The organism is Pseudomonas rhizosphaerae, assembly GCF_000761155.1.
GTDB lineage: Bacteria > Pseudomonadota > Gammaproteobacteria > Pseudomonadales > Pseudomonadaceae > Aquipseudomonas > Aquipseudomonas rhizosphaerae.
Genome location: NZ_CP009533.1, coordinates 2352868 through 2410538 on the forward strand (window position 1 = coordinate 2352868; position 57671 = coordinate 2410538).

The 57671-nt window shown below is 62.2% G+C and carries 47 protein-coding genes and 1 pseudogene (2 of these 48 only partly in view); 22 read left to right on the top strand and 26 right to left on the bottom strand.

Annotated features, from left to right (window positions below; genetic code table 11):
* Positions 1-2162: the 5' portion of a beta-glucosidase gene (locus LT40_RS10515; protein ID WP_237749254.1), read on the bottom strand. It extends 202 nt beyond the left edge of the window; 2162 of the gene's 2364 nt are visible here — the first part of the coding sequence; the start codon lies at positions 2160-2162; the stop codon falls past the left edge of the window.
* A 35-nt stretch (positions 2163-2197) separates the two neighbouring features.
* Here LT40_RS10515 and LT40_RS10520 point away from each other — a divergent pair, with 35 nt between their 5' ends.
* Both LT40_RS10520 and LT40_RS10525 read left to right on the top strand, forming a co-directional pair.
* Positions 2198-3766 carry an MFS transporter gene (locus tag LT40_RS10520; RefSeq protein WP_043189725.1) on the top strand — a complete coding sequence of 523 codons (1569 nt, stop codon included), beginning with the start codon at positions 2198-2200 and terminating at the stop codon, positions 3764-3766.
* Positions 3763-4863, top strand: a complete 1101-nt coding sequence (locus LT40_RS10525) for an HlyD family secretion protein (RefSeq protein ID WP_052393389.1) — start codon at positions 3763-3765, stop codon at positions 4861-4863. The genes LT40_RS10520 and LT40_RS10525 overlap by 4 nt, the downstream gene beginning before the upstream one ends.
* Positions 4864-4959: 96 nt before the next feature.
* On the opposite strand, the gene LT40_RS10530 is transcribed toward LT40_RS10525, so the two are convergent.
* Positions 4960-5838, bottom strand: coding sequence for an MBL fold metallo-hydrolase (locus LT40_RS10530; protein ID WP_043189726.1), 879 nt, complete (start codon positions 5836-5838; stop codon positions 4960-4962).
* A 522-nt stretch (positions 5839-6360) separates the two neighbouring features.
* Between LT40_RS10530 and LT40_RS10535 the strand changes: the two genes are divergently transcribed.
* From LT40_RS10535 to LT40_RS10555, 5 genes are read left to right on the top strand one after another with little or no spacing between them, the layout of a single operon-like run.
* On the top strand, positions 6361-7287 hold the full coding sequence (locus tag LT40_RS10535) for a homocysteine S-methyltransferase family protein (RefSeq protein ID WP_052393390.1): 927 nt from the start codon (positions 6361-6363) through the stop codon (positions 7285-7287).
* The gene (locus tag LT40_RS10540; protein ID WP_043189729.1) at positions 7280-8824 is read left to right on the top strand and encodes an ABC transporter substrate-binding protein; all 1545 of its coding nucleotides are present in this window, start codon (positions 7280-7282) and stop codon (positions 8822-8824) included. Before LT40_RS10535 ends, LT40_RS10540 begins: the two co-directional genes overlap by 8 nt.
* Before the next feature lie 5 nt (positions 8825-8829).
* On the top strand, positions 8830-9825 hold the full coding sequence (locus LT40_RS10545; protein ID WP_043189732.1) for an ABC transporter permease: 996 nt from the start codon (positions 8830-8832) through the stop codon (positions 9823-9825).
* A 3-nt stretch (positions 9826-9828) separates the two neighbouring features.
* Entirely contained in the window at positions 9829-10650 is an 822-nt protein-coding gene (locus LT40_RS10550) for an ABC transporter permease (RefSeq protein WP_043189735.1), read from the top strand.
* Positions 10643-12256 (top strand): ABC transporter ATP-binding protein, encoded by a 1614-nt coding sequence (locus tag LT40_RS10555; RefSeq protein WP_043189737.1) that lies wholly within the window; start codon positions 10643-10645, stop codon positions 12254-12256. Before LT40_RS10550 ends, LT40_RS10555 begins: the two co-directional genes overlap by 8 nt.
* Before the next feature lie 9 nt (positions 12257-12265).
* Here the strand turns inward: LT40_RS10555 and LT40_RS10560 are convergent, their stop codons facing one another.
* The 3 genes and pseudogenes from LT40_RS10560 to LT40_RS10570 form a co-directional block, all read right to left on the bottom strand.
* Entirely contained in the window at positions 12266-13513 is a 1248-nt protein-coding gene (locus LT40_RS10560; protein ID WP_043189739.1) for a nucleoside permease, read from the bottom strand.
* 52 nt (positions 13514-13565) lie between these two features.
* Positions 13566-14645, bottom strand: coding sequence for a sugar phosphate isomerase/epimerase family protein (locus tag LT40_RS10565; RefSeq protein ID WP_148308548.1), 1080 nt, complete (start codon positions 14643-14645; stop codon positions 13566-13568).
* A pseudogene (locus LT40_RS10570) lies at positions 14642-15798 on the bottom strand (Gfo/Idh/MocA family protein). The gene LT40_RS10565 and the pseudogene LT40_RS10570 overlap by 4 nt, the downstream one beginning before the upstream one ends.
* A gap of 216 nt (positions 15799-16014) precedes the next feature.
* Between LT40_RS10570 and LT40_RS10575 the strand changes: the two are divergent.
* The gene (locus LT40_RS10575; protein ID WP_043193579.1) at positions 16015-17016 is read left to right on the top strand and encodes a LacI family DNA-binding transcriptional regulator; all 1002 of its coding nucleotides are present in this window, start codon (positions 16015-16017) and stop codon (positions 17014-17016) included.
* 24 nt (positions 17017-17040) lie between these two features.
* Here the strand turns inward: LT40_RS10575 and LT40_RS21240 are convergent, their stop codons facing one another.
* Positions 17041-17172: a DUF2256 domain-containing protein gene (locus tag LT40_RS21240; RefSeq protein ID WP_084139884.1), complete on the bottom strand. Its 132-nt coding sequence runs from the start codon at positions 17170-17172 to the stop codon at positions 17041-17043.
* Positions 17173-17286: 114 nt separating this feature from the next.
* Here LT40_RS21240 and LT40_RS10580 point away from each other — a divergent pair, with 114 nt between their 5' ends.
* From LT40_RS10580 to LT40_RS10590, 3 genes are all read left to right on the top strand, one after another.
* On the top strand, positions 17287-18255 hold the full coding sequence (locus LT40_RS10580) for a DNA replication terminus site-binding protein (protein ID WP_043189741.1): 969 nt from the start codon (positions 17287-17289) through the stop codon (positions 18253-18255).
* A 424-nt stretch (positions 18256-18679) separates the two neighbouring features.
* Positions 18680-18994 (top strand): DUF7693 family protein, encoded by a 315-nt coding sequence (locus LT40_RS10585; protein WP_043189744.1) that lies wholly within the window; start codon positions 18680-18682, stop codon positions 18992-18994.
* Positions 18995-19144: 150 nt separating this feature from the next.
* Complete coding sequence (locus LT40_RS10590) at positions 19145-21271, top strand: TonB-dependent siderophore receptor (protein ID WP_043189748.1); 2127 nt, start codon at positions 19145-19147, stop codon at positions 21269-21271.
* 30 nt (positions 21272-21301) lie between these two features.
* Here LT40_RS10590 and LT40_RS10595 read toward each other — a convergent pair whose 3' ends face one another.
* On the bottom strand, positions 21302-22075 hold the full coding sequence (locus tag LT40_RS10595) for an L-iditol 2-dehydrogenase (RefSeq protein ID WP_043189751.1): 774 nt from the start codon (positions 22073-22075) through the stop codon (positions 21302-21304).
* Between the two features lie 36 nt (positions 22076-22111).
* The gene (locus LT40_RS10600) at positions 22112-23422 is read right to left on the bottom strand and encodes an ABC transporter substrate-binding protein (protein WP_043189753.1); all 1311 of its coding nucleotides are present in this window, start codon (positions 23420-23422) and stop codon (positions 22112-22114) included.
* Between the two features lie 287 nt (positions 23423-23709).
* On the opposite strand from LT40_RS10600, the gene LT40_RS10605 reads away from it, so the two are divergent.
* Together LT40_RS10605 and LT40_RS10610 are read left to right on the top strand one after the other, a co-directional pair.
* The gene (locus tag LT40_RS10605) at positions 23710-24606 is read left to right on the top strand and encodes an AraC family transcriptional regulator (protein WP_043189755.1); all 897 of its coding nucleotides are present in this window, start codon (positions 23710-23712) and stop codon (positions 24604-24606) included.
* Positions 24607-24629: 23 nt separating this feature from the next.
* Positions 24630-25541, top strand: coding sequence for a carbohydrate kinase family protein (locus tag LT40_RS10610; RefSeq protein WP_043189756.1), 912 nt, complete (start codon positions 24630-24632; stop codon positions 25539-25541).
* An 89-nt stretch (positions 25542-25630) separates the two neighbouring features.
* Here the strand turns inward: LT40_RS10610 and LT40_RS10615 are convergent, their stop codons facing one another.
* The 4 genes from LT40_RS10615 to LT40_RS10630 form a co-directional block, all read right to left on the bottom strand.
* Positions 25631-26356, bottom strand: a complete 726-nt coding sequence (locus LT40_RS10615; protein WP_043189759.1) for a haloacid dehalogenase type II — start codon at positions 26354-26356, stop codon at positions 25631-25633.
* 122 nt (positions 26357-26478) lie between these two features.
* Positions 26479-27840, bottom strand: coding sequence for a CitMHS family transporter (locus LT40_RS10620; RefSeq protein ID WP_043189761.1), 1362 nt, complete (start codon positions 27838-27840; stop codon positions 26479-26481).
* An 84-nt stretch (positions 27841-27924) separates the two neighbouring features.
* Positions 27925-28629, bottom strand: coding sequence for an S-adenosylmethionine--2-demethylmenaquinone methyltransferase (locus LT40_RS10625; RefSeq protein WP_043189763.1), 705 nt, complete (start codon positions 28627-28629; stop codon positions 27925-27927).
* A gap of 10 nt (positions 28630-28639) precedes the next feature.
* Positions 28640-29521: a DUF1932 domain-containing protein gene (locus tag LT40_RS10630; protein ID WP_043189765.1), complete on the bottom strand. Its 882-nt coding sequence runs from the start codon at positions 29519-29521 to the stop codon at positions 28640-28642.
* A 223-nt stretch (positions 29522-29744) separates the two neighbouring features.
* Between LT40_RS10630 and LT40_RS10635 the strand changes: the two genes are divergently transcribed.
* Entirely contained in the window at positions 29745-31682 is a 1938-nt protein-coding gene (locus LT40_RS10635; protein WP_043189768.1) for a sigma 54-interacting transcriptional regulator, read from the top strand.
* Positions 31683-31711: 29 nt separating this feature from the next.
* Here LT40_RS10635 and LT40_RS10640 read toward each other — a convergent pair whose 3' ends face one another.
* The 6 genes from LT40_RS10640 to pstS all read right to left on the bottom strand — a co-directional run bounded on the left by LT40_RS10640 (position 31712) and on the right by pstS (position 36890).
* Positions 31712-32266, bottom strand: a complete 555-nt coding sequence (locus LT40_RS10640) for a hypothetical protein (protein ID WP_337587994.1) — start codon at positions 32264-32266, stop codon at positions 31712-31714.
* Between the two features lie 62 nt (positions 32267-32328).
* The gene (locus tag LT40_RS10645) at positions 32329-33030 is read right to left on the bottom strand and encodes an adaptor complexes medium subunit family protein (protein ID WP_043189774.1); all 702 of its coding nucleotides are present in this window, start codon (positions 33028-33030) and stop codon (positions 32329-32331) included.
* A gap of 54 nt (positions 33031-33084) precedes the next feature.
* Positions 33085-33846 (bottom strand): phosphate ABC transporter ATP-binding protein PstB, encoded by a 762-nt coding sequence (gene pstB, locus LT40_RS10650; RefSeq protein ID WP_010210300.1) that lies wholly within the window; start codon positions 33844-33846, stop codon positions 33085-33087.
* 76 nt (positions 33847-33922) lie between these two features.
* Positions 33923-34816, bottom strand: a complete 894-nt coding sequence (pstA, locus tag LT40_RS10655; protein WP_043189782.1) for a phosphate ABC transporter permease PstA — start codon at positions 34814-34816, stop codon at positions 33923-33925.
* Positions 34816-35781: a phosphate ABC transporter permease subunit PstC gene (pstC, locus tag LT40_RS10660; protein WP_043189784.1), complete on the bottom strand. Its 966-nt coding sequence runs from the start codon at positions 35779-35781 to the stop codon at positions 34816-34818. Before pstC ends, pstA begins: the two co-directional genes overlap by 1 nt.
* Before the next feature lie 77 nt (positions 35782-35858).
* Complete coding sequence (pstS, locus tag LT40_RS10665) at positions 35859-36890, bottom strand: phosphate ABC transporter substrate-binding protein PstS (protein ID WP_043189787.1); 1032 nt, start codon at positions 36888-36890, stop codon at positions 35859-35861.
* Positions 36891-37127: 237 nt separating this feature from the next.
* On the opposite strand from pstS, the gene LT40_RS10670 reads away from it, so the two are divergent.
* The gene (locus tag LT40_RS10670; protein WP_043189790.1) at positions 37128-39536 is read left to right on the top strand and encodes a DUF3772 domain-containing protein; all 2409 of its coding nucleotides are present in this window, start codon (positions 37128-37130) and stop codon (positions 39534-39536) included.
* Positions 39537-39627: 91 nt separating this feature from the next.
* Here the strand turns inward: LT40_RS10670 and LT40_RS10675 are convergent, their stop codons facing one another.
* The 8 genes from LT40_RS10675 to LT40_RS10710 all read right to left on the bottom strand — a co-directional run bounded on the left by LT40_RS10675 (position 39628) and on the right by LT40_RS10710 (position 48977).
* The gene (locus tag LT40_RS10675) at positions 39628-40497 is read right to left on the bottom strand and encodes an EthD domain-containing protein (RefSeq protein ID WP_043189792.1); all 870 of its coding nucleotides are present in this window, start codon (positions 40495-40497) and stop codon (positions 39628-39630) included.
* 97 nt (positions 40498-40594) lie between these two features.
* Entirely contained in the window at positions 40595-41287 is a 693-nt protein-coding gene (locus LT40_RS10680; RefSeq protein ID WP_043189795.1) for an RES family NAD+ phosphorylase, read from the bottom strand.
* Positions 41281-41685, bottom strand: a complete 405-nt coding sequence (locus LT40_RS10685) for an antitoxin Xre-like helix-turn-helix domain-containing protein (RefSeq protein ID WP_043189798.1) — start codon at positions 41683-41685, stop codon at positions 41281-41283. Before LT40_RS10685 ends, LT40_RS10680 begins: the two co-directional genes overlap by 7 nt.
* Before the next feature lie 40 nt (positions 41686-41725).
* Positions 41726-44095, bottom strand: coding sequence for an ATP-binding protein (locus LT40_RS10690; protein ID WP_052393392.1), 2370 nt, complete (start codon positions 44093-44095; stop codon positions 41726-41728).
* 132 nt (positions 44096-44227) lie between these two features.
* A complete protein-coding gene (locus LT40_RS10695) occupies positions 44228-45241 on the bottom strand; it encodes a hypothetical protein (protein WP_052393393.1) in 1014 nt (337 codons plus the stop codon).
* A gap of 3 nt (positions 45242-45244) precedes the next feature.
* Entirely contained in the window at positions 45245-45496 is a 252-nt protein-coding gene (locus tag LT40_RS10700) for an acyl carrier protein (RefSeq protein ID WP_043189800.1), read from the bottom strand.
* Positions 45489-47411, bottom strand: a complete 1923-nt coding sequence (locus tag LT40_RS10705) for an HAD-IIIC family phosphatase (protein WP_043189801.1) — start codon at positions 47409-47411, stop codon at positions 45489-45491. Before LT40_RS10705 ends, LT40_RS10700 begins: the two co-directional genes overlap by 8 nt.
* A gap of 18 nt (positions 47412-47429) precedes the next feature.
* The gene (locus tag LT40_RS10710; RefSeq protein WP_043189803.1) at positions 47430-48977 is read right to left on the bottom strand and encodes an MBOAT family O-acyltransferase; all 1548 of its coding nucleotides are present in this window, start codon (positions 48975-48977) and stop codon (positions 47430-47432) included.
* Between the two features lie 855 nt (positions 48978-49832).
* On the opposite strand from LT40_RS10710, the gene LT40_RS10715 reads away from it, so the two are divergent.
* The 7 genes from LT40_RS10715 to LT40_RS10745 form a co-directional block, all read left to right on the top strand.
* On the top strand, positions 49833-50915 hold the full coding sequence (locus tag LT40_RS10715; RefSeq protein WP_084139786.1) for a glycosyltransferase: 1083 nt from the start codon (positions 49833-49835) through the stop codon (positions 50913-50915).
* Positions 50916-51091: 176 nt separating this feature from the next.
* Positions 51092-52285, top strand: a complete 1194-nt coding sequence (locus LT40_RS10720; protein ID WP_052393525.1) for an NAD(P)-dependent oxidoreductase — start codon at positions 51092-51094, stop codon at positions 52283-52285.
* 267 nt (positions 52286-52552) lie between these two features.
* Positions 52553-53785 carry a 3-methyl-2-oxobutanoate dehydrogenase (2-methylpropanoyl-transferring) subunit alpha gene (locus LT40_RS10725; RefSeq protein WP_043189805.1) on the top strand — a complete coding sequence of 411 codons (1233 nt, stop codon included), beginning with the start codon at positions 52553-52555 and terminating at the stop codon, positions 53783-53785.
* A gap of 10 nt (positions 53786-53795) precedes the next feature.
* Positions 53796-54845, top strand: a complete 1050-nt coding sequence (locus LT40_RS10730; protein WP_237749324.1) for an alpha-ketoacid dehydrogenase subunit beta — start codon at positions 53796-53798, stop codon at positions 54843-54845.
* Positions 54846-56111, top strand: coding sequence for a dihydrolipoamide acetyltransferase family protein (locus LT40_RS10735; RefSeq protein WP_043189809.1), 1266 nt, complete (start codon positions 54846-54848; stop codon positions 56109-56111).
* A gap of 75 nt (positions 56112-56186) precedes the next feature.
* Positions 56187-57023, top strand: coding sequence for an aldo/keto reductase (locus LT40_RS10740; RefSeq protein ID WP_043189811.1), 837 nt, complete (start codon positions 56187-56189; stop codon positions 57021-57023).
* Positions 57024-57129: 106 nt separating this feature from the next.
* Positions 57130-57671: the 5' end (the start) of a SulP family inorganic anion transporter gene (locus LT40_RS10745; RefSeq protein ID WP_043189814.1), read on the top strand. 910 nt of this gene lie beyond the right edge of the window; only the first 542 of its 1452 coding nucleotides appear in the window; its start codon is at positions 57130-57132; the stop codon falls past the right edge of the window.

Here is a 57671-nt window from a genome sequence, read left to right on the forward strand (position 1 = left end):
TTCACGAAGCCCGCCAACCTGCGGACGAAACCGCTATCGCCCAATTTGGCCACGTAGCACTGCACGACCAACTTGCCCGCCCGTTTGCCGCTGTTCATGACCTGCACCGAGGCCTTGATCTGGTCACCGTACGCGACGTTCAGACTGGAAATCTCATACTGTGTGTAGGACAGGCCAAAGCCGAATGGGAACAATGGCTTGAGCTGCTCGCGCTCGAACCAGCGATAGCCGACGTCTGAGCCCTCGATGTCGTAGTCAATTGGGATAATGCCGCCTTTGCGCGGCATGCCGGGATTGGACGTGGTGGTTTCGGGGTCTATCTGCTCGGGTCTGGGCAATTGCGCTTCGCTGGCCGGGAACGTCAGCGGCAAATGGCCGGATGGATTGACCCTGCCGAACAGCACGCCGGCGATCGCTGCAGCGGCGCCGGAACCTGGGTACCAGACCGCCAGGATCGCACCCACCTCATCCTTCCAGGGCATCAGGACTGGACCGCCTGACTGTATGGCCACAACGGTTACGCTGTTGGCCGCCGCGACCGCGCTTATCAGTGCGTCCTGATTGCCTGGCAGCCCAAGGCCTACGGCATCAAGGCCTTCGGAACGCCACTCCTGAGCAAACACGATCACCACGTCGCTGCGCCCGGCTTCGAACGCCGCTAGATCGATGTCGCTGCCGTCGATGAAGCTCACCTCTTGGGCTGAACTCTCCTCGGCAATGGCTGTGACCAAGGGCGCAGGTTGATAGACCTTGTCCACACCAACGCCCATGATCGTAGTGCCTTCCTTCTTCAGGCTGCCCAGCGGCGTGACGGCCGAAGATCCGCCGCCACACAGTACGCCATGGTCAGCGTGCTCGCCGATGACCAGTATCCGTTTGCGCTTCTGCAGGATCGGCAAGCGTCCGGCATCGTTCTTCAGTAACACGATGCCTTCTTCGGCCTGACGTTGCGCGATCAGCTTGTGAGCGCTGAAATCGATCGGCTGGGGCTTAGACTCAGTCGCGTCCTGGTCAAGAATACCCACTGCCAGCAGGCTGGTGAGGATCCGGGTGACCATGTCGTCGATGCGCGATTGCGGCACCCGGCCGTCCTTGACCGCGTCGCGCAGGGCCTGACCGAAGTATTGCTGGTCGTCCAGGTTGGCGCCCGATTGCACGTCGAGTCCGGCCAGCGCCGCCTTGACCGTGGAATGGGTCGCGCCCCAGTCGGACATGACCCAGCCTGGGTAACGCCACTGCCCCTTCAGTACGTGATTGAGAAGAAAATCATTTTCCGACGCGTAGTCGCCATTGATCAGGTTGTACCCCGGCATCACTGCCCCAGGGCTGCCCAATTCGATGGCGATCTGAAACGCAAGAAGGTCCGATTCGCGCATGGCAGGCTCCGACAGATTGGAGCTCACCATCACCCGTCCCGTCTCCTGGCCGTTGGCGATGAAGTGCTTGACCGTGGACACCACGCCCTGCGCCTGGATGCCGGCAACCGAGTGGCCACCCATCACACCGGAAAGCACTGGATCCTCGGAGACGTATTCGAAGTTTCGGCCACAGCGTGGTTCGCGAACCAGGTTGATGCCGCCGGCCAACTGCACGTTGAAGCCTTTGGCGCGTGCTTCGCGACCGACCAGGGCGCCACTTTCGTAGGCCAGTCGGGTGTTGAAAGAAGCGCCCAAGGCCAGGGAACTGGGCAGGCCTGTGGCGTGATCGCCCGGACGCACGTTGCCGATGTTACTGATACCAAGGCTCGCGTCAGCCTGCTGCATCGCCGGAATACCCAGGCGCGGGATGCCAGGGTAATAAGCGGCGGAGCCAATGGCACCTTCCGGTTTCGGCGTATCCCCAACGGGAATGGCCATCGGGCCGGACAACCAGGAAAACTTCTCGTCCTCGCTCATTTCGGCGACCAGACGCTGAGCCTGCGCGCGTAAGGCTTGGGCATCGGCAGAGCTAGTGGGGTGCAAACTGTTCAGCGGTGTACTTTTCATTAGACGGATTCCGAATTGCCAGTTACCCAAGTGACCCCTGACAGGAAGAACCGTTTCAGCCAATTTGCCATGGGCCATCCGCACCGTAGGCGTACGCGCTTGCCACAAGGCACGCGACGATCCGCCGCGCCATTCGCAGCACTGTCGTTTCGAACTAAATCGTTTCAGCTTAACCAAAGCCCAGATTGTTCCAGTTCCCGAAGCCCACCTGCATGTCCACTGACCACGCTTACCATTTCACCGAGGACCAACGTCCGAACGTTGCCGGTGCGCCCTATCTTCCGCCGCACACCCTTGGCCGTCGGGTGGCCTATGTGATCGTCGCGCTGCTGATGAGCCTGTCGGGTACGTTCGGCAACAGCTTGATCACCGAAAACCTGGCGCAACTGGCCGGGGGCTATTCGGCGTATTCGGCCGAGATGGTCTGGCTCACCGGGGTGTTCGTCGGCGTGGGTGCCTGCAGCAACCTGTTCGTGATCAAGGGGCGGCAGCAGTTCGGGTTGCCGCTCATGCTGTTCGGCGCCTTGGGGCTCTACGCTCTGGCGGCAGCGGCGGATGTGCTGTTCGCCAATCTGACCACCGCGATACTGTCCCGCGCTGCGAACGGGCTGGCCACCTCGACGGCGGTGGCTTCAAGTGTCTATTACCTCATGTCGGCGCTGCCCCAGAGCAAACGGATTCTGGCGGTGGCGACGCCTATCGCCTGTGTCCAGTTGGCTCAGCCACTGGCGCGCCTGGTGCCGGTCGACTTTCTCATTGCCGACGGCAACACCACTCTGCGTCTGTTGGTGCTGCTGATACCTGTCCTGCAGATCGTGATCCTGGCCCTGAATCCACTACCACCTACCTACCGCATCAAGACCTTCGAGTGGGTGGATCTGATCACGGGTGTGTTCGTGGCGTGTGGCGCCGTCATGTTGGGATGTGGGCTGGCTACCGCGTCCACCTATTGGTGGAACGACGCACCATTCGTTGGCGAGCTGATGCTGGGCGCTGTGTTGACCATCGGTGCAGCCCTGCTGGTCGAGGCGTGCCGCAAGCGTCCCGAGATCGACATCGGCTGGTTGAGCAATCGCCATATTTGTACGTTCATGGGTATCGCGCTGCTGGAACGTGTATCGCTGGCCGTGCAGACCAGCAGTGTGCCCGGCCTGTTCGCACTGCGCAGCCTCAACAACGATCAGTACCATGCCCTGTTTGGCTGGGTGTCCGTGGCGATGCTGGCAGGCATCGTGATCATGCTGGCGACGTTGAACCCGCGTTCGTTGCTGTATCAGATGGTCGCCGCGCTGGGCTGCATTGCCATGGGCGCGCTGCTGGCGTGCTTCAGCAACGGTTCGGTTCGCCCGCAGGATCTGATCGTGTCCCAGTGCCTGATCGGCTTCGGTGCCACGCTGTTCGTCGGCCCAGCGCTGCTCTACAGCGTCTCGCAGGTGCTGAAACAGGGTCCGCAGGTACTGGTGCCGACCGTGTTGATTTTCGCCGCCACGCAGAACCTGGGCAGTGTGATTGGCTCGGCCCTGCTGAACAGCGTCCAGTACGCAACGCAACGCTATGCGATCTCCGGTTATGCCAATCGCCTGAGCGCAACCGATCCGCGCATCGATCCGTCGGCGCTTTCAACGCTCAGCAGCCAGGTGAGCCGACAGGCCAGTGTGATCGGCTACCTCAATAGCTTTCGCCTGGTATTGGTGATTGCACTGGCCGCCACACTGGTGGTGCTGGCCGCCGCGGCTTATTCCAGCTACTCCAATCGCCATCCAAAGAGGAAACCCACGTGAGCAAGGACTCTCCTTCCGAGTCGTCACCGTCCGAGTCGTCTGACGATACCTGGAAGCCTGCCAAGCCCAGCCTGATCCAGCTCGGTGCAATTGCCCTGGTTGCGTTGCTGGCGGTGACGTTGGTGCTTTACATATGGCGTTTCTTTCCCTTCAGCGATGACGGTCCCTATACCGATAACGCTTACGTGCGTGGCTATGTCACGACTCTCGCACCGGAGGTCTCAGGGCACCTCACCAACGTGCTGGTCAAGGACTATGAAACCGTCCACGAAGGCCAGCTGCTGGCGCAGATCGACCCCGCCAGTTACGCCGCCAGTGTCGAGCAGGCGGTCGCCGACCTCGACGCCGCCAAGAGCGACCTGGCCAATAACGCTCAGTCTCAAGCGTCCGCCGTGGCGACCTTGAGTGCACGCCAGGCGGCACTCGGCACCGCCAATGCAGAATTGCTTCGCGCCCAAGGGGATTACGCCCGCAGCGAAGCGCTGGTCAAGGAAGGTGGGGTGTCCATCCAGGAAAGGGACACCGCGCTGGCGGCGTTGCGCAGTGCCAAAGGCGCGCTCGCCGAAGCGCAGGCCAATATCAAGGTGGCGCGCGCCGACGTGCGTACCCAAGAGGTGGCGGCACAGGGGTTGAATGCCAAAGTGCAGCAGGCCAAAGCGGCGCTGGACTCGGCCCGGATACAGCTCTCCAGGACACGAATCGTGGCGCCGGCTGACGGTCAGCTCGGCCGTGTCGAATCCCATGTCGGCCGCTACGTCGGCGCCGGTACTGCACTGTTCAGCCTGGTCGAAACGGACCGCTGGGTAATTGCCGATTACAAGGAAGCGCAGACCCATGGCATCACCCTCGGCCAGACCGCGCACTTCGAGGTCGATGCCCTTCCCGGCACGACGTTCACCGGCATCGTTGAGCGGATGGCCCCGGCTACCGGCCTGGAATTCTCGGCAATGACTGCCGACAACGGCACCGGTAACTTCGTCAAGGTGCCCCAGCGCTTGGGCGTACGCATTGCCATCGACCGTGATCAGCCGCTGTTCGAGCGTTTGCGTCCGGGGATGTCGGTGGAGATGCGGGTGGATACGGACGGTGGCGAGTGAGCCAGAGATCAGGCGCCATGTCCGACTCACACTTTGCTCTCTTCGAAACACCCAGGCTGATCAACTTGCTTTGGAGTTACTAGATCGGCTCGCCTACTACCATTTCATCTCACCTTTTGCGACCTTGGCACTGAGTTCCAGTGACGACTCATCGCCCAACGCCGGATAGTGTGCCTTCATCGCCGCGACCAACGCGGTCGAGTCCTTGGCTTTGACTGTCTCGGCATCGAAGGTTTTTATGTAGTCCGCCGTGAAGCGTGCCGCGTCGATTGCGTTGCGTTCACCGGGCAGAAAGTGGCCGGGGATGATGGTCACAGGCTTGAGTTTCTCGATATGGGCCAGCGTGGCCAGCCAGTCGGCGTGGGATTTCGCACTTTGTGTGTCGGCCATCCAGACGTGGATGTTGTTAGAAAGCACGACGCCGCCAAGTACCGTTTTGGTTGACGGTATCCAGACGAAGGTACGCTCGGGTTGCGGGCCGTCCAGGCCGATGATCTGCAGCTGTCGGCCTTCCAGTTCGAGACGGTTGCCTTCCAGCACCTGCGGCACGATGAGTTTGCCTGGACCACCGTCGCCCATTTGGGGCCCCCAATAGGCCAGCTTGCTGTCCTTGGTTTGCTTGATGTGCGCGACGGTCTGCGCGGTCGCTAGCACTTTTGCCTTGGGAAAGGCCTCGGTGATGGTTTGCAGGCCGAAGTAGTAATCGGGATCGCCGTGACTGATGTAGATGGCAGTCAGTGTTTTCCCGCTCTGGTGGATGCGTTTGAGCAGTTCTTCGGCCTGCGGCCGGGCAAATTGTGCGTCGACCAGCACCGCCTCCTTCTCGCCGGTGACGAGTACCGAAGACACCGGAAAAATCGCCTCCGGGCCCGGATTGTAGACCTCTACGCGCAGAGGTTCTGCGGCCAGGGCCGCGCCTGCGCCCCCCAGCAGGATCAGGCTGGCAAACACACGTCGTGCGATGAATCGGATCATGGAAATTCCATCTCGAGGGTTAAGGTGGATGGAGGTTAGATGAGATTTATCGCTCGAAAACAGTAGATTTGCAGCATATTTGTTTCAGGAAATAAGCCTAATCGCGGGATTACGTCACAAGCTTGCCATGCCGTGTATGTATCTCGCAGGCACGTATCGGCGGTATTGCGTGCGATGCTGGACTTCCTGGTCGTACGGTTTTCGGAAGAGCCTGGGCGGGATAGCGCAGTGGGCGGAAGCGAATCGTCAATAGCGAAAGTATGATCCGCTACATCGCAAAGTGTTGAATCACTGTTGCGCAGCAAACAGTACTTCAATATATAGCTAAAACTCAGCTCGCTATTCCACCATGGAAGTTGCAGCAGCATTTATATTTCTATTCAATCTAAGCACGCCATGTATGGCGGGGGCTTCAACAAACTATCGCTGCTCTTTGTGTCAGATCCCTGCGCGCTAATACAGCACTTATCTTTCAGTGCTGCAGGGCCGACCTACCTCTTATCTGGATCTCGGATACCAACCATGGCCAAACAGCTTCAAATTCTCGACGGCGGTATGGGCCGTGAGTTGTCGCGCAATGGCGCACCGTTTCGGCAGCCGGAATGGTCAGCGCTGGCGCTGATCGAGGCACCTGAATATGTGCGGCAGGCCCACGATGCTTTCATCGAGGCCGGTGCGCAGATCATCACGACCAACAGCTACGCCGTGGTGCCCTTTCACGTCGGCGATGTGCGCTTCGAACGCGACGGTGCAGCACTGGCGCGTCTGGCGGGCACGATTGCCCGTGACGCTGCCGATGCCACTGCACACAGCGTTCGGGTTGCAGGGTCGTTGCCTCCTGCGCTCGGTTCGTATCGTCCGGATTTGTTCGAGCCCGTGCAGGCAGCCAGAATTCTTCAGGTGCTGATTGATGCCTTGAGTGACCAGGTCGATCTGTGGCTGGCCGAGACCCAGAGCTCCATTGCCGAGGTGCGGCTGGTCGCCGAGTTGCTCAAGGACGACCCACGTCCGCGCTGGTTTTCCTTCACGCTGGATGATGCACTCAATGCTCAGGGTAAGGCTCAACTGCGCTCCGGGGAAAGCATCACTGCAGCCGTAGCCGCTGCGACGCAGCTGGACGCGGCGGCCATTCTGTTCAACTGCAGCCCGCCCGAAGTCATGAGTGCGGCCCTGCTCGAAGCGGGCGCCCAAAGTAGGCCTGCGTTGGGTATCTATGCCAACGCCTTCGAACCGTCGGATCAGAAACGTGGAGCCAACGTCGGCCTCAGTGCAATGCGGCGGGACACCGAGCCGAACAACTATCTACGCTGGGCTCAGGAGTGGGTCGCCCAAGGGGCCAGTATCGTCGGCGGCTGCTGTGGCATCGGCCCGGAACACATTCACGCGCTATCGACCGCCCTGGTCGACGCTGACCTTGCCCCCGCTGCACAGGATGCCTTGCATGTTTGATCGTCGTTCTTTCATCAAGGGCACCAGCGCGGCGGCCATGACGGCGGCGATGGCCTCTGCCTGGCCGTTGCGTTCCTTCGCACAGGACAGCCTGGAACCGAAAAAAGGCGGGCATCTGGTTGTCGGGTTGGACAACGCCTCCACCACCGACCGCCTCGACCCTGCCTTCTGGTTCGAAAGCTGGATGTACGTCACCGGCAGCCAGTTGTTCAACGCACTGGTGGAAGTCGATGACACCGGAGCCATCGTTCCCTCACTCGCCGAATCCTGGTCCAGCGCCGATGGTGGTCGCAAGTGGGTGCTGAACATTCGCCAAGGCGTGCAATTCCACGATGGCCGGTCGCTGAGCGCAAAAGACGTCGTGTGGTCGCTCAATCACCACCGCGACGAGAAATCGTCGTCGCCCGTCAAGGTGTATCTGGAGCCGGTCACGGACTTGCGGGCCAGCGCCGAGCACGAAGTCACCATCACGCTGGCAGATCCGAACGTCGAGTTCATCGCATTGCTTTCGGCGGTCCATTTCGTGATCACTGCCGAAAACGAACCCTTCGAAAAAGCCATCGGTACCGGGGCCTTCATCCTGGAAAACTTCCAGCCGGGCGTGCGCATGCTGGTCAAGCGCAACCCCAATCACTGGAACCCTTCCCGCGGCCACGTCGATTCGGTCGAAACCCTGGCCATGAATGATTCGACCGCGAGGGTGGCGGCGCTGGTCAGCGGTTCGGTGCAGATCATCAATCGCGTCAACCCACGCATTGTCGGTCGCATCGAAAAGATGCCATCGATCCAGCTGATCCGCGACAAGGACAGTCAGATCTTCACGCTGCCGGGCCTGGCCAATGTCGCACCGTTCGATTCCCTTGATGGGCGGCTGGCGCTCAAGTACGCCGTGGATCGGCAGCAGTTGATCTATACGGTGTTGGGCGGTTATGGCTCGTTGGGCAACGACAACCCGGTTTTCCCCTCGAACCGGTATTTCGCCAAGGACATTCCGCAACGGCTCTACGATCCCGATCGCGCGCGCTTTCACTGGCAAAAGGCGGGCTTCTCCGGCCCGCTCACGCTCCACGCGGCGGATGCCGGTTTTCCGGGCGCCGTAGATGCCGCTCAGTTGTATCAACAGTCGGCGCAGAAAGCCGGTATTCCCCTGGCCATCGAGCGCGTACCCAACGACGCCTTCTGGACCGATACCTGGCTGAAGAAGCCATTCTGCACCTCCAACTGGGGCGCGCGGCCCACTGCCGATGCGCTGCTGTCCATGGTGTTCACCAGCAATGCGCCGTGGAACGAATCGGCCTGGCGGGTCCCGGCGTTCGATCAGCTGGTCAAGGCTGCGCGCGGCGAAACCGATGAAGACAAACGTCGCCAGATCTACCACGACATCCAGCTGATGCTAGTGGACCAAAGCAGTGAAATCATCCCGCTGTACGCCGACGCGCTGGCGGCCACACGCAGCAATGTGAAAGGTTTCAGTTCGGTGCCTGGTGTGCCGCTGAGCGGCAACCGCGCCGCCGAAAAAGTCTGGCTGGAAGGATAGACACCATGTCTGCAACATTGCCCATTACTGCAGGCGCAAAGGGGCAAAGCGTGCTGGCGAGCATGATCGCGCGACGGCTGGTGGCCGGCTTGGTCATGCTGCTGGCCACCTCGCTGTTGATCTTCATCGGCCTGAACCTGCTGCCCGGCGACACCGCCACCGCGATCCTCGGTCAGTCCGCGACACCTGCGGCGATCCAGACGCTAAAGCTGCAACTGGGGCTGGATCAGCCGGCGGGCTGGCGGTATCTGCACTGGCTGGGCGGAATCCTGCAGGGCGACTTCGGCATCAGCCTGACTTCACGGGAAAACATTTCCGTTGCGCTCTCGCAACGGCTGCAGAACACCTTGTTCCTCGCCGGCAGCACGGCGCTGGTGGCGGTGCCCCTGGCGCTGCTCATGGGTCTGGTTTCGGTCCGTTTTCACGGCGGCTGGATCGACGGGCTGCTGAACCTGTTGAGCCGGATGACCGTGGCCTTGCCGGAGTTTTTCTCGGGCTATCTGCTGATTTTCGTCTTCTCCATGACCCTTGCCTGGCTGCCCAGCAACAGCAGCGTGCAGGTGGGCATGCCGCTGTCGGAGCGGTTGCTGGCGATCGTGCTGCCTGGGGCCACGCTGGTGCTGGCCGTGCTCGGCCACATGAGCAACATGACCCGCGCAGCATTGCTCAGCGCCCAGCGCAGCAGCTATGTCGACACCGCCGTGCTCAAGGGCCTCTCGCCTATGCGGGTGTTGTGGCGCCATGTGCTGCCCAACGCCTGGGGACCGATCATCAATGTCATCGTGCTGAATCTGGCGTACCTGATGGTCGGTGTGGTGATCGTGGAAAACGTTTTCGTGTATCCCGGCTTGGGCCAATACCTCGTCGACAGCATCGCCAAGCGCGACGTGCCGGTCGTACAGGGCTGTGCGTTGGTCCTGGCTGCCCTCTACATCCTGCTCAACCTGTTCGCCGATGTGGTCGCGCTGTTGACCAATCCCCGCCTACGCCACGGAAACTAGTCCATGCCCGCTCCAAGAATCATTCACGTGCCCGGCATCGTCGGTCTGATCCTGTTCGTGGCCATTGCCCTCCTCGCACCCTGGCTGGCGCCTCACTCCCCCGATCAGGTGATCGGCTCCGCATGGGACCTGCCGTCGGCTCTTGCACCCCTGGGCACCGACAACCTAGGTCGCGACCTGCTGTCACGGTTGATCTGGGGTACGCGCACTTCATTGTCGGTGACCGCCGCCGCGGCGGTGGTGGCCTTCGTGTGTGGCACGACGCTGGGTTTCATCGCCGGCGCTGCAGGTGGCTGGATCGACCAACTAATCTCGCGGGTCAACGATGTGCTCATGGCCATACCCACGTTGATTCTGGCGTTGGTCATTCTGGCAACGCTGCCCAAGACCCTGGGTGTGATCATTCTGGTGCTCGGGGTGCTGGAGGCCACCCGTATCCTGCGCGTGGCCCGCGCCGTCGCCGTGGACATCGCCGCCATGGAGTTCATCGATGTAGCGCGCATGCGCGGTGAGCGCCTGGGCTGGATTCTGTTGCGGGAGATCCTGCCCAATGCGTTGCCGATCCTGATTGCAGAGTTCGCCCTGCGGTTCGTGCTCATTCTGCTGTTTCTTTCCGCGCTGTCGTTCCTGGGTCTTGGTATCCAACCTCCCACTGCCGATTGGGGCGGCCTGGCCCGGGACAACAAGGACGGTGTCCTGTTCGGGGTCTGGGCAGCGCTGGTGCCGGGTGCGGCGATCGCCGCGTTGGCGCTGTGCATCAATACCCTGGCCGACTGGCTGCTGGGGAGCAACACCAGGCAATGGGGAGCTCGCAAGCATGGTTAATTTCCCACCCGTCGCAACGGCGCCGCTGTTGCGTGTCGAGCAGCTGCGCATCGCTGCCAGGGGCGAGCCTGGTCGGCTGTTGGTCGACGACGTCTGCTTCAGCCTCGAGGCAGGCGAAGTGCTTGGCTTGATTGGCGAATCGGGGGCGGGCAAGTCGACCATTGGGCAGGCCCTGCTGGGTCATTTGCGCGAAGGGATGGCAGTTGCTGGCGGACGTATCCTGTTCGAAGGGCGCGACCTTCTGCACCTGTCGGAACCCGAGTTGCGCCGAATTCGCGGCAAGCGCATTGCCTACGTCGCTCAATCCGCCGGATCGGCGTTCAATCCAGCCCTTACCATCGGAGACCAGGTGATCGAGGCCGCGCAACTGCACGGGCTGATGGACGCTCAAACCGCCAAGGCGCGGGCACTGGAGCTGTTCGCCCAGTTCTCGCTGCCGCAGCCTGAGGCGTTCTTTTCACGCTATCCGCACCAGGTCTCGGGCGGGCAACTGCAACGCGCGATGATCGCCATGGCCCTGTGCAGTTCGCCGCAGTTGATCGTTTTCGACGAACCGACCACCGCACTGGACGTCGTCACCCAACTGGGGATTCTGCAAGCGATCGCTCAAGTGATTCGCCAGGCAGGTGTTGCGGCGATCTATATCAGCCACGATCTGGCGGTGGTCGCACAACTGGCTGACCAGATCATGGTGCTGCGTCATGGGCGATGCGTGGAACATGGCACCACCGAGCAGATCCTCCAGCGTCCGGCGCAGGGCTACACCCGGGATCTGCTCAATGCCGGGCGCGCGGGCCGTATGTTGGGTAGCACAGATGCCGCAGCCTCTGAGCTGCTGGTCATCCGCTCGCTGACCGCAAGCTACCGGCAGCGACCGGTGCTCAACGATCTCTCACTGCGTCTATGCAAAGGACGCACGCTGGCGCTGATCGGTGAATCCGGATCGGGCAAGTCGACCTTGGGCAGAGCTATCTGTGGCCTGCTCGGCGACGTGGGCGGTTCGATGACGCTCAACGGCGCGACGCTGCCCTTTGACCTGCGTCGGCGAAGCCGTGACCATCTGCAGCAGATCCAGATGGTCCATCAGATTCCAGACAACGCACTGAACCCCAGACTCTGCATTGGCGATCAACTGGAGCGCGCCGTGCAGATATTCACCGGGCTCAGCCGACCGCTAAGGCAACGGCGCGTGGCCGAACTGCTTGAACAGGTCGGTCTACATGCCGGCATTGCGAAGCGACTTCCGCACACCCTTTCCGGTGGGCAGAAACAACGCGTTTGCATCGCCCGGGCTCTGGCCGCAGAACCCGCTCTGATCATCTGCGATGAACCGACCTCGGCCCTCGACCCACTGGTTGCCATCGACGTGTTGGCATTGCTGCGACGGCTGCAGACTGAAACGGGCGTGTCCTATCTGTTCATCACCCATGACCTGCACGTCGCCAGGGAAATTGCCCATGAGGTCGCCGTGCTACGCGACGGAGGCATCGTTCGGCATGGCCGTACGGCTGAAGCGCTCAGCGCACCTCTGGACGACTACACCCGGCGCCTGGTCGAAGCCGTGCCGCAGATGCGGCAGGACTGGCTGATGCAGAGGGCCGGGTGACTTGACGGTTCAGCGTGGCTGCTCCCTGCCGTTCATAGCCGCTGGCACAGGCGGCTCGGGCCGGAACATCAAGCAAAACCCTACAAGCACTACCGCCGCGAACCCGGCCGGAAACAGCCAGATACTCTGCCAGTCATGCAGCATTGCCGATGCGTAGTGATCGGTCACCTTCCCCGCCACCCAGAACCCGATCAACATGCCCAGCCCATAGGTGGCCAGCGTGATCAACCCCTGTGCCGAGCTGCGAAAGCGCTCGGGGGTTTTGGCGTCGGTGTAGATCTGCCCGCAGACGAAGAAAAAGTCGTAGCAGACGCCATGCAGCGCGATGCCGATCAGCAGCATAGCGACTTGCTCGCCGCCACTGCCGTAGGCGAACAGCACGTAGCGCAGCACCCAGGCGAGCATGCCGACCAGTAGCGCGATCTTGATCCCGAAACGGGCAATGAACAGCGGCAGCAGAAGCATGAACAGCACTTCGGACACCTGCCCGATCGCCATTTTCGCCGTGGGATTGGCAACACCGATCTCGGCCAGGAACGGGTTGGCGTTCTGGTAATAGAAGGCCAGTGGAATGCAGATCAGGATCGAGGCCAGGAAGAAAATCAGATAGCTGCGATCTTTTAGCAATCCGAGTGCGTCCAGGCCCAACACCTGGCGCAGCCCCTGGCGCTCGCCGCTGGCTTGCACGGGCGCCGTGGCGGGCAGTGTAAAGCTGTAGAGACCTAGCAGCAGCGACGCGATGGCCGACATCAGGAAGGTATTGCGCAGTGCGCCGCCGGCGATGCCTTGGGCGGAATCCCAGGCGAAGACCATGCTGATCACCACGCCGGCGACGATCCAGCCAATGGTGCCCCACACGCGAATGCGGGAAAACTCGCGGGCCGGGTCCTGCATCTGGCGGAACGCGACCGAGTTCACCAGGGCCAGGGTCGGCATGTAAGCCACCATGTAGGCCAGCACGTACGGGTAGAAGGCGGCGAAGTCCGGCGCTCGATACAGCTGGTACAACAGCACTGCGCCCAGCAGGTGAAGCACGGCGAGGATACGTTCGGCGTTGAACCAGCGGTCGGCGATCAAGCCAATGACAAAAGGCGCAATGATCGCTCCCCATGACTGCGTCGAGAACGCCAGGCCGATCTGGCCGCCGCTTGCCCCCAGTCCCGTCGCCAGGAAGGTACCCAGGGTGACGAACCAGCCGCCCCAGATGAAGAACTGCAGGAACATCATCACGCTCAATCGCGCGTTCATGGTTTTCATTGCACTCACCGTTTTATTGTTATGGCAGGTGTCGGTCGAAGGCTCGCAGATTTCAGTCTTCAGGCAGGCCCAGTAATCGCCGGTTGGAATGAACATCGGCAGACACCCCGGCGAAATCGTCGAAGGCCCGTTGGGTGCGTGTGATCATGTGGCGCTCGATGAACACGGCCCCCTCACCCGCGCCTTGCGCCGAATCCTTCAGGCAGCATTCCCACTCCAGCACGGCCCAGCCGTTGAATCCGTATTGGGTCAATTTGCTGAAGATCGATTTGAAATCCACCTGACCGTCGCCCAGGGAGCGGAAGCGTCCAGGCCGGTCGACCCAATCCTGATAACCCCCGTAGACACCCGCCCGGGAGTCGGGACGAAACTCGGCATCCTTGACATGGAACATGCGGATGCGCGCGTGATAGCGGTCGATGAAACCCAGATAGTCCATCTGCTGCAGCAGCAGGTGGCTGGGGTCGTAGAGAATTGCGGCCCGCGGATGGTGGTCCACCGCCTGCAGAAAACGCTCGAACGAAGCGCCATCGTGCAGATCTTCGCCGGGGTGGATCTCGTAGCACAGGTCGACGCCAGCGTCTTCGAAGCAATCGAGGATGGGCAGCCAGCGCCTGGCGAGTTCGCCGAACCCTTGTTCGACCAGACCCTTTGGCCGCTGCGGCCACGGATAGACATAAGGCCACAGCAGCGCACCGGAAAAGGTCGCGTGGGCTTTCAGACCCAGCCGCTGGCTGGCGCGGGCGGCAAGCTTGAGCTGGTCGCTGGCCCATTGCGTTCGGGCCTGGGGCCGACCGCGCACGTGGACCGGCGCAAACTCGTCGAACACCGCATCGAAAGCCGGATGCACCGCCACCAGTTGACCTTGCAGGTGGGTGGACAGCTCGCTGATCTGCACGCCTGCGTTTGCGCAAATGGCATTGAGTTCGTCGCAGTACGTCTGACTGTGCGCCGCTCTTTCCAGATCGATGTATCGGGTGCCCAGCGTGGGCAATTGAATGGCCTTGTACCCCTGGGAGGCGGCCCAGCTGGCGATGTTGGCCAAGCTGTCGAAAGGCGCTTGGTCGGACATGAACTGGGCCAGAAATATGCCCGGTCCACGCAGTCCGTGTTCGGTTGCAACGTTCATCATGAAAGGCTCCGTGAGTGCAGAGGACAGACCAACTCGGTCCACTTGGCATCGCTGCGGTGGCTGGCGATGGCGGTTTCGATGAAGGCCATTCCACGCAGACCCACCTCCATGCCCGGCACGCCCGGCGCCTGGTTGCCGCCGCCACCGGCCTGGATGGCATCGGCGAAATCCACGTAGAGATTGGCCATCGCCTCCAGGTAACCCTCGGGATGACCGGCCGGCAGACGCATCCGTCGTGTGGCAGCCGCGCTGAGCCACGGCTGCCCGAGGCCCGAGCGCAGGACACGCATGGGCTGATCCAGCGAGCGATGGATCAGGTTGGACGGCTCTTCCTGACGCCACTCCAGTCCGCCCCGCTCGCCGTAGATGCGAATTTTCAGCGGGTTTTCCTCGCCGGCGCAGACCTGGCTGGCGATGAGTACGCCGCTCGCACCGTCGTTCATCTTGAACAGCATGCTGGCATCGTCGTCCAGCCGGCGGCCCTCGATATGGGAGCCGAGCATGGCATTCAGGGATTGCACCTGCTGATCGGCGATGAACTCGGCAAGACTGAACGCATGGGTGCCGATGTCGCCGATGCAGCCGCCGATGCCGGACTGTTCCGGGTTGTCACGCCAGTCGGCCTGTTTGTTGCCATCGCGGGCAATATCTTGGCTCAGCCAACCTTGGGGGTATTCGACGATGACTTTGCGCACCTTGCCGATCAGGCCGTTGCGCACCAACTCACGGGCTTCCCAGACCATGGGGTAGCCCAGGTAAACGTGGGCCAGACCGTACAGGCGATCGCTGCCGAGCAGCACGCGATCGAGGCCCTGCAACTCGGCCAGGTTCAAGGCGGCGGGTTTTTCGCTGAACACGTGAAAGCCTGCCTGAATGGCCTGCCGAGCGACCGGGCATGAAGATGATTCGGTGTGACGTTCACCACCAGTTGCATGCGCTGGTCACTGGGCAGGCGTGATTCGGTCTCGATCATCTGCCGCCAGTCGCTGTAGATGCGCGCTTCGGGCAGGTCCAATGAGGCGCCCGTGCGCTGGTTGTTTTGCGGGTCGCGGCTGAAGGCGCCGCACACCAGTTCGAAACGTCCATCCAACGCCGCTGCCTGGCGATGCGCCTTGGCAATGAAAGACCCTTCGCCGCCACCGACGAAGCCCATCCTGACCTTGTGCATGGTACCCAACCTCATGGGCTGAATCGGTAAACACAGACTGAACCGCGTAAGTGAATTATCGATGTAACCGGTTACATTTGTGGATTGAATCTAGACCTTGGGCTGCGAGCTGTCAAACGCTAACGGTGAGTATTCAAGCGTAAGCGCACGCGTCGAACTGAGGTAAGCTCAGCGTTGGAATTACCAGGCACCGAGGTGGGTTTGTCGAATATTCGTGAAGTGGCACGCCTGGCAGGCGTTTCAGTGGCCACGGTGTCGCGGGCGCTGAAGTCGCCCGAGCGCGTGCTGCCCGAGACGCGCGAGCGGGTCCAGGTTGCCGTTGAACAGGCCGGCTACAGGCCCAATCTGCTGGCCGTGCAGTTCCGTTCGCGACGCACATTCAATCTGGTCGTCCTCGTGCCGCACATTGCCAACAGTTTTTTTGCCCGCGTCATCAGCGGTGCGCAGAGAGCGGCCCATGCTGCCGGCTACCGCGTGCTGCTGTGCGACACCTTGGGTTGCGAAGCGACCGAGCGCGAATACGCCGATCTGGTCCATGCCCATCAAGCCGATGGAGTGCTGCAACTGCGTGCCTACGATCCGTTCGAGTCGATCAAGGACACAGGTCATCTTCCGCCCATGGTCAATGCCTGCGAAGTGCTGGAAAGCGGCCGTCACCCCACCGTCAGCCTGGATAACCATCGCGCGGCCAAGGCGCTTACCGAGCATTTGCTGGCCTTGGGTCATCGGCGAATAGGCTTGATCAATGGGCCGGGCGACAGCCCGCTGACCCGCTACCGACGAGCCGGTTATGAAGCTGCCCTGCAGCAAGCCGGTGTCGCGGTGGACGCTGCGTTGATCTGCCCAGGGGATTTCAGCCTGAAAGCGGGCTATGACGGCGCCTTGCAACTGCTCGACAGTGCTGACCGTCCTACCGCGTTATTCTGTGAAAGTGACGAGATGGCCATTGGCGCCTTGAAGCGCATCAAGGAAATGGGCTTGCGGGTGCCCGAAGACGTTTCGCTGGCGGGTTTCGACGACATCGAGCTGGCTGCCTATTGCGATCCGCCCTTGACCACCATCGCCCAGCCCGCCGAATCCTTTGGTGAACAGGCGGTGAGCATGTTGATCGAACTCATTGAAAAGCGACCGCTCGCGGCACGTCACGTGACGCTGCCGTACCAGCTTACGGTTCGACAAAGCACCGCCCGCATTGCAGGCTGATCCGCTGCACCGCTCGGAGAAGACTCATTTTTTCTGACGCCGGCAGCGTTCCGAGCAGTACCGGACTTCATCCCAGCAGCGTGCCCATTTCTTGCGCCAGGTGAACGGAAGGCCGCAGGTAACGCATTGTTTTACCGGTAGCTCACTTTTCTTCAATGACTCTCCCCAGGCAATGCCTGCATCTTTGCTGAACGCTGAAATGACTTGGGACTGTATAAAGATACAGCCCCTCGTTAGAATGGCACACCTGCCCTTCACCTGGACAAAAGAATGGAACTTCATCTTAGCCAAACCAGTGCGGCCATCGCCATGGTCAGACGACTCCAGTCCGAATTGACCGACTTGAGCGAAGTGCTGCGCGCATCGGTAGATCAGGTACGTGTGGATGCCATGTTTGCCCTGGATTTCCGCCCCGAGGACGCAGTTCGCAGCGAGCCGATTGAAGTGCGCGTATTGCACGGGGAAGACGCGGTGCAGGCGGCGTTCGAGGCATTGACCAGCATCTGGGTCAAAATCGGCCAGCACCCGAGGGAAACCTTGCGCGTACCGGGTGCTATCGCCCTGCCCCAAGCCGCAATCGACAAGATCCTGCAGACCAATGCCACCCGCGGCGAATTGATACGGTTAATTAGTGCGATCGAAAAGACCAACGATCGGCGTAACGTCTGGGGCAGATTCAAGGGCAGTGGCAACGGTATCGTTCCCAAGCAAGCGCTGCGGCTGACCAATGTGCTCAGCGACCCGTTGCACATCAACTTCTACTGGGATGACACCGGCTCCTCGGGCGCGCGCAAGATGGCGGGTGATCTTCTCGAAGAGTGGAAGGAGTTGCTCGAGCAATATCACGATAAAGAAGCAACGGTGCACCACTCCTCCGAAGCGTCCGCTGAAAATGCCCTGCTCTATGGCATCGATATGTTGGCCAAGTTGGACCCCAACGAGCAGGTGGCGATTCGTCGCTTGGTGCAGCCTCATATCCGAGCGCGCGTCAGGAATGGTGACGCCAAGGTGAAGCCAATCATTGCGCCCGTGCCCTTCGTGTATGAGCTAGGCCATCCCGTGCCAAAGATCAAACCTCTGCCATCTTATGAACCCAAGGTCCTGGTCAAGAAAAACACTCGCTTGGCGTTGCTCGAAGATGACCCTTATGTCGAGGCGATGAATCTGTATCGCTACAAGGAGACTCATCGTGAATATGGGGCTGTGCAGAAGAAGCCAGTAGCAAGGCAGGATCAATGATCTAAGTGGCTACAGGTGATGTAGATAGAACTACGCATTAATAACATCATGATACGGCAGGGTGTTGTGCGCCACTCATCCTCTCTCACGCGTAAATTCATGAAACGAAGTAGAACCCGCGCGTACAACCGCCCTCCCCTCTGTAATCACTATGCTGTGAACACGGTCGAGAGGTTACTGCAATCACGGCAGATGTCATGATGTTATCATTGCGATCTATGCTATTAATCCTATTCCTCCAGGGGCTCGTGCTATTGAGCTTTTCGCGGCCGTTGCCGTCCTCTTCAGACCTGTGTTGAACGTGCTGACTACATTCCTTGTCATGATGTTATTACCAAGTATCTCCCAGCTGTTGCGTCAGCACTGCCGCACCCGTAAATCTCCTATAAAATGCGAACTCTCTGTTTGCCCAGGTAGCCATCAGGTGTCAGCCGCCCCCCTCTCTTCCCGTGAAACGTGCCAATTGTTTCGCGACATCGCTCTGGGGATTCGTACCCTTCGGAATCTGGATGAAACACCCTGGGCCGACGCGCTGGGCGCGACGATGGTCGTTGGCGCCGATGGCTGGATCATCACCCTTCGCATCCACGAAGACGGTCGCTTTCACTGCGAGCGCTGTGAAAGCTTGGACGGACGCGTCTATGCGTTCGATTCTTCCCAGCGTTACGGCACCGACCCTATCGAGCTATTGAGCACTTGGGAGCTTGCTCGGCTGGCGACGCTGCTTGGCGAGATGTGAGTGCGCTGCAACAACAGGGCACGCAGCATTTTCTCCTTCCAAACCGCAGTGAGGGCACTCATACAAAATCATACAGGCAACTGTTAATGGGAATCGTTTGCGGATAGAATCCGCTGCCCTTTTCCCTTCTCCTGCCTGGATCGATGACCCATGCGTCGCACGCTACTTTCGCTGTGCCTGCTGCAAACTGCCTCGATGCCCGCCTGGGCGTTATCGCCCGTTGAAGTGCCAGGCAACATCCAACTCGAAGCGGTGAACATCGACGCCGACAGCGACTTTGAACGAGCGGACGGCCCAGTCTCCGGCTACAGGGCCACGCGCTCGAAGAGCGCGACTCGCACCGACACTGCGCTGCACGAAACCCCGCAGTCGATCAGCGTGGTGCCTCGTGATGTTCTGGAAGACACGGCTGCCACGCGCTTGCAAGACGCGCTCGATTACGCAGGCGGCGTAGGCCGTGCCAACAACTTCGGTGGCCAAGGGTTGACGACCTTCACGGTGCGTGGCTTCACCACCGGCGAGTTCTACCGCAATGGCTTTCCGATAAACCGCGGCTATCCCAATGCACCGGACGCCAATACCGTGGAACGGCTGGAAGTGATCCGTGGCCCTGCGACCAGTTTGTACGGCCGCGGCGACCCGGGCGGCACCTTCAACGTGGTCAGCAAGCAACCGCTGACCGAACGCAAGGTGACGGTGGGCAGCGAGTTGAATGACCAAGGCATGCACCGCGCCACACTGGACGCCGGCGGACCGCTCAGCGAGGACGGGCGCCTGGCCTATCGGCTGAACGTGTTGGGCGAAGGCGGCGACAGTTTTCGCGACGACGTGGAGACCGAGCGTTACGACGTTGCCCCCGTGCTGAGCTGGCAAGCCAACGACAGCACCAAAATCGTCTTCGAAGGCGATTTCATGCGCAACAACCACCCGCTGGACCGCGGCCTGACGCGTTATGCCACCCAGCGTGGCAGTGCGTCGCGCGACACCAACGTCTGGGAGAAAGGCAGCGACAACCTGCTGCACAACGACAACGACATGGCCCAGCTCAGGTTCGAGCATCAGCTCAACGACGACTGGACCCTGGCCGGCGGCATGCAGTGGCTGGACGGCAGCCTCAAGGGCAATGCGGTGGAGGCCAACGGCGCGCCTGCGGATGGCCGCACCCTGCAACGCAATTTCAACTACCGCAAGCTGGAATGGACCGACCGCGATTATCAGTTGAACCTGACCGGCCATTTCGACACCGCCGGCTTCTCGCACACCTTGCTGACCGGCGTGGAGTACGAGGATTACGACTACCGCTCGATCATCCAGCGCTCGTCGGCGGCAGCGGGCACCTATGCCATCGACCTCTACACCCCAGTGCTGGGCCAGCCGCGCCCTGCCCTCACCCGCACCACTACCCACGACAAGGAAAACCTGAAGACCTGGGCAGCGTTCATTCAGGACCAGGTCGCCCTGACCGAGCGCTTCAAGGTGCTGGCCGGCGTGCGCCTTGAGCGCTTCGAACAGGATTACGACAACCGCTTGCCTGGCTCGGTAGACTGGAGCGCTGCACAGACCAGCGCAACGCCGCGGGTCGGCGTGATCTATGACCTCACCGATACGCTCGCGCTGTACGCCAACACTGCGCGTTCCTTCAAGCCTAATAGCGGTGCGAGCCGCGATGGCAGCGGCTTCGATCCGGAAGAAGGCAAATCGTACGAGCTGGGCTTGAAGTGGGAAGCCCTGGATCGACAACTGAGCGTCGACAGCGCCGTCTACCACATCGTCAAGAAAAACGTGCTGACCCGCGATCCCATCGATCCAACCTACAGCGTGGCGGCCGGCGAAGTCACCAGCCGTGGCCTGGACATCACCGTCGCCGGCAACCTGACCCCGCAGTGGCGCATGATCGGTGGCTATGCCTACGTCGATGCGCGCGTGACCCAGGACAACAGCCTTCCCAATGGCACGCGTCTCGCCAATATTCCGCGCAACAGCTTCAGCCTGCTCAACACCTACGAGTTCCAGGACGGCGCAGCCAAGGGCCTTGGTGTGGGGATGGGCGTGAAGTACGTAGACGACCGCGTCGGACAGACCGCGGCGCAAACCTACACCATGGACCGCTACACGGTGGTCGACCTGCTCGGTTTCTACCAGCTGAACAAGCATGTCCGCCTGAACCTGGAGTTACAGAACGTGTTCGACGAAGGCTACGACGAAGGCGCGTTCAACACCTATGCCTACCCCGGCGCGCCGCGCGCGGTTCAGGCGGGCGTTGCGTATACCTTCTGAGGCGTTGAACGGCGCTGGCGGGTTGCCGCTTCAACTCATCCAGTTGCCGCCATCGACGTTGTAGGTCTGCGCCACGATGTAGTCGCTTTCAGTGCTGGCCAAAAAGATCGCCATGCCCACCAGGTCTTCGGCCGTACCCATGCGGCCGAACGGGACTTCCAGGCCGACCAGGCGTTTCTTCTCGCCCAGCGGGCGATTTTCGTGACGGGCGAACATCGCATCGACGCCGTCCCAGTGCTCGCCATCGACCACCCCCGGCGCGATGGCATTGACGTTGATCCGCTCCTTGATGAGGTTGAGCCCTGCGGATTGGGTGAGGCTGATCACGGCGGCTTTGGTCGCGCAGTAAACGCCCACCAGCGCCTCACCCCGTCGCCCTGCCTGGCTCGCCATGTTGATGATCTTGCCGCCATGGCCTTGGCTGATCATTTGCCTGGCAGCGGCCTGCAGAGTGAACAGCGTGCCGCCGACATTGATTGCGAACAGCTTGTCGTAGCTGGGACGGGTGATCTCGGTAATGGGCGCCAGGTCGAACAACGCCGCATTGTTGATCAGGATGTCCAGCTTTCCGGCGTGGGCGACCACCTGGGCTATCGCCCGGTCGATGGACACCTGGTCGGTCACGTCCATTTCGACGGCGTACGCCGCCGGGCCGAGTTCGGCCGCCGTTGCCTGGGCGCGAGCCAGGTCGATGTCGGCGATGGCAACGGTGGCGCCCTCACCCAGGTACGCCTGTGCGAACGCCCGACCGATGCCCCGGGCCGAGCCGGTGATCAGTGCACTTTTACCTTGTAGACGGTTCATTAGATCTACCTTTGGAATTCGGGATGAAGGGCAGCTTCACTGCTTGGGGTAACCGGCTCGCTTCATGTCGCGCTCGGTGGTGGACTGGGCGGAGGCCAGCGCCTGATCGACGGTCATCTGACCGGTCAGCGCGGCGGAAAGCAGCTTGCCCACCGACGTGCCTATCGACTGGAACTCGGGTATCACCACGTACTGGATGCCGACATATGGCACCGGCTGCGCGGACGGTTGCGAGGGGTCGGCGTGTTTCATCATCCGCAGCGTCACCTGGGCAAAGGGCGCGGCAGCCAGGTAGGCATCGCTGTAGGTCGACATGCGGGTACCGGGCGGCACGTTGGTGATGCCGTCCTGTTCGGTCACCAGCTGGATGTATTGCTTGGACGTTGCCCAGGTGATGAACGACTTGGCGGCAGCCTTGTGCTTGGACGTCGCGGGAATGGCCAGCGACCAGGCATACAGCCATGACGAACCCTTATCGGTCACCTCGGTGGGTGCCGGCGCGAAACCGACACTGTCCACCACCCTGCTCTGTGCCTTGTCGGTGGTGAAGGAGCCGGCCACGCTGGCATCGACCCAGAGCGCACACTTGCCGCTGTTGAACAGCGCCAGAGTTTCGTTGAAGCCATTGCTCGAAGCGCCAGGCGGACCGTATTTCTTCAGGGTGTCGACATAGAAGGTGGCGGCGGCTTTCCATTCAGGGCTGTCGAGTTGCGGCCGCCACTGTTCGTCGAACCAGCGCGCGCCAAAGGCATTGGCCATGGTGCTGAGCAAGGCCATGTTCTCGCCCCAGCCGGCCTTGCCGCGCAGGCACATGCCGTACTGGCCCTTGGCTGAATCGGTGAGTTTGGCAGCGAACTCGCCCAGCTGCGACCAGGTCGGGTTGGGCGGCATGCTCAGCCCTGCCGCCTTGAACAGGTCGGTGCGGTAGTAGGTGACGGTGCTTTCACCGTAGAACGGCAGCGCGTACAGGGTATCGTTGACCGAAAGGCCCTGGCGCACGGCAGGAAAGATGTCCGCGACGTCGTAGTCGGCGGGCAGGTCAGTCATTGGCTCCAGCCAGTTCTTCGCCCCCCATAGCGGTGTTTCGTAGGTGCCGATGGTGAGTACGTCGAACTGACCGCCCTGGGTAGCGATGTCGGTGGTCAGGCGTTGCCGCAGTACGTTCTCTTCGAGCACGACCCAGTTGAGTTTGATGTCGGGGTGCTGTTGCTCGAAGACTTTGGACAGCCGCTGCATTCGGATCATGTCGCCGTTGTTGACGGTGGCGATGGTCAATGTCTCGGCGGCATGGCTGGCGAGGGTGAATGACAGACCAGCAGAAAGGATCAGCGCATGGGTAATCTTCATGGGGCTCTCCGCTCCGAGCCGCGTTGACCGGAGCTTTTGTTTTTGTTGTGGATCGCTGAGCGTTCGAGTCAGCGACGAGTCGATTAGAGCAGCTGTGCAATGGGCGCTCAAACGCTCGACGAACCCGACGTCGATACTTTTTTGATCCCGAACGCGCACCGGGTGATACAGCAAAAAAGTATCGGAGGGGGGTGCTTTACAGGCTACCGATATGGACGGTTTTCAGAGTAAGGTTGGCGACATCGAACCGCCGAACAACACCAAAACAACGATAAAAGGGGCACTCGATGCCTGATCGCCGCGCCGCCATGTTCGAGTACCGTCAGCCTGACCTGGAGGTCATTCTGGCCCAGCCAGACCAGAGCTTTCGCTGGTACGAGCATGACTATCCCTATGCCCTCGCGCGCTGGAACCATCATCCCGAATTCGAAATTCATCTGATCCGCCGCGGTAACGGCAAGCTGTTGGCGGGCGATTACATGGGGCCCTTCGGCCCCGGTCATGTCGCCCTGATCGGCCCCGGACTGCCCCACGACTGGCTGGGTGAAATGCCTGCAGGTGAGCAACTGGCAGGGCGTGACGTCGTATTGCAGTTCGACGGCGCTGCCCTGCTCGCCCTGCGCAGCACGTTGCCCGAACTGGCCGAGTTGCACAGGCTGTTCGAGCGCGCCCACCGCGGGATCGAGTTCAGCGGTGCTACGGCGGTCGAAGCGGCTGCATTGCTGGAAAGCATTGGCCGGGCGCGCGGCCTGAAACGGCTGGCGCTGTTTCTGCAACTTGTGGAAACCCTGGCCAGCGCACCGGAAACCGAGCTGCGGGTGCTGGCCAGTGCCGGCTACGCCCCTTCCCTGGACGCACTCAGTGCGCAGCGCATCAACCAGGCATTCGATTACCTGACCCGCGAGCTGACCGCCGACGTGCGTCTGTCGGTCATCGCGGCGCAGGTCGGCATGAGCGAAGCAGGCTTCTCGCGGTTTTTCAAACGCATGACCGGCCACGGTTTCATCGACCTGATGCGCAAGCTGCGGGTGCAGCGCGCGTGTCGATTGCTGGCGCAGACCCAGCATTCGGTGGCTGATATCTGCTTCGAGGTGGGCTACGAGAACCTGTCGAACTTCAACCGGCATTTCCGCCATGAAATGCAGCAGACACCCAGTGAATACCGACGCAGCACAGCCATTTGACCCATACAGGAGCAAGGATCGACATGCAGTTACCTTCAGTGGTGGTGTTCGGTGAAGCACTTACCGATCTGGTTCAACACACACCCGGTCGTTGGCAAGGCTATCCGGGCGGTGCGCCGTGGAACGTGGCGCGAGCGATGAGCCGCCTGGGCGTGCCGACGGCGTTCGCGGGGTCGATCAGTACCGACTCGCTGGGCGATGAGCTGTACCGGCAATCCGAAGCCGCGGGCCTGGATCTGCGCTACTTGCAACGCGTCGACGCCGACCCGCTGGTGGCCATCGTGCCCTCCAGCCACCCTCCCCGCTATTTTTTCGCCGGCGAGGCGGACCTGCATTTCGACGTTCGGCTTCTGCCGGCGGGCTGGCTGGACGCTGCGCAGCTCTGCCACTTCAGCTGCATCAGCCTGGTGCGCCAGCCACTGGGTGACAGGCTGGTGGAGGTGGCTCGGCAGGTGAAGCGACACGGCAAGCTGATCAGCTACGACCCCAACTGGCGCAATCTGATGGACAGCCGTTACCGCGAGGTGACCTTTCCGGCGATGGTGGAACTGGCGGACATCATCAAGTTGTCCGATGAAGACTTACGTCAGATCTACCCCGGCTCGAGCGAAGAACAGGCCTTGCAGCAGCTGCGCGAGATGAACGCGAACGCTCAGGTACTGTTCACCCGTGGCGCCGAGGGCATGGTGTTGTTCACCTTGGGCAGCAAAGTCGAGCAAGCGGCCATCGCCGTCGAGGTGGCCGATACCGTGGGTGCTGGCGACGCGAGCATGGCGGGCTGGCTGGCTTCGGGCCTGTTGGGTATCGACGAACCCCAGGCACGCCTGGCGTTTTCTGCGGCGTGCGCATCGGTGTCCTGCGCGAATGCCGGTGCTTACGCGCCGAGCCGGCAAGAAGTCGAGCAGCTCCTCGCTCGTTCAAGAGAACTGCGTTAAGCCCTTCGCGGCCGATGACCGCTCCCACGACAGTACGCAGCGCCTCTGTGGGAGCGGTCCGTGGCCGCGAAGAAGGCGACGCCGTCTATTCAGCAATCCAGCGCCTCGGCAGCTTCGGTGAGGGAAGTAACGACGATATCCCAGTCCTGGATCGGCGCAAGGTCCTTGGTCTGCTGGGCGCCATACTCGGTAGGTCGGCAAACGAACACCGTGCGCATGCCGTTTTCGCGCGCCGCGACCAAGTCGTCGTTGTGCGCAGCGACCATCGCAGTTTCTTCGGACAAACGGCCCACAGCGGCGATGGTCCGTTGATAGGTCACCGCCTGCGGCTTATAGGAGCGACTCAGCTCTGCACCGCCAATCACGTCCCATGGCAGACCAGCGTACCGAGCCAGGTTGAGCATGCCGGCGATGTGCCCGTTGGACAGCGCGCCGATGGCGAACCTGCGCTTGAGTCGGGTGAGCCCTGCCACGGAATCGGGCCACGGGTCGAGGCGTTCCCATGCCTTGGTCAGCTCGTCGCGCTGCTGGACCGGGATAGCGGCCAGGTCCACGCCATGTCGCGTCAGCACCGTGTCCAGGTTCTCGCGATTGAGCACATCCAATGTCACGTATTGCCGCCGCCCCGACCTCACCTCCTCCATCGAGGGCTGATACAGCCCGCGCCAATCGCTGGCGAACTGCAACGGATCGACTGAAATGGCATGACGCGCCAGAAAGGGTTCCACCTCCCGTGCCACGCTGGTACGCCAGTCGACGACGGTACCGAATACGTCGAAACCCAGGAAAGCGACCTGATCGAACACAGGGTTCATGTTTTGCCCTCGACGATGGCGCAGGGGATATCCCCGCACTCGCTGTACAGGGATAGACCGGCGTGCCCCTCAGCCGTTTGATCGGAATTCACCGCAGGCACGATGAACGCCAACCACTGAACTCAACCGATCGGCAGTTCGCCGGTCACGATTGCCGTGACCAGAAAGATCCCGAACATCGGCAACGACCACTTGAAGAACTCCTTCTGGTATTCACCGAAGGTCATCTCGGTGCGATTCATCAGCAGGAACAGCCAGGCCACGGTGGGGCTGGCGTAGCGCAGCGCCTGGCCCATGAACGAAGCGACGCCGATTTCGGTGGGGGTGATGCCGAAGCTGTACGCGATCGGCGCGACCACCGGCAGGATGCCGAAATAGTAGGCGTCCACCGGCAGTGCGTAGCAGGCCAGCGCGCCGAGGAAAGCGAAGATCAGCGCCGTGTGGCTGCCCATCGATTCGGGGATCAGGCTGGCCATGTGCTCGGCCACCGCGCCGGCCATGCCGCTGCCGTTGAAGATGCCGAGGAAACAGCCCGCGGCCAGAATGATCGATGCCACCGCCACCGCATCGCCGCCGTTGGCGGTGATGCGCTCGCGCTGCTCCACGGCGGTGTAGTTGACGGTCAGTGCCAGCGCCGTGCCCAGCATGAACACCACCGCGCCACTGGCCCAGCCGGCGATGAGGATCACCAGCATGGCCACCGTCAGTGCCAGGTTGAACAGAAACAGCTTGGGCCGCTTCAGTTCCTTGTCGTGGTCTTCGATGACCGTGACCATGTCGGCTATCTGCTCGGCGGTGACAATGACCTTTTCACCGGCAACGAAGCCCAGGCGTTTACGCTCCTTGATCCCCATCAGGTACGCCATGCCGAACACGTAGATGAACGACACCCCCAGAATCGGCAGGATCGCCACGAACAGCGTGTTGACCTCCAGGTTGAGCACCGCCGCCGCCCGTGCCAACGGACCGCCCCAGGGCAGGCAGTTACCCAGCCCGCACGGCAGGATGATCAGCATGGCCAGGTTGGACAGCTTCATGCCCATCTGCTTGTACAGCGGCAGGAACGCGGTGGTGATGATCAGGATGGTGGTGGTGCCGTCACCGTCCAGGGTCACCACCGAGGACGTGAATGCCGTCACCAGGATGATCTTCAGCGGGTCGCCGTTGGCCTTGCGGATCAGATAGGTACACAGTGGGTCGAACAGCCCCACGTTCATCATCAGGCTGAAATACAGCACGGCGAACAGAATCATCACCGTCGGGTTCACGGTGCCCAGAGAGACTTTGCCGTCTGCGCCCTGGGAATAGAACAGGCCCTCCCTGATCCACTTGATGATCATCTCCAGCGGCACACCGCTGAGCAGGCACACCAGCACCCCGACCGCAAGTGACACGACGATCAAGCCAGTGAAGGGCGAAAGTTTCTGCCTGATCACCAGCAGCAGGAACGACGTGATCAACGTATAGCCCAGAATGGTCAGCATCCGAACGTCTCCACCTATTATTTTTATCGTGAGAAGCAGCGTTTATTGCGCAGGCCCGGTCTTGGCCGCCGAGCCTGACGGGCCTCAGCGGCCCTGCAGCAACTGAGTGACCCAGTCGGGTGCCAGCTCGGGCAGCGGCTCGCCGTTGTCGCGGCAGCGGACGTACTCGTCGATCACCTCGCGACGTTGCTCTTCGTAGGCACCCTTCTTTTCCGATGCTTCGAGCACTTCCAGCAGACGCGCCCGCGGCACCACGGTAACGCCGTCGTAGTCGCCAAATACCAGGTCGCCGGCAGCCACTTCGACCCCGGCGCAGGTCACGGTGGTGTTGATCTTGCCGGGCCCCTGCTTACCGGGGCTGCGCTGCATGAAGCCCTTGGCATAGACGGGAATATCGAGTTCGGCCAACGGCAGCTTGTCGCGCACGCAGCCATCGATGACCAGGCCGGTCAACCCGACGGCCTGCGCCGCGCCCGCCATCAGGTCGCCGATGTAGGCACGCCCCGGATAGCCCTTGCCGGCCACCACCAGTACGTAACCTGGCTGGCCTTGATACACGGCCACGTGAATCGGGAAGTTGTCGCCGTCTTCAGTGTCGACGGTGTACGCGGTACCGAGCATGATCTTGCGCTCGTCGAGCGGCATCAGGTCGGCGTCCATGGCGCCGTTGCGGGCGATGCCCAGCTTGGCCATGCCATCGCACAACTGGGCGGGACTGAGCTTGCGGAATCGGTCGAGCAGGTCTTGAGGGATCCGTTCAGGCAGGGGCAGATAGTGTTCGGTATTCATGGGGTTGTCCTCAGCGATGGTTGACCAGGTGGCGAATGGCGGCGCGGTAGTCCAGTTCGCTGCCGTTCTCGCCCAGTTGCTTGTGCCAGTCGGTGGCGGCGAGCTTTTCCAGCTGGCGATGGCTGGCCCGGGACATGGTGGCGTCGACCCCGGCGTCTTCGAGGGTGGCGACCACGTCGTCCATCTCGGCGCTGCGGCGCTTGGCATGGATCAGGGTGCGGGCGGTGAAGGTGTTGGCCAACTGCTCGACCGTCTTACCGTTGAGTGATTCGCCTAACGACTCGACGAGGGTATCGAGCACGCCGAACTTCTCTCCCGCCTGGAACGCTTCGATCAGCAGTTGCGGCAGCCCTTTCATGACCACGCTTTTCAGCATCTTGATCGCTGACGCGGCGCCCGGCTTGGCGTCGAGCACGGTCAGGCGCATGCCGTAGGGGGTGAAGGCATCGGCGAAGGCCTGCGCGCCCTCGCCTGCCAGCAACATGGGCACCCGGTGGTTGTTGCCGGGCACGGTGCCCATGACCGCAGCGTCGCAGAAGGCCACGCCTTCGGCCCTGGGCAGTGCATCGATGGCCTGCTTGACGGTGGGTGCAGCCGAGTTCATGTCGACGTAGCTCTGCCCGGCGACGAGCAGCGGCACAATGCGCTCGGCGACTGCCAATGCACTGCTGGCGCTGGTCAGGCAGACGATGAAACGCGCGCCCTGGCAAGCGGCTTCCAGTGAGTCGAAGAGTGTGACCTGGGTGCTTTCAGCGCGCTGGCGGATCGCCGCGCCTCGTTGGGGGTCGCCTGCGTTGGCATCGAAGGCGCCGAGTTGCAGATCGCCTTGGCTGCGCAAGCCGGTGGCAAGGTGGTAGGCGGCTTCGCCAAAACCGATGAAGACCAATTCCATCAACGTGTTCCTTTTTTGTATTGTTATTGACTTGACGGGAGCAAGGCATATGCCAACTCGAGGATCGTTGCTAAGGGTCTATTGAAATCAAGAGGTTATGGAAAACCCTCACAGCTGATGGACAACTGCAATGCACGGGTTTCCTTTCATTCGATTGCAAAACCTTTCAGCCTCTTCTAATTTGCAAAGCTTGGCATCGACAGAAAATAAAAAGGACCTGCCCGTGTTGGGAAAACTTGCAGTGATCTCCCCTTCCACTACCCTGACTGCCGTGATGAACCAGGTACTGGCCCGACGAGGCCTGAGCGTTGCGGTGGTGGAAGCTGCGCAGCACCAGGCAATAGTGATGGCGCAACAGGCGCTCGACGACGGCGCCAGCGTGCTCATCAGCCGTGGCAAGACCGCGAGCGTGCTGCGCGAGCACTTCCAGGTGCCGATTGTGGAAGTGCGCCACACGTTTTTCGACTGCATCAATGCCTACCACAAGGCGCTGCAGGTGTCGGAGCGAATCGCGTTCCTGGCCACGTCCGACGGTTACGCGGCCATTCTGGAAAAAGCCCGGCCCTTCATGCCGGCAGTGACCATCTGCCCGATCGACCCGTTCGGCAGCGCGCAGAGCACCGACGCCCAACTTAACCGTCTGCAGGCCGAGGGCATCGAGGTGGCCATCGGTGGCCTGTCGCTGGAGCAAGCCGTCAAGGCGCGCGGCCTGCGCTATATCATGTCCGAGGCCGATGCCGACGCCGCCTTTGATGCCATCGACGAAGCCTTGCACCTGCTGCGCATCGAGCAGGAGCGGCTGCACAAGCGCCTGGAACTGCAGGGCCGCTACGAGATGATTCGCTCCATCCTCGATTGTGTGTCCGAAGGCATTTTCAGCATCGACAGCCAGGGCGTGATCACCAACATGAACAATGTCGCCACCCAGTACCTGGGCAGTGTGAAGTGTGGCGACAATGTGGCCGGCCTGCTGCCACAGGGTTATTTTGCCCGGGTGCTGGGAAAGGGGGAGGCGGTACGGGGCGCCTTGATCAACCTGGGGCGCCTGTCACTGACCCTGAGCATCGCGCCGATCACCCTGGGCGAACAGGTAATCGGCGCAGTCGCAACCCTGCAGAAGCAGACCGAAATCAAAGCCATCGAGCAGAAAATGCGCCGGCAACTGGCGCGCCAGCACGTGGCCGAGAACACCTTCGCCTCGATCATCGGCAGCAGTCCGGCACTGGCCAAGGCCAAGCGCCTGGCGCAGACCTTCGCGGCGGTGGACAGCACGGTGATGATCGAAGGTGAGACCGGCACTGGCAAGGAGCTGTTCGCCCAAGGCATCCACAACGCATCGAAACGCCGCCACGGCCCGTTCGTGGCGATAAACTGCGCAGCGTTCGCGCCCGGCGTGCTGGAGAGCGAGCTGTTCGGCTACGTGAAAGGTGCGTTCACCGGCGCGTTGGCCGAGGGCAAGGCCGGCGTGTTCGAGCTGGCCCACACCGGCACGATCTTTCTTGACGAGATCAGCGAAACCTCGGCGGAAATCCAGCTCAAGCTGCTGCGCACCTTGCAGGAGCGCAAGGTGGTGCGCATTGGCGACGACAAGGTCACGCCGGTGGACATCCGCATCATCACGGCCAGCAACAAGCGCCTGCCGCAGCTCGTGGCGCAAGGATTGTTTCGTGAGGATTTCTTCTACCGCATCTGCGTGCTTAAACTGCAATTGCCTGCCCTGCGCGAGCGCCGTCAGGACATCCCGGAACTGGTCTCGCACCTGCTGGCCAGTTTCGGCATCCCGACCGCGCCGCCTGGGCCAGACTTGCTGGCACGGCTGAGCGCCCACGACTGGCCAGGCAACATTCGTCAACTGGGCAACATCGTCGAGCGCCTGGCGGTCATGGGCCAAGGTCGCGAAATGAGCGGTGCGTGGGTGCAAGAAGCACTGGAAGACCTGTCCGCCTCGGCTCAGTCCCTTCCTGCACTTGCCTGTGGCGAACAGGCCATGCTGCTCGAAGCCTTGCGCAGCGTGCGTGGTAACCGCGAACAGGCCGCACGCCTGCTGCAGATCAGTACCACGACCCTCTGGCGGCGGATGAAGAAATATCAGGACCTCGACCCGGATGCGTTCACCGCGGCTCGTTTCCACCGGCCTCAGGGTCCATCGGTTGCACGCTGAGATTCAACCGGGATGGATGCTGCCAAAGGTCAAGAGTAGGCCTGGGCACGCTGACGGACCGGCTGGGCGTATCGCAGCGGCTGCTGCCGCGCCAGCTGCGCTTGGACCACGGCAACCGCTTCCAGCACACGGTGAGTCCAGCTGTTGTCGTCCGGACGCACCACGACCACGCGAAAGCCGTGCTCGTGGCCTTCGCTTTCCACGCCTTCGGAGTCATCGACGTGCAGGTCGATATCGAAGGCAGGCGGAAACTTCGAGGGCGAAAGGCTCATGCCATGGCTGGCCAGGGCCCGACTGTGGACTTCGCTGTTGACCACGCCATCCACGCGGATGCCGTGCAGCAGCAGCCAGCGCTTGATATAGGCCGGCGTTCGGCCCGACGAGGTGTATACCCAGATGCTGCAGCCCTGGCGGCGCAGTTCGCGAGTCAACGAACGGGTGCCGATGCGCAGTGGCTCGCCAAGCCAGCGGTGCACGAAGCCCGGCAGCCAGCTGCTTTCGACGTCACTGTGATGGGGCAGGCACGCCAGGGTGTCGTCGATGTCGAATGAAATACGCACGCGCGGACGGTTGAACGGATTCATCGCAATAAGACCTGTGATCGCTTGCCGCATCTTGGCGGGCAACGTGTGTTTTGGTGACTGGTTCATCGTCCCCGGCCCTCGTGCAACGCCACCTGCTTGTGGCTGAGGAAAAACTTCTTCGGGTCCGGCGCCTGCTCTTCGAGGAAGGCGGCGTATTTCTTCTTGATCTTGGGCAATTCGTAGAGCGCCTTGACGCCATGCTTGGCGGAGTTGCGGATCACCGACGAAGGGTTGAAATAGCCCTGCGCATTATCCAACGAAAGCACGAAGGGCGGTAGCCCGGCGCGGATCAGCAGATAGCTGACGATCAGCGAACCGGTGCGGTTGTTGCCTTCGATGAACAGCTGCGGTTTGCTCAGGATGCGCACATAGACACCGGCGGCGCGCTTCCACACCGACTCGCTGCGGTAGGTGCAATACCAGTTGTACAGGTCCTTGATGCCGCCTTCGGTATTGTTGAAGAAGTGCTCTTCGGTGGCGACCAGGTGCTGGGCGAATTCCACCCGCCGCGCCGGATCGCGCCCGCACAGGACGGTGGCATTGATTTCCAGCATGAGGTTGACCTGTTGCAGATCGAACAGGTCGACCCCTTCAGCCACGTATTCGTCGACCAGGGCGTAGCCCGCCAGGACGTTCTCCACCACCTCGTCGGTCAAGGGATCACGCTGTTCGGTGAAGTGCTCGCTGAGCTGGGCGAAGCGGCTCTGCACTTCGCGCAGGGCACGTTCGATCGCGGGCAAATCTAGACGCTGCGTTACCGACATGAATGATCCTGAATCCGTGGTGGGTGAGACAAAGCAATGGCTTCCTGCCATTGATTAGCTGAACTTGCCGCTGATGTAGTCGCCGGTCATCTGTTCGCGCGGGTTCTCGAAGATCTGCGCGGTCGGGCCCATCTCCACCAGGTAACCGGTACGGGTGCCCTGGGAAATGTCCACCGAGAAGAACGCGGTGGTGTCGGCAACACGGATCGCCTGCTGCATGTTATGGGTCACCAGGGCGATGGTGTAGTCCTTCTTGAGCTCCACCATCAGCTCCTCGACCCGGCGTGTGGCGATTGGATCGAGCGCCGAGCACGGCTCGTCGAGCAGCAACACTTCGGGCTCGGTGGCAATGGCGCGGGCGATGCACAGGCGTTGCTGCTGGCCACCGGAGAGCGACAGGCCGCTGACCTTGAGCTTGTCCTTGACCTCGTCCCACAGCGCGGCGCCTTGCAGTGCGTGCTTGACCCGATCACCCAGGTCACCCTTGTAGCGGTTCAGGCGCAGGCCGAAGGCAACGTTGTCGAAGATGCTCATGGAAAACGGGTTGGGCTGCTGGAAGACCATGCCGATGTAGCGACGTACGACCACCGGGTCCACGCCCTTGCCGTACACGTCCTGACCCAGGAAGTGCACGTGGCCTTCGAAACGAAAGCCCTTCACCAGGTCGTTCATGCGGTTCAGGCTGCGCAGCACGGTGCTCTTGCCGCAACCCGACGGGCCGATGAAGCCGGTGATCTTGTTTTTCTCGATCGGTACGTGGCTGTCACGCACGGCCATGAAGTTGCCGTAGAAAATCTTGTCGAGCTTGCAATCCATGACCACAGGTGCCTGGGTCGCGAACGGGACGGCTTTTTGCACGGATAGTACACTCACAGTATAGGTGCTCCCATTCTCAGAACTTGGGCTTGCCGAAAACACGACTGACAATGTTCACAAACAGCACGATCATCACCAACACGAGGGAGGCCGCCCAGGCGAGCTCCAGCTGGTTGTCGAAGGGCATGCCGGAAAAGTTGTAGATCAGCACGGCCAGCGATGCGGTGGGGTTCATGACCGCCAGGCTGCCTTCGTGGTAGATCCAGTAGTTGCTGAACAGCGCGGTGAACAACAGCGGCGCGGTTTCACCTGCGGCGCGCGCCACGGCGAGCATGACGCCAGTGAGGATCGCCGGCATGCCGGTGGGCAGGATGATCTTCCAGATCACCTGGGAGCGCGTGCAGCCCATGCCATAGGCGGCGTCCTTCATGACCTTGGGGACCATCTTCATCGACTCTTCGGCGGTCAGCACGACGATCGGCAGCATCAGCACGGCCAGGGCCACGCCGCCGGCAGGCGCCGAATAGGTTCCGGTGGTCATCACCACCAGCGCGTAGGCGAATACGCCGGCCAGGATCGACGGCAGCCCGGTAAGCATCTTCGCGGCGAACCGCGCGGCGTTCGCCAGCTTGCTGTCCGGGCCCAGTTCGGCGAGGAACACCGCTGCCATGATGCCGACCGGTACCGCGATGGCTGCGGCGATGCCGACCATCACGAAGGTGCCGGCCATGGCGTTGCCGAAGCCGCCACCGGTCTCGAAACCGGTCGGTGGCAGCTCGGTGAACACCTCGAGGCTCAAACGCGCCCCACCACGGGTGATCAACATGTACAGCACCGACAACAGCGGTACGCTGGCGATCAGCGCACCGGTCCAGACCAAGGTGGTCAGCACCAGGCTACGCAGGGCGCGGCCTTCGAACTTGCGCTGCAGGCTGGGCAACGCGGCGGTAGGAGCGCTCAGGCTGGTCATCATTTAGTCCCCCGTTGTGCGTAGACCATGAGCATGGAACCGATGACATTGACGATCAGGGTGATCAGCATCAGCACCAGGGCCGCGTACATCAGCACTTCGATCTCGCTGGGCCCTGCTTCCGGGAAGTTCAGCGCCAGCAACGCCGCCAGTGTGTTGGCCGGCGCGAACAGCGACAGCGAGATATTGTTGGCGTTACCCACCAGCATGGCCAGGGCCATGGTTTCACCCAGTGCCCGGCCCAGGCCCAGCACCAGCGAGCCGAAGATGCCGGTGGCGGCCGACGGCACCATGACCTTGAGAATCGCTTCCCAGTGGGTGGTGCCCATGCCATAGGCCGCTTGCTTGGTTTTCATCGGCACGGCGGTCAGGGCGTCCTGAGACACCGCGGCGATGGTTGGCAGAATCATGATGGCCAGCACCAGTGCGGCCGGCAGCAGCCCAGGCCCGCTCAGTGATGTGCCGAAAAAGGGGATCCAGCTCAGTTCGGTGTGCAGCCAGGTCGTCAGCGGGCGAATAGCCGGGATCACCACATAGATGCCCCACAGGCCGTAGACCACGCTGGGAATGGCGGCGAGCAGTTCGACGATGGTGCGAAACACGGCAGCGAGCTTGGCGGGCAGAAAATCCTGGGTCAGGAAGATCGCCATGCTGATGCCGAAGAAACCGGCGATGACCAGCGCGATGAAGGCGCTGTAGAGCGTGCCCCAAATGGCCGGCAGGATGCCGTACTTGCCCTGGTTCACGTCCCACACGGTGCCGAACAGCATGTCGAAGCCGTGTTTTTCCATGCCCGGTAGTGCCTTGCGCCCTACTTCGAAAATCAGGGCAAATACCACGGCCAGAATCAGTACCACACCGACGCGCGCAAGCGCACGAAACGTGCGATCGACCAGGAAGTCCTTCGTCGAAGGCGGCTTGCAGGCTGAGTCCGGGTTATCCGGTACAACGAAAGGGCTGTTCATTGATGAGTTCCGGGGTGTGGAAGAAGACCCCGCCCGGCAGGGCAGTCAAGCCGTTGCCGGGCAAGGTCCCGCGTCTGTCACTGAATGTTGGCGCTGGCTTTGCGAACCTGCTCGACAACCGACGGTGGCAGCGGGATGTAGCCCATCGAGTCAGCGATCTTCTGGCCTTCGGTCAGGCTGTACTCGATCATGTCGCGCATGGCCTTGGCCTTGGCCGGGTCATCGTTCTGCTTGCGGAAGATCATCCAGGTGTAGGTGGTGATCGGGTAGGATTTCTCGCCTTCGGGGTCCGGCAGCCAAGCCACCAGGTTTTCCGGCATCTTCACTGCGGCCAGGGCCTCGGCACCGCTTTCGGCGTTGGGTACCACGTACTTGCCAGCCTTGTTCTGCAGCACGGCGAAGTCGACCTTGGCCAGTTTGGCGAAGCCGTACTCGATGTAGCCGATCGCACCCGGAGTCTGGCGAACGGTGGCGGTCACGCCGTCGTTCTTGGGCGACTTGATGAACTTGTCACTGGCCGGCCAGTTGACGGTATTGCCCTCGCCCAGGTCAGCCTTGAACGCCGGGTTGATGGTGGCCAGGTGCTTAGTGAACACCGCCGTGGTGCCGCTGGAGTCGGCACGCACGACCACGGTGATCGGCATGTCGGTGAGTTTCAGGTCCGGGTTGGCAGCCACGATCTGCGGATCGTTCCACTTGGTGATCTTGCCAAGGAAGATGTTGGAGTAGACGTCGCGCGGCAGTTTCAGGCCCTTGGGGCTGCCTGGCAGGTTGTAGGCCAGGACGATTTCGCCTGCGGTCATCGGCAGCAGCTGGGCGCCTTCGGCGACCTTGGCGATGTCTTCATCTTTCATGGCCGAGTCGCTGGCGGCGAAATCGACGGTCTTGTTCAAAAAGTCCTGTACGCCTGCACCGCTCCCCTTGGACTGGTAGTCGACAGTGACGCCAGCGGTTTTCTTGCTGAAGTCCTTGAACCAGGTGAGGTAGATCGGGGCTGGAAAGCTGGCGCCGGAGCCGGTCAGCCGGACGCTTTCAGCAGCGAAGGCCATGGAGCTGGCGCTGAGCGAGACGGCAACGGCGAGCGCGGCAGACTTCATCAAACTTTTCATCAAAGAAACTCACTGAGATAAAGGGCAACGGAACTGTGCACAGCTTTTGTTACGGTTTGATGAATCCGACGACTGGCTTGGTTGAATTCGCGCACACCGGACGCGTCAACTGCAGCAACATGTTGTAACCTCGCCCCGCTATTGTCTGAGCCTCGCCAGTGCGCAGGCAGGGGCATTCATCGTTTATACGCTTTGGTGGTTCGCGGGCGCGGACCGCCGCTTACAGAGAATCCGAACATGCGGCATTCCATGATCAATCGTTGGTGTATGGGCTTGCTGGCCCTGTGCCTTTGGGCAACCGTGCCCGCCCATGCCGAACCCGCCCCGGCACCCGCGGCCAATACCGCCAGCGCGCCGGCCGAAGTCCTGGCCACCCCGGCACAGCTCAGCGACCAGCTCGACCAGATCCGGCAGAAGGTCTCGACGGCAGCCAATGACGACCTGCTCGCCAGCCTGCGTCAGGCCGCTTTGCAGGTGCAGCGTCAGGCCGACGCCCTGCTTGCCCGCCAGGGTGTGGACATGGGCCATCTGGATGACCAGCTCAATGTGCTTGGCGCCGCTCAGCCCGACGAGCCGCAGGCCCTGACCACCCAGCGCCGGACCCTGGCCAACCAGAAGAAGGCGTTGACCACCGACCAGACCGACACCACGGCGCTGAGTACTTCGGCGGGCGACCTGGCGGCACAGATTCTGAACGTGCGCCGCAACCTGCTGGACACGCAGATCAGCACACGCTCGGCCAGCCCGTTAAGTTCCGCGTTCTGGTCCAGCCTGGTTCAACCCACCGACGACGACGTGAGAAAGCTCGGTGGCTTGTGGCAAGACGTTTCCCAGGTCTTCGCCACCGCCATGGCGCCTGGTTCGCGCGGCACGTTCATCGGCGTGCTGGTGTGCGCCCTGCTGGTGTGGGTGGTAGCCAGGCGCTTGATCGAGCGGCTGCTGGTGCGGGCGATGATTCGCTGGTTCCCCGAAGGCCGCCTGCGCCGTAGCACACTGGCCCTGGCCACCGGCCTGACCACGGTGCTGACCATCAGCGCGGCGACCTCGCTGCTGCAATGGGGCATCGTCAGCCACTCCCAACCCAGCGCCAATGTGCTCAACCTGATCGACCAGGTGCAGACGCTGATCCTGTTCTGCGCCTTCATCGTCGGCATGGGCCGCGCCCTGCTGATGCTGCCCAACCCGTCCTGGCGCCTGCCGACCATTCCCGACCCGGTGGCCACCGCCATCGGCGTCCTGCCTGCGGTGCTGGCACTCGCCTTGATGGCGATCGGCACTTTCGAACGCATCAACAGTGTGATCGCCAGCAGCCTGGCGCTGTCCGTCGCGGTCAACGGCCTGACTGCACTGGTGGTCTCCTTGATCCTGGTCTACGGCCTGGTGCGCGTACGTCAGACCCGCCGCCGCCTCGCCCTCGAACGGACCGCCGGCCTGGTCGGGCTGATCCCGTTCATTCTGGCGGTGTGGGTCGGCATCATCCTGCTCGGGCTGTTGAGCGGTTACCTGACGCTGGCCTATGTACTGACGGTCAAGCTGCTGTGGATCAGCCTGGTGACCTCCACTGCCTACCTGCTGACCACGTTCTTCGTGGACGTCTGCGAAACCCTGCTTTCGCCCAAACAGGCCGGTGGCCAGGCACTGGGCGCGATGCTGGGCCTGTCGCCACGGCACCAGGCCCAGGCCAGCACGTTGCTCGCCGGCATCGGCCGAACCGTGCTGTTGTGCATCGCGCTGATCCTGGTCTTCATGCCCTCGGGATCGAACCCCAGCGAACTGCTGGCAAGCTTCGCCCGGCTGGACGTGGGCAGCAAATCCCTCGGTGCCTTGAATATCGTCCCGGGCGATATCCTGCTGGCGGTGGTATTGCTGGTCGGCGGGCTGCTGAGCATTCGTATCCTGAAGAACTGGCTGGGTGACCGCCTGCTGCCGGAAACCAACATGGACGCCGGCATGCGCGCCTCGCTGGTGACCCTGGTCGGCTACATCGGCTTCGTGCTGTTGGGTATCGCCGTGCTGTCGACGCTGCGCATCAGCCTGACCAACCTGACCTGGGTGGTCAGTGCGTTGTCGGTCGGTATCGGCTTTGGCTTGCAGGCAATCGTGCAGAACTTCATCTCCGGTCTGATCCTGCTCACCGAGCGGCCGGTCAAGGTCGGCGACTGGGTCAGCCTGGCCGGCGTGGAAGGCGACATCCGCCGCATCAATGTGCGCGCCACGGAAATTCAGATGGGTGACCGTTCCACGGTGATCGTGCCCAACTCGCAGTTCATCACGCAGAACGTGCGCAACGTCACCATGGGCAACGCGCTGGGCGTGGTAGGCATCACCCTCACCCTGCCGCTGGACACCGACGTACTGAAGATTCGCGACCTGTTGATGACCGCCTATGCCGAGCACGAGGCCGTGCTGAGCGAGCCGGCACCCTCGGTGACGTTCAAGGACCTGACCAATGCGGGCCTGCTGATCAGCGTCAGCGGTTTCGTCAACAGCCCGCGCTCGGTTGGCGGCGTTCGCAGCGACCTGCTGTTCACCATTCTCGACCGCCTGCGCACCATGGGCGTGGCGCTGTCGGCACCGCAGAGCATGTTGTTGGTCAACGACAAAGTCGACGCCAGCCCGGCTCAGGAACAACCAACGATCAGTTGATCGTCGCCTTCGCGCTGGCAACCCGATGAAGCAAAACGCCCCTGCTCGCCGTACGGCGGCCAGAGGCGTTTTTACAGGGGACGCTGATGGCTCAGTTTGATTGCCGGGTAAACAGCACCTCGACATCCGCCGTGATCTGGTTATTGGCACCCAGGTAATCGATCAGCTCGGCAGCGCGACTGCCGCGCAGGCCGGCCGTGGTGATTTCACCGTCATAAACATAGGTGTACACACCCGACACGGCGAATGCCTTGAGCTGGGCGATATGCCGGGCTTGTGCTGCCTGAGACTGCTGGAACGCATCGCTCTGGAAAAACTTCCGACGCGCCAGCGGACTGACAAACGCAATTTCCAGCACGGCCAGTTGCGCACGTACCGGCGTGGCAGTGTGCGCGACGTCCGGCGCAGGCGGATGCATGCCGTCGTTGTCGAAAGGCGCGCACAAGTGCAGGCGCACTTTGAGCACCGCCTCGCTGGCCGCCAGCAATGGGCCCAGCTCGTCGCGCAGGTATTGATGCAGACTTTCCAGCGTGCCGCGCGGACTCAGGTGCAAATGGATGCGGTCGGCTTGATCGAGGCCGTTCATCACCTCGTCGCCGGTGCGGTTGACCAGGTTGATCGAACCTTCGGGCAGATCGTAGGCCAGGGTTTCTTCGAACATGTTCTGCTCGTCGCTGAACAGCAGCGAGCTGGCGTCCTGAAACTGCTTTTGATCGGCTGCGGACAGAAAACCGATTTCCACGCCGCCGTCGAGTTCGTAGTCGCTGATTTCCTGAATGCCTTCGGCCAGGGGCCACAGGTGCGCATCCTGCTCCCGTGAAAGGTGGTGCTGGATGTACAGACCCAATCCGGGAAGCCGCGCGCACAGCGGACCGTGCACATCGCGCCAGTAGTGGGCGAATATGTCGTGCGGTACCCGTGGTCGACGTTTGACAGTGGTGTAGCTGTTGATTTCGATCATGCATCACCCGTGGGATTGGAAACAGTGTCTGTTCAGAGACCGTGGCTGGGCACGGGTTCAACTTGACTGCTTACGCTCGCGTACGGGAAGTGCGCTGTTAGGGATTGGAAATCCGGTTGACGCTGGTGATGCCACCGTTCCAGATCATTTCGTAATGAGCGCTCTGGATGATCGAGCCGACATGCCGGGGGGTCATCAATGCCCAGCAGCGGTTGCCCGGCGAGCGGACCGAATGGTAGAGCAGGCCTGCCGCGCCCAGTTGCCGAAGCTGCGCACCCAAGGCATTGGCGGTGCTATAGTCGTCTGGCGCATAGATAGCGTCGCGAGGCGACAGCTGGGTGGCATCCCGGCAGCCGCTGTCAGTGAATGCGCAAACCAGGCTGCGGAATACGAACCGCTCGTAGTTCAAGCCAGCGACCTTCGCCCAATAACGGTTCTGGTGATGGTGAACCTCGGCAATCGCCGTCTCGACCGTGTCGGCCAGGTACAGCACGCCGTAGCTGCCGTCACTGAAGCGCGAGCCGTCCGGGTTGACGTGGGTGAACGGCGCGGTGGCATAGGAACAGCCTACGATGCCGAACGGAATCTGTTCGAGGGCGATCAGTTGCAGGGCACCGATCTCGTTTTGCAGCCGGGGATTGGTCAAGGCCTGGAGTCGGTAGAGCATCTCGAATTCGTCGGCGTCGGCAACATCGTCGAACAGCGCGATGGGTGGAAACCTCGAATTGACCAGGCGATGAGCCTGCACCTGCGTACCAGGCAAGATGGGCAAGCGCGCTGCCGTCACCATTGTGCGCCACGCAACGCGTCCACACGGCGAAAGGTTTCGTACAGCGAGATGAAATCCCCCTGGGCCATGACGTCGAGCGGTGTGCGCCCATTGAAGAAGGCGTTGGCGTTCTCCATGCCCGGAAAGCCGTAGACGTTTTCCGGGTTGTCGAAAATCGTGCGCAGGGCGGCATGGATGTTGAGGACGAAGCTGATACGGTGCATTTGGTCCATGTCCAGGCTCACCGACCATTGGGCATCCCCTTGTCGGCCGCGGGTGTAGGTGCTGCGCGAGATGCGCAGGATCCTGCAGGCCTGCTCGCCCGAGGCATTCCACTTATCCAGGATACGCAAGGCGGTGCGCAGACCGGCCACACATTGGTCGCGGGTGAACTCGACGGTCTGCAGCGAGGCGTTCATGATCCAGCCCTCTATTGATCTATAGACGCAACGATAACACCTATAGGTCTACAGAGCCAATCTGCTGTTCATGGTTTTCCAGTGCTCGATACACGTCGTCCACCCAGGCCTGCCAGCCCTCGGCGGGCAATGGTACCGCCCCCAGGTGCTGCTGCAGGCGCTGCATGACGTCGGCCAAGGTCAGTGCGCCGGCCATGCGCGCAGCGCCTTCCATGCGATGGGCCAAGGCAATAGCATCTGGCAGCTGCCGATGCGCCAAGGCCAGGGCGAGCTCACGCAGATCGTCCCGGCAGGTCGCAACCAACAGCTGGTCCAGTGCCTGTCGGGTTCCCGCATCGAGGGCCGGCACGGGCGGCTCCTGCCAGTCCTCGACTTCGAGGAATTGGCTGCACACCCGGGCCAATGCCGCCAACTGCAAGGGCTTGAGCAGCACATCGTTCATGCCGCTGGCGTAGCAAAGTTGCACGTGCTCGGGATCGCTGGCGCCGGAAATGGCAACGATGGGCACATGCGCCCTGCCCCCTGGCAATTGCCGGATCCGCCGAGCCACGGTGTAGCCGTCGATGTCTGGCAACTGGCAATCGAGCAAGACCAGGCCCAGGGAATCGTGCTGGGTCACGGCCCCAAGCGCCTGTGCGCCGCTGCCGACCACTTCGCAACGGTGGCCCAGCACTTCCAGTTGCTGGGCAATGACCTGTCGGTTGAGTACATGGTCTTCCACCACCAAAATCGTCTTGCTCAGCACCACCAACGCCGTCGATGCTGGCAACGATGCTGCCGGTAGTTGCGGTGCAGACGCCCGCAGCTCGACCGGCAACCGGCACGTGATCTCGGTGCCACGGCCCACTTCGCTGCGCAGAGCGATGTGGCCACCCATGCGATGCACCAGCTCACGACAGATGGCCAGGCCCAGGCCGCTGCCGCCATAGCGCTCGGCCGTGCTGCCGTGAGCCTGAGTGAAGGCATCGAACACCTCGGCCTGACGATCCGGGGCGATGCCGACACCGCTGTCGCTGACCCGGATGTCGAGCCAGCCGCTTGCGCCGTCGTCCAGCGGCTGGCATTCAAGGGCCAGGCCGACCTGGCCGTGATGGGTGAACTTGACCGCGTTGGACAGCAGGTTGGACAGGATCTGCCGCACCCGCAGCCGATCGATCATGACTGACCTGTCGTCGAGCCCCTGCGTGCGGTAATCCAGGGCCAGACCCTTGCGCTCGGCCTCGAGGCGGTACAGTTCGGCGACGCTGCGAGCCAATGCGACCATATCGGTGGCTTGCGGATCCAGCTGCACCGCGCCAGCATCCAGACGGGTGATCTCGAGAACGTCGTCGAGCAGTTCCAGAAGGTTCACCGCCGAGTCGTTGGCCAGCCCGACCCACTGTTGCTCGCGGGCGCCTAGGGGGCTGCGCGACAACAGTTCGATGGCCGACAGCACCGCGTTCATCGGCGTGCGTATCTCGTGGCTGATCATGGCCAGGAAGCGCGCCATGCGCCGTTCGCTGCGCTGCGCGCGCCGTTGCGCCACACGGGCACGGCGGGCCAAGGTGGCGAGCAGCACGAGCAGCGCGATGCTGGCGACGATTTCCTGCCAGTAGTACTGCGCCAGGGTCTGCCAGGTGGGCGCGCCGAAATCGGTCTGCACCAGCCAGCGGTCATAGATGTCGTCGGTCGCCTTGGAAGTGAGGCTGTCCAACGCCTTGTCGACGATGGCCAGCAACAGCGGTTCGCTCGGTGTCACGCCCATGGCCAGCACCACCGGCATGTCGGCGACCACGCCGGCCAGGTGCAGGCGCCCGGCGTACTTGCGGCGCAACACCGGTTGCAGCACCGCGTCCAGGCCGATGGCCACGTCGGCGCGCTGTTCGGCCACCGCCGCGAGGGCCTGCTCGGCGTCGCCGATCAACAGCAGACGCACCTCGGGATGGTGCTGGCGAAGGTAGTTTTCGTAGCCGCCACCGCCTTTTACGGCAACCGTCTGCCCTGCCAGGCGGCTGGCAGTGAACAGCATCGGCCTGCCAGCGCGGGTGATCGCCACCGTCGCGCCGAAGAAATACGGCTGGCTCAACAGCAACTGGCTGCGCGGCTGGGCGCTGAGCAATCGTTCGGACACGGCCGAAGCCAGCATCAAACGGCCCGTGGCCAGGGCCTGCTGGGTCGCCTGCCAGTCGGGGCTGGGCACGCGGACCAGGCGCAGGCCGGTGGTGCGCTGGATGTGATCGATGTAGTCGCGGGTCAGCCCCCGGTGCTGACCATTTTCCACGTACTCGATGGGCCAGTAAGGATCGACCGCGTACTCCACCACCGGGTTGTCGCGGATCCAGGCCCGCTCCATGTCGTTCAACGGCAGCGAATGCGCGTCGAGCGAGGCGCTGCAGCACAGCGCAATCAGGAAAATGAGCCAAGCCTTCATAGTGCAGCTGCCCGTGGGGTACGTAGGGGCAGACTAGCAGCGCCGAACCGTGACAGGTTTTTAACGTTTGGCATGCGCCTGAACGGTTATTTTCAAGCGCATGAATGCCGTTCTGACGGGTCGCGGGAAAGGCTATTGACGCTGCACCACAGCCATCTCGGACACTGGCGCCAGGCGCGCTGCGAGGTCGATGGACAGCGCCTGGGCAGCGCTCCAGCGCAAGTGGATGGCGTCGACGAAGGCACTGGGGCTCATCCGGTGATCGGTATCGGCGTTCCAGAACTGCGCACCGTTGCGCTCGAGGGTCAGGCGCAGTGCGCTGTCGAATTGAGCGAGCAAGCGCCCCTGGCTATCGTGGTCGGCTTTCCACTGCGGGTGCAGCGGGGTCGCCACCACGGTCAACTGGCGCCCTTCGCGCGCGAGGCGCTGGGCCAGGCTGTCGAGTGCAGCAAAGCAGGTCGGGTCGAGCGGTTCGGGCTGGCCGTACAGCAAACCGCGGGAATTTTCGGTGTCCAGCGGACCGTCGCCGTAGCGGTTGAACACCAGTGGATCGAATTCGACCTGCCCGGCGCGCTGGGCCTTGACCGTGCGGGCGTTGCGCAACAATGAGCCGGGGGTGAAATAACGCATGTAGGGCAGCCACGCCGAGCCTTGTCCATACACATAGGCATCGGCGTCGCGGCGATCGAAAACAGCTGTGGCGACGGTGCTGCAGCCTGCGAAATCCAGCGGATCGACGATCATCAGCACCTGCTTGACCGTGGTTTCGCGGTCCAGCAGCCAGTTGGCGACGTACACCGACTGGTTGGCGTGCAGCCCGCAGAACGCGCCGTTGAGTGGCCGTACACCGGGTGCCTGCTCAGCCACGGTCTGCCCGTCGAAATGACGCCAGGCCACCGAAGAGCCAACCACCAGCAGGTTCGGCGCCGGCACCGGATGGTCGCGCATGAACGCCAGCTTCTCGTCCGCGCACAAGCTGTTGGAAAAAGCCGGTGGCGGCAGGTTGCCAGTGGCCCGCAGCCCGAGAATCAGGCTGGCGAACAGGGCCAGACTGCCGAACAGCCCGACACCTATCCAGATCAGGTAAGCAGGACCCATGGCCGCCCTACCGGGCTGCGAGGCGTGAGGCTGTGCGGTCGGTTGCATGGGTCAACTCCCGGAACGTTTGCTGTCGATAAGCTGGATGAACTGGCCAACGTTGCGCAACGACTCCAGCTCCGCCGTGCGGAACTTGATGCCGAAGCGCTGCTCCGCGGCGACGATCAGCATCACGTGCATCTGGCTGTCCCAGCCCTCGACCTGGTCGGCCGTGGTGTCGTCGTTCAGCACCAGGCTTTCGTCGTCGAACAGGTCACGGAACAGCTCGGTCAGTTCCTGCAATACGGTGGTGGTCTCAGTCATGACGGATCTCGATGTGGTGGTTGAAGTCGGATGGCGCTGCCAGCGGGTAGCGCCACAGGGTGGCGGTCGAAGCAGGATCGGGGTTCGGCGCCTGGGCAAAACCCAGCTGCGGGTAATGCTCGGCCACCATGGCGTTGCGCTCGCTGGGGCGGTACTCGCCGATCAACGCGCTGTAGCCGGCGTCCGCGGCATGGCGGGCGAGCACCTGCAAGGCGGCCTGCTCAGCCTGGCGCCCCAGCACGCGGCAGCTCATCAGCCAGGTGTCGATGAACAGCTCGTCGCTGGCGCAGGCCGCATCGGGGCGTGCGAGCACGACACTGATCAAGCCGTTGTCGCCGAATTTGTCGGTAAGACGCAGACTCAGGGCAACCGCGCCCGGGGTGTTGGCGAGCTGTTGCACCTGCACCTCGCTGTAGCGCCGGGTGCTGAGGTTGAATTGATTGGTCTTGTTGATCAGTTGGGTCGCCCGCGCCAGTTCCGCAGCGCCGATGGGGCGTGCCTGCATGACCATCTGCAGGCCCTTGAGGTAGCCGGCCATGTCGGTGGCCTGGCCCAGCGCCGCCTGGCGTTCGCTGTTGGCCCGGTAGGTCTGGACCCGGGCACTGTCGTCGGCGGTGAAGGCAATGGCCTCGAAGTACCCCCCTGCAGCCACCCGCGCCGGGTAGTCGGCGACGTCGTCGGGCAATTCCGGCACAGCGACCTGGGGCAGTTCCCGGCGCACGATGTCGCGTTCGGCAGGGTTGTCGTCGACGAACACCAGGCTGTCCAGGCCGATGTTCAGTTGCTCGGCGATGCGTCGCAGATTGCTGGCCTTGTCTTCCCAGTTGGCCATGAACACGGCGATGTCGCTGCGCTCGAGGGCCATTTCCGGATGCTCAAAGGCCGCCTCGGCGACCTGGATATCGTTCTTGCTGCACACCGCCAGAATCACCCCACGGCGCGCCAGTTGCGCCGCATAGCGCTGAAACGCCAGGAAGGCTTCACCGGTGGCACTGCCCTGCCCCAGGTACAGGCCATCCACGCCGTCGTCGCCGACCACGCCGCCCCACAGGGTGTTGTCCAGGTCCAGCACCAGGCACTTGCGCGAACGACCGACCACGGCCGCCGCAATGCGCGCCACGTGCTCGCCATACAGCGGTGCCCAGATCGGACTGACCAATTGCTTGGCCTGATGCCAGCGAACCGGATCGGCCAGGCCATCGCCGTACTGACCGCTCGCGGCGCTCCAGGCCAGGTCCATGAGCAGCACGCCGTCCTCGCGCGCGGCGCGGCGAATTTCGGCGTTGAGGCGCTCGAGCAGGGCCCGTGGGGAGCCGGGTACCAAGGCGTCGAAATGGCCGAACAGCGCCGGGCCGGCGGGCACCAGAGTCTGCTGGATGACTTGGGCACCGTAGCGCTCGCGGGCCTGACGCCAGAGCAGGCGCAGCTCTTCCACGCGCGCCTGCACGGCGTGCTCGGCTTCTCCGGCGCTGGCGTACAGGGCGCAACTGGGCGGTGAATCCAGGGCATCCAGGGCCAGCAGGATCACCTGCGGGGCAAACGCCTTCAGCGCTGGATCGTCGCCCAGCAAGGCTTGCCGATACAAGCCGTAGGGCGCCAGGTACAGCGACATGCCGACCTGGCGTTGCAGCGCGGCAACGCGGATGCCCGGCAGCAGATGGTCGACGGTGTGCGAGGCCAGCACGGCCATGCGCAACGATGTGAAGCCCGGTACCGCCTGCTGCCCTTGACGGGCAAGCAGGTCGATACCTAGCTGCGCCAGGCGATCCAGACGCAATGTCAGGGTGAAATCGCGACGGTAGGCGGCCAAGCGCGCCGTCTCGTGCAGCCGCGCCACAGGATCGCTCAAGGACTTGGCGGTCGAGATCGCCGCGCCCAGGTTCGGGTGTTGTGCAAGCCAGGCTAACTGTTCCATTGTCCGTACCTTGATCGATCAGAACTGAAAGTAGAGAAACTCACTGGGCGCGACCGAAAAGGCGGTGGCCAGTGCGAAAAAGCCCAGCACGCCGATGCCCATCCCCATGACGGCGCTGGGCTGCCAGGCACTGGCCGGCAGCCGGCGCTGCAGCCAATGCAGATCCGGCTTGGCATTGAGCGCGGTGCGGAAATGGCCCATCCATTGCTGGATGTTGGGCAGCGACCAGACGAACGCCAGCAAGGCCGCAATCATCGTCAAGCTGCGCAAGTGCTGGGCTGCCAACTGGGTGGGCAGTTCGCTCGAGCCGAACATGCCGCCCAGTACCGCCAGGGCGCCGGTCAGGCTCGGCGCGCGGAAAAGCACCATGGCCACCACCACGCAAGTGAACGTCAGCAGTACGGCCGGTACCCGATGAACCCAGCGATCGCTGTCCACCGTCCAGCCACGGCGCGCTTTCCAGGCGCGCCAGCCATGGGCTACCACCAGGTAGAAGCCGTGCACCAGGCCAAAGGCCACGAACTGCCAGCCCGCGCCGTGCCACACGCCGGAAATGAACATGGTCAGCACGGTTGGATAAGCCACCACGGTGCAAAACGTACCCAGGCTCATCTTGCCGCGCTTGGGCATCGGCAAACCGGCGGCCATGCGCCGACGGGTGATGCGCAGCACGATCGGGTTATAGATATAGCTGGTGAGAAAGCGGGTCAGGGTCATGTGCCAGCGCGACCAATAGTCGATGACGTTGCGCGCCTTGAACGGGCTATTGAAGTTGGCCGGCAGGCTGATGCCGAACAGCAACCCCAGGCCGATGGCCATGTCGGTGTAGCCAGAAAAATCGAAGTAGATTTGCAGGGTGTAGCTCAATGCACCAATCCAGGCCTCGTGCAGAGCCGGCATCGTGCCGTCCGCTGCCATGGCGAAGACCGGGGCGGCCTTCTCGCCCATGGGGTCGGCCATGATGACTTTCTTGAACAAACCCATGAAAAAAATGCTGGCGCCAATCGACAGGTTGACCAACTGCGGACGGAAGTTGTCGCCATGACGAAACTGCTCGAGCATTTCTCGGTGGTGGGTAATGGGCCCGGCTATGAGGTGTGGAAAAAAGGTGATGAACAGGCAGTAGTTGACGAAGTCGTGCTCTACCACCTCACCGTCATGGGTGTCGACCAGATAGGCAATCTGCTGAAAAGTGAAGAAGGAGATCGCCAACGGCAGGGTGATGTTCTGCAGCGTCCAGCCCAGACCAAACGCCTCGTTGATGTTGCCGAACAGAAAACCGGTGTATTTGAAGTACAACAACAGCGACAGATTGGCGGCCACACCGAAAATCAAGAGTGCCTTTGAACGCGTGCGCAACAGTTGCCCGGCCAGAACATAGTTGAAGACGATGCTGCCCAGCAGCAAAGGTACGTTGGCCGGGTTCCACCAGCCGTAGAATACCAGCGACGCCAGCGTCAGCCACACGGCCGCCAGACGCTTGCGCCCGGTTGCGGCGAGCAGGAAGAAACCCAGCAAGACCACCGGTAAAAACCCGGCAATGAATACCATCGAGTTGAACAACATCGGTATTACCCCGCGACGTGGCGCGACATGGATACGTTTTTTGAACAAGGCAGTCGCCCGAACATGCACACGACCGGGCACCTCACTCATGAATTGCCAATGGCATAGTCACGAAGAAGTGGTAGGGAAAAGCCCGGTACGAAGAGGCGAGTGAAGAAAGTTCACTGTCCCGGACGAATGGACAGGAGGATGTCGCAAACTTAAACGCCGTGCAAGTCGTCGCCTACGAAGATAGTTGTTTCGCCATTGAGCTCTGTTAAAACCATTGAAATACAGCCAATTAGTTTTTTGACGCGCCTGATTTGGCGCGCGGATTCTTGACATATGGACACGACAAAACATTGACTGCCAATAAAATCAATGACTTACGTAAAACAGGAGGCAAATGTAAAATTTTTGTCAAAAATCGTGATTCGCTGCATTGACTTACATGCCAAGCCCACCTTAAATTCACTCCAACGCCCATGAAACCTCGCTCCCGAGACTTTCTGACGGCAACAAGAGCGTCTAGCCCGTTCTGGCGAAAGCGCCGTAAAAGCCTATTAAATAGTGAGTCCACTGCACTGCACGGACCGGCGGTAGCGTTAGCGTGCAACCGACGATGCTGTTTAACAGGCTCCGCTTTTTAAGTGACGCGCGTTTCAACCGCCAAAGTTGGGCGGACGGGCAGCGTGAGCCCGGCCAGGCCGGGCACAGATTTATTAGATGCAAGTGTGGTCGAGTACAAATACGGAACATGCAGTGTTATTGCCTCGCTTGAAATGCGTTTCAATGCGCTCCGCCGCAGCACGTGGAAAACAGCGTTAACCCAAAGGCGGTGCAAACCCCCTCCTCTTTTCAAGCGAAGGCATCCACATGGTCGATACACGTCAACAACATTCGACAATCCTGATTGACGGCTACTCCTACCTCGAGGTGTTCTCGGGGGAGGAAAAGCGCCCTAAAGAAGGAACGACCATCGTCACGGTGACCTATGGCGATCGCCTGGGCTATCTGGAGCAACTGGTTGCCGATGCCTTGAGCTTCGCTGAAATCGATGAGGTGTTGATCGTCAGCAATGCTGCAACCGCCCCTGTGGATGAATTGGCCGAGCGCTGGCCTGGCCGCGTGCGGGTGATCCAGCTGGCGGAAAACAGCGGTTCGGCCAATGGTTATGCAGTGGGCATAGAAGCCGCGCTGGCCAATGGTGCCGAGTACATCTGGATGATGGACGACGACAACACCCCGACGCCGGCTGCCGTGCAGTTGCTGCACGCTGAACTCAAGCGCTTGGAAGGCGTGCACGGCAGCAACCAGGTGGCGGTACTGGGTTTCCGCCCGGGCCAGCAGGAAGACATCGCCCAGGGCGTGCCCCTGCGTTTCGCCACGCAGCGGCCTTCGAGCTACTTCGGTTTCCATGTAGCGCAGATCCCCTACAAGCTGTGGCGTCGTCGCCCCTGGGGCAAGCGCGGCAGCAAACCGGCCGCCATGCTCAGCCTGCCGTTTGCGCCCTACGGCGGCATGCTCGGCCACCGCAGCCTGTACGAAAGCATCGGCGTGCCGCGTCGCGAGCTGGTGCTGTATGTAGACGACACCGAGTACACCCGGCGCATTACCGCCAACGGTGGTCACCTCTACCTACTGACCGACGCGGTGATCGACGAGCTGGAAGATTCCTGGAACAACAAGGCCAACACTCGCAACATCTACGAGTCGTTCCTGCTGGGCAATTCGGACTTTCGCGCCTACTACTCGGCGCGCAACCAGGCCTGGTTCGACAAGCATGTATGGCTGGCCTCGCCGTTGATGTACCGCCTCAACCGCAAGATCTTCAATTCACTACTGACTTATTTCGCTCGCCGTCGCAATGCCCAGGATCGCTTGGCGCTGCTGCAGCGAGCCATTCACGACGGCGAGAACTCGAAGCTGGGCATGAGTTCGACGTTCCCGCTGCGCTGATGATGCTCTACCCCGATTTTGCTGTGCCCTGATGGACCTGCACAACCCAGGCGCCGTCCCTGACCAAGGATCGCGGACGGCCTGCTGTGCCTAGCTGTTTCCTGCAGTTCAACTTTTCGAGAGTGCGCCCCATGGACAAGACAACTGTTACCCGGATTGGTGTGAGCGGCACCGGCATGATTGCACGCGCGCTGGTATTGCTTCTGGCCAAGCATTACAAGGACGTACAGGTGACGCGGGTACTGACCCGTCGCCCGGTGCGGGAGTTGGCGAATTTTCCGTTGGACGGCGTCCTGACCAACTCGCTCGATGACTTGATCGACCACAGCGACCTGGTAATCGAGTGCAGCGGCGACGTGTGTCACGGTACCGTGGTGATCGAGCGTGCCTTCAGCGCCGGTCTGCGCGTGATCACCGTCAACGCCGAACTGCAGGTGACCACCGGTTCGTACCTGGCAGGCCAGGGCTTCCTCACCGAAGCCGAAGGCGATCAGCCAGGCTCCCTGGCCGCGCTGCGTGAAGAAGCCATCATGATGGGCTTCGAGCCGCTGGTGTACGGCAACATGAAGGGTTACCTGAACCATAACCCTACCCACGAGGACATGGCCTACTGGTCGTCCCGTCAGGGTATCAGCATCGAGCAGACCACCTCTTTCACCGACGGCACCAAGGTGCAGATCGAACAGGCTCTGGTCGCCAACGGTTTCGGCGCGACCATCACCCGCCAAGGTATGGAAGGCTTGCCGTCGACCAACCTGGACGAAAGCGCAGCCATATTGGGCGCCCTCGCCGACGGCCTCGGCCAGTCGATCGTCGACTACGTGATCCCCAGTGGCTATGCCGCCGGCGGCGTGTTCCTGGTCGGTCGCCACGACCGCGTGCAGAGCCAGGCCCTGCAGTACCTGAAACTGGGCGCTGGTCCCTACTACGCACTGCTGCGCCCTTTCCACCTGTGTTCGCTGGAAGTGGGCAAGACTCTGCGTCGCGTGCTCAACGGTGGCGGCATCCTGCTGAACAACTCGACCAACCCCACCGTGGGCGTGGCGGCCATCGCCAAGCATGCGATGCCGGCAGGCGAGCGGATCAGCCGTGGTATCGGCGGCTTCCAGCTGCGCGGCGAGAGTGTGATCATCGACCGTCACGAGGACCACGTTCCGATCGGTCTGATGAGCCATGCCATCATGAAGCGCGCCGTGGAACCGGGCCAGATGATCACCTTCGACGACGTCGACCTGCAACCTAGCCGCGCGCTGGACATCGTCCTGCAGCAACGCAAGGGTACCCGCATCCTGGTCGACGACCTGTCCCTGGTGACCGGCCGCTCCGCTGCACAGCCGTTGTTCACGGGTGTGGAAGCCGTTCTGGCCTGACGCCCTGCCCGCTGCACCACAAGAACCCGCCTCGGCGGGTTTTTGCGTTTTCAGGGCTCGCCGAATAGATGTCCAAACAGTGCATGAATACCGGTCAAATCCGAGCGGGAGCGCATGATTCATGCAAAACCGCGATTGCCGTAGCCCGTTTTGGACATGATTTCGCCGTCGGCGCGCCGTAGCATAAGTTCCGAGCGGCCCGTCATGGCCGACTAGACTCAACCCTAGCGCTGCACCCACAACAACAAGATCAAGGGTAGTGACGACGTGAATGACTATCTTCCCCTCAGGCTTCATGTGCCTGAACCCAGCGGCCGTCCCGGCTGCAAGACCGATTTTTCCTACCTGCAACTCAGTGCTGCGGGCGCGGTACGCAAGCCTGCCGTCGACGTCGACCCCCAGGCCACCGCCGACCTGGCGGCCAGCCTGGTGCGGGTGCTCGACGAACAGGGTCACGCACAGGGCCCATGGGCCGAGGACATTCCCGCGCAGGTGTTGCACGACGGCCTGCGCGCCATGCTGACCACGCGCATCTACGACACGCGGATGGTCACCGCCCAGCGCCAGAAGAAAATGTCCTTCTATATACAGAGCCTGGGCGAGGAGGCTATCGGCAGCGCCCATGCCCTGGCGCTGCGCGGCGACGACATGTGCTTCCCCACCTACCGCCAGCAAAGCATCCTGATGGCGCGCAAGCTGCCGCTGGTCGACATGATCTGCCAGCTGTTCTCCAACGAGAAGGACCCGCTCAAGGGCCGCCAGCTGCCGGTCATGTACTCCTACAAGGACGAAGGCTTCTTCAGCATCTCCGGCAACCTGGCGACCCAGTTCGTGCAGGCGGTGGGCTGGGCCATGGCCTCGGCCATCCAGGGCGACACGCGCATCGCATCGGCCTGGATCGGGGACGGCTCCACCGCCGAGGCCGACTTCCATACCGCACTGACCTTCGCCCACGTGTACCGCGCGCCGGTGATTCTCAACGTGGTCAACAACCAGTGGGCAATCTCGTCCTTCCAGGGGATCGCCGGTGGTGAAGCGACCACGTTCGCCGGGCGCGGGGTGGGCTGCGGGATCGCCTCGCTGCGCGTCGACGGCAACGATTTTCTGGCCGTGTTCGCCGCCTCGCGCTGGGCCGCCGAGCGCGCCCGGCGCAACCACGGCCCGACCCTGATCGAGTGGGTCACCTACCGCGCCGGCCCGCACTCGACCTCCGACGATCCGTCCAAGTACCGCCCTGCCGACGACGGCCAGCACTTTCCGCTGGGCGATCCGATCGCGCGCCTCAAGCAGCACCTGATCGTCAGCGGCGTGTGGAGCGAGGAGCAGCACGCTGCCCTGGAAAGCGAGATCGAAGCCCAGGTCATTGCCGCACTCAAGGCTGCCGAGCAATTCGGCACGCTGGTCAGCGGTCGGGTCGCCAGCGCCGCGACCATTTTCGAAGACGTCTACAAGGACATGCCCGAGCACCTGCGTCGGCAACGTCAGCAGATGGGAGCCTGATGCCATGAACATGCCTACAGAAACATTGGTCGAGAACCAGAACAGCACGGCCATCATGAGCATGGTGCAGGCCATCCGGTCAGCCATGGACGTCATGCTCGAACGCGACCCGAAGGTGGTCGCCTTCGGCCAGGACATTGGCTACTTCGGCGGGGTGTTCCGCTGCACCGAAGGGCTGCAAGCCAAGTACGGCCGCTCGCGGGTGTTCGATACGCCCATTTCCGAAAGCGGCATCGTCGGCATCGCCGTCGGCATGGGTGCCTACGGCTTGCGCCCGGTGGCGGAAATCCAGTTCGCCGACTACGTCTACCCGGCCTATGACCAACTGGCATCGGAAGCCGCCCGACTGCGCTTTCGCTCGGCCGGACAGTTCAGCGCACCGATGACCGTACGCATGCCCTGCGGTGGCGGGATCTACGGTGGACAGACACACAGCCAGAGCCCCGAGGCCATCTTCACCCAGGTCTGCGGCCTGCGCACGGTGATGCCGTCCAACCCCTACGACGCCAAGGGCCTGTTGATCGCCGCCATCGAAAACGATGATCCCGTGATATTCCTGGAGCCCAAGCGCCTTTACAACGGCCCCTTCGACGGTCATCACGACCGGCCGGTGACGCCGTGGTCCAAGCATGCGGCCAGCGCCGTGCCCGAGGGCTACTACACCGTACCGCTGGACAGCGCCGCCATCGTGCGGCCAGGCAGTGACGTTACCGTGCTCACCTACGGCACCACCGTCTACGTGGCGGTCACCGCCGCCGAGGAAACCGGGATCGATGCCGAGGTGATCGACCTGCGCAGCCTGTGGCCGCTGGACCTGGACACCATCGTCGAATCGGTGAAGAAGACCGGGCGCTGTGTGGTGGTCCATGAAGCGACGCGCACCTGTGGCTTCGGCGCCGAATTGGTGGCGCTGGTGCAGGAGCACTGTTTCCACCATCTGGAGGCGCCCATCGAGCGCGTCACCGGCTGGGATACACCCTACCCGCATGCCCAGGAATGGGCGTACTTCCCTGGCCCGACGCGTGTCGGCGCTGCCTTGCACCGTGTGATGGAGGTCTGAATGGGCACGCATGTGATTCGTATGCCGGACATCGGCGAAGGCATTGCGCAGGTGGAGCTGGTGGAGTGGTTCGTCAAGGTCGGTGATGTCGTCAGTGAAGACCAGGTCCTGGCCGATGTGATGACCGACAAAGCCACGGTTGAGATTCCAAGCGCCGTGGCCGGCACTGTGGTCGCCCTGGGCGGCATGCCGGGTGAGGTGATGGCGGTGGGTGCGGAGCTGATCCGCATCGAAGTGCAAGGCACCGGCAATCATCATGCTGCCGAAACGCCGGTGACGGTGGACGACGTCGACGACGTCGACGACGTTGCGAGCGTGCCCTCGGCGCCTTCGGTCAACGCCCCAGCGAAATCCGCACCGGTGGCGACAGCCGCGGTGCACGCGTCGACGAGTGACGCCGGCACGCGCCCATTGGCCTCGCCGGCCGTGCGCCAACGGGCACGGGACGAAGGCATCGACCTGGCCGCGCTGCGTGGCACCGGCCCGAGCGGGCGCATCCGTCATGCCGACCTGGACGCTTTCCTCAGCGGCAGCCGCACGCCACAGGCGGCGACCATGGGCACGCCGCGTATCGACGAGGAACGCATCCCGGTCATCGGCCTGCGTCGCAAGATTGCCCAACGCATGCAGGAAGCCACGCGGCAGGTCGCCCATTTCAGCTATGTGGAAGAAATCGACGTCACTGCCCTGCTGTCGCTGCGCGCTGACCTCAATGCCCAGTTCGGCGAGAGCCGAGGCAAACTTACGCTGCTGCCCTTGCTGATCCGTGCGCTGGTGGTGGCGCTGCGCGAGTTCCCGCAGATCAACGCTCACTACGACGATCAACAGCAGGTGGTGACTCGCTACGGTGCCGTGCACATGGGGGTTGCGACCCAGAGCGACAACGGCTTGATGGTGCCAGTGCTGCGCCATGCCGAAGCGGCTGACCTGTGGTTCACGGCAGGTGAGATCAACCGCCTGGCGCACGCTGCACGCACCGGCAAGGCGGCGCGCAACGAGCTGTCGGGTTCGACCATCACCTTGACCAGCCTGGGCGCGCTGGGCGGCATCGCCTCCACGCCAGTGATCAACCGCCCCGAGGTCGCCATCGTTGGCGTCAACCGCGTGGTCGAACGGCCGATGGTGGTCAACGGGCAGATCGTGATTCGACAGATGATGAACCTCTCCAGCTCGTTCGATCACCGCGTGGTCGACGGCATGGACGCGGCGCGCTTCATCCAGGCGGTCAAGCGCCTGCTGGAGCAACCGGCGATGCTTTTCGTCTGACTGCGCTGGTCTGAACTATGCCTGGCGGCGGTGGGTCGACATCCCTATCGCCTCATTGCCACCAGGAGCTACCCCATGCCACACGCGCCATTGATCACCCTCAACGACGGCATCCAGATCCCGCAACTGGGTCTGGGCGTCTGGCAGCTCGACGACGACCAGGCCTATGCTTCCAGCGTCGCCGCACTCAAGGCCGGCTACCGCCACATCGACACCGCCATGATCTACGGCAACGAAGCCGGCGTGGGCCGCGCCGTGGCCGAAAGCGAGCTGGCACGCGACGAAATCTTCATCACCACCAAGCTGTGGAACACCGACCAGGGCTATGACAGCACCCTGCGCGCGTTCGACGCGAGCATGGCCAAATTGGGCCTTGAGCAGCTCGACCTGTACCTGATCCACTGGGCACTGCCCAAGAAAAACGCCTACCGTGAGACCTGGAAGGCCTTCGTGCGTTTGCAGGAAGAAGGCCGCGTGCGTTCCATCGGCGTGTCCAACTTCCATGCCGATCACCTACAGCACATCATCGACGAAACCGGTGTTACGCCGTCGGTGAACCAGATCGAACTGCACCCCGATTTCGCCCAGGTCGAGCTGGCCAAGTTCTGCAAAGGCCTGAACATCGTTACCGAGTCGTGGAGCCCGCTGGGTCAAGGCGGCGCCCTGCTGTCCCAGCCCGTGCTGTCGCAGATCGCCGAAAAGCACGGCAAGAGCGCGGCTCAGGTCATCCTGCGCTGGCACATCCAGAATCAGCACGTGGTGATTCCGCGTTCGAGCAATCCGGAGCGTATCGCGCAGAATCTCGACGTGTTCGATTTCGTTCTGGATGACCAGGATCTGCAGGCCATTGCCCATATCCCACAAACCGGCCGCCTGGGGCCCAACCCTGAAACCTTCGACATGGGTGCATGACAGACACACTTCGCAACACCTGTTAAACTGTAGACCTTCCAAAAAATCGATAGATGCACCCCACGGCTCACCTGCCGCGGGGTGTTTTTGTGCTGATAGGTATTGCATGTCCGTAACCGATATACGCCGTAACGTTCTGGCTGGCCTGACGTCATCTTTCGCGCTGGTGCCCGAGTGCATCGCCTTTGCCCTGGTGGCCCAGGTCAACCCATTGATGGGCTTGTATGGCGCGTTCATCATCTGCACCCTCACCGCTTTGCTGGGAGGTCGGCCAGCAATGATTTCCGGCGCGGCCGGCTCGATGGCCGTGGTCATCATCGCGCTGGTGGTGCAGCACGGTGTGCAATACCTGTTGGCCACCGTGGTGCTCAGTGGCCTGATCATGGCGATCTTCGGCCTGCTGCGTCTCGGCAAGCTGGTGCGCATGGTGCCGCATCCGGTCATGCTCGGCTTCGTCAACGGCCTGGCGATCGTCATCGCCCTGTCCCAGCTCGAACACTTCAAGACCCACGACGGCCAGTGGCTGCCATTGGATGAACTGAGCATCATGGTTGCGCTGGTGCTACTGACCATGGCCGTGGTTTACCTGCTGCCGCGCCTGACCAAGGCGGTGCCTGGCGCATTGGTGGCGATCATCGGGGTCAGCGT

Bases quoted from the DNA above. Each gene is read 5' to 3' on its own strand.
- LT40_RS10520 (WP_043189725.1), top strand. From the start codon at position 2,198: ATGTCCACTGACCACGCTTACCATTTCACCGAGGACCAACGTCCGAAC.
- LT40_RS10530 (WP_043189726.1), bottom strand. From the start codon at position 5,838: ATGATCCGATTCATCGCACGACGTGTGTTTGCCAGCCTGATCCTGCTG.
- LT40_RS10535 (WP_052393390.1), top strand. From the start codon at position 6,361: ATGGCCAAACAGCTTCAAATTCTCGACGGCGGTATGGGCCGTGAGTTG.
- LT40_RS10540 (WP_043189729.1), top strand. From the start codon at position 7,280: ATGTTTGATCGTCGTTCTTTCATCAAGGGCACCAGCGCGGCGGCCATG.
- LT40_RS10545 (WP_043189732.1), top strand. From the start codon at position 8,830: ATGTCTGCAACATTGCCCATTACTGCAGGCGCAAAGGGGCAAAGCGTG.
- LT40_RS10550 (WP_043189735.1), top strand. From the start codon at position 9,829: ATGCCCGCTCCAAGAATCATTCACGTGCCCGGCATCGTCGGTCTGATC.
- LT40_RS10555 (WP_043189737.1), top strand. From the start codon at position 10,643: ATGGTTAATTTCCCACCCGTCGCAACGGCGCCGCTGTTGCGTGTCGAG.
- LT40_RS10560 (WP_043189739.1), bottom strand. From the start codon at position 13,513: ATGAAAACCATGAACGCGCGATTGAGCGTGATGATGTTCCTGCAGTTC.
- LT40_RS10565 (WP_148308548.1), bottom strand. From the start codon at position 14,645: ATGATGAACGTTGCAACCGAACACGGACTGCGTGGACCGGGCATATTT.
- LT40_RS10580 (WP_043189741.1), top strand. From the start codon at position 17,287: ATGGAACTTCATCTTAGCCAAACCAGTGCGGCCATCGCCATGGTCAGA.
- LT40_RS10590 (WP_043189748.1), top strand. From the start codon at position 19,145: ATGCGTCGCACGCTACTTTCGCTGTGCCTGCTGCAAACTGCCTCGATG.
- LT40_RS10595 (WP_043189751.1), bottom strand. From the start codon at position 22,075: ATGAACCGTCTACAAGGTAAAAGTGCACTGATCACCGGCTCGGCCCGG.
- LT40_RS10600 (WP_043189753.1), bottom strand. From the start codon at position 23,422: ATGAAGATTACCCATGCGCTGATCCTTTCTGCTGGTCTGTCATTCACC.
- LT40_RS10605 (WP_043189755.1), top strand. From the start codon at position 23,710: ATGCCTGATCGCCGCGCCGCCATGTTCGAGTACCGTCAGCCTGACCTG.
- LT40_RS10610 (WP_043189756.1), top strand. From the start codon at position 24,630: ATGCAGTTACCTTCAGTGGTGGTGTTCGGTGAAGCACTTACCGATCTG.
- LT40_RS10615 (WP_043189759.1), bottom strand. From the start codon at position 26,356: ATGAACCCTGTGTTCGATCAGGTCGCTTTCCTGGGTTTCGACGTATTC.
- LT40_RS10620 (WP_043189761.1), bottom strand. From the start codon at position 27,840: ATGCTGACCATTCTGGGCTATACGTTGATCACGTCGTTCCTGCTGCTG.
- LT40_RS10625 (WP_043189763.1), bottom strand. From the start codon at position 28,629: ATGAATACCGAACACTATCTGCCCCTGCCTGAACGGATCCCTCAAGAC.
- LT40_RS10630 (WP_043189765.1), bottom strand. From the start codon at position 29,521: ATGGAATTGGTCTTCATCGGTTTTGGCGAAGCCGCCTACCACCTTGCC.
- LT40_RS10640 (WP_337587994.1), bottom strand. From the start codon at position 32,266: ATGAATCCGTTCAACCGTCCGCGCGTGCGTATTTCATTCGACATCGAC.
- LT40_RS10645 (WP_043189774.1), bottom strand. From the start codon at position 33,030: ATGTCGGTAACGCAGCGTCTAGATTTGCCCGCGATCGAACGTGCCCTG.
- pstB (WP_010210300.1), bottom strand. From the start codon at position 33,846: ATGGATTGCAAGCTCGACAAGATTTTCTACGGCAACTTCATGGCCGTG.
- pstA (WP_043189782.1), bottom strand. From the start codon at position 34,816: ATGACCAGCCTGAGCGCTCCTACCGCCGCGTTGCCCAGCCTGCAGCGC.
- pstC (WP_043189784.1), bottom strand. From the start codon at position 35,781: ATGAACAGCCCTTTCGTTGTACCGGATAACCCGGACTCAGCCTGCAAG.
- pstS (WP_043189787.1), bottom strand. From the start codon at position 36,890: ATGAAAAGTTTGATGAAGTCTGCCGCGCTCGCCGTTGCCGTCTCGCTC.
- LT40_RS10670 (WP_043189790.1), top strand. From the start codon at position 37,128: ATGCGGCATTCCATGATCAATCGTTGGTGTATGGGCTTGCTGGCCCTG.
- LT40_RS10675 (WP_043189792.1), bottom strand. From the start codon at position 40,497: ATGATCGAAATCAACAGCTACACCACTGTCAAACGTCGACCACGGGTA.
- LT40_RS10680 (WP_043189795.1), bottom strand. From the start codon at position 41,287: ATGGTGACGGCAGCGCGCTTGCCCATCTTGCCTGGTACGCAGGTGCAG.
- LT40_RS10685 (WP_043189798.1), bottom strand. From the start codon at position 41,685: ATGAACGCCTCGCTGCAGACCGTCGAGTTCACCCGCGACCAATGTGTG.
- LT40_RS10690 (WP_052393392.1), bottom strand. From the start codon at position 44,095: ATGAAGGCTTGGCTCATTTTCCTGATTGCGCTGTGCTGCAGCGCCTCG.
- LT40_RS10695 (WP_052393393.1), bottom strand. From the start codon at position 45,241: ATGCAACCGACCGCACAGCCTCACGCCTCGCAGCCCGGTAGGGCGGCC.
- LT40_RS10700 (WP_043189800.1), bottom strand. From the start codon at position 45,496: ATGACTGAGACCACCACCGTATTGCAGGAACTGACCGAGCTGTTCCGT.
- LT40_RS10705 (WP_043189801.1), bottom strand. From the start codon at position 47,411: ATGGAACAGTTAGCCTGGCTTGCACAACACCCGAACCTGGGCGCGGCG.
- LT40_RS10710 (WP_043189803.1), bottom strand. From the start codon at position 48,977: ATGTTGTTCAACTCGATGGTATTCATTGCCGGGTTTTTACCGGTGGTC.
- LT40_RS10715 (WP_084139786.1), top strand. From the start codon at position 49,833: ATGGTCGATACACGTCAACAACATTCGACAATCCTGATTGACGGCTAC.
- LT40_RS10720 (WP_052393525.1), top strand. From the start codon at position 51,092: ATGATTGCACGCGCGCTGGTATTGCTTCTGGCCAAGCATTACAAGGAC.
- LT40_RS10730 (WP_237749324.1), top strand. From the start codon at position 53,796: ATGCCTACAGAAACATTGGTCGAGAACCAGAACAGCACGGCCATCATG.
- LT40_RS10735 (WP_043189809.1), top strand. From the start codon at position 54,846: ATGGGCACGCATGTGATTCGTATGCCGGACATCGGCGAAGGCATTGCG.
- LT40_RS10740 (WP_043189811.1), top strand. From the start codon at position 56,187: ATGCCACACGCGCCATTGATCACCCTCAACGACGGCATCCAGATCCCG.